The organism is Brevibacillus sp. SKDU10 (assembly GCF_001645205.1).
Lineage (GTDB): Bacteria > Bacillota > Bacilli > Brevibacillales > Brevibacillaceae > Brevibacillus_B > Brevibacillus_B halotolerans.
Genome location: NZ_LSSO01000208.1, coordinates 57,672 through 115,342, shown reverse-complemented (window position 1 = coordinate 115,342; position 57,671 = coordinate 57,672). Strand labels below are relative to the sequence as shown.

The 57,671-nt window shown below is 42.3% G+C and carries 61 protein-coding genes (1 of these 61 only partly in view); 18 read left to right on the top strand and 43 right to left on the bottom strand.

Annotation, left to right across the window (positions count from 1 at the left end; all coding sequences use genetic code 11):
* Nucleotides 1-13: 13 nt before the first annotated feature.
* From AYJ08_RS21715 to AYJ08_RS21680, 8 genes are all read right to left on the bottom strand, one after another.
* Entirely contained in the window at nt 14-571 is a 558-nt protein-coding gene (locus AYJ08_RS21715; RefSeq protein ID WP_064019444.1) for a hypothetical protein, read from the bottom strand.
* 169 nt (nt 572-740) lie between these two features.
* Nucleotides 741-1,676, bottom strand: coding sequence for a ribose ABC transporter substrate-binding protein RbsB (gene rbsB / locus AYJ08_RS21710; RefSeq protein WP_064019443.1), 936 nt, complete (start codon nt 1,674-1,676; stop codon nt 741-743).
* A 28-nt stretch (nt 1,677-1,704) separates the two neighbouring features.
* The gene (locus AYJ08_RS21705) at nt 1,705-2,601 is read right to left on the bottom strand and encodes an ABC transporter permease subunit (protein ID WP_197490792.1); all 897 of its coding nucleotides are present in this window, start codon (nt 2,599-2,601) and stop codon (nt 1,705-1,707) included.
* 19 nt (nt 2,602-2,620) lie between these two features.
* Nucleotides 2,621-4,153, bottom strand: coding sequence for a sugar ABC transporter ATP-binding protein (locus AYJ08_RS21700; RefSeq protein ID WP_064019441.1), 1,533 nt, complete (start codon nt 4,151-4,153; stop codon nt 2,621-2,623).
* 15 nt (nt 4,154-4,168) lie between these two features.
* Nucleotides 4,169-4,564, bottom strand: coding sequence for a D-ribose pyranase (gene rbsD / locus AYJ08_RS21695; protein WP_022585733.1), 396 nt, complete (start codon nt 4,562-4,564; stop codon nt 4,169-4,171).
* 78 nt (nt 4,565-4,642) lie between these two features.
* Nucleotides 4,643-5,578: a ribokinase gene (gene rbsK / locus AYJ08_RS21690; RefSeq protein WP_064019440.1), complete on the bottom strand. Its 936-nt coding sequence runs from the start codon at nt 5,576-5,578 to the stop codon at nt 4,643-4,645.
* Nucleotides 5,575-6,579, bottom strand: coding sequence for a LacI family DNA-binding transcriptional regulator (locus AYJ08_RS21685; protein ID WP_064019439.1), 1,005 nt, complete (start codon nt 6,577-6,579; stop codon nt 5,575-5,577). Before AYJ08_RS21685 ends, rbsK begins: the two co-directional genes overlap by 4 nt.
* 325 nt (nt 6,580-6,904) lie before the next feature.
* Nucleotides 6,905-7,750 (bottom strand): DegV family protein, encoded by an 846-nt coding sequence (locus AYJ08_RS21680; protein ID WP_064019438.1) that lies wholly within the window; start codon nt 7,748-7,750, stop codon nt 6,905-6,907.
* Between the two features lie 231 nt (nt 7,751-7,981).
* Between AYJ08_RS21680 and AYJ08_RS21675 the strand changes: the two genes are divergently transcribed.
* The gene (locus AYJ08_RS21675; RefSeq protein WP_064019437.1) at nt 7,982-9,508 is read left to right on the top strand and encodes a YcdB/YcdC domain-containing protein; all 1,527 of its coding nucleotides are present in this window, start codon (nt 7,982-7,984) and stop codon (nt 9,506-9,508) included.
* A gap of 187 nt (nt 9,509-9,695) precedes the next feature.
* Here the strand turns inward: AYJ08_RS21675 and hutI are convergent, their stop codons facing one another.
* From hutI to coaA, 6 genes are all read right to left on the bottom strand, one after another.
* Entirely contained in the window at nt 9,696-10,976 is a 1,281-nt protein-coding gene (gene hutI, locus AYJ08_RS21670) for an imidazolonepropionase (RefSeq protein WP_064019436.1), read from the bottom strand.
* Nucleotides 10,977-11,014: 38 nt separating this feature from the next.
* Nucleotides 11,015-12,679: a urocanate hydratase gene (gene hutU, locus AYJ08_RS21665; protein ID WP_064019435.1), complete on the bottom strand. Its 1,665-nt coding sequence runs from the start codon at nt 12,677-12,679 to the stop codon at nt 11,015-11,017.
* A gap of 293 nt (nt 12,680-12,972) precedes the next feature.
* Nucleotides 12,973-14,190, bottom strand: a complete 1,218-nt coding sequence (locus AYJ08_RS21660; protein WP_064019434.1) for an AraC family transcriptional regulator — start codon at nt 14,188-14,190, stop codon at nt 12,973-12,975.
* A gap of 128 nt (nt 14,191-14,318) precedes the next feature.
* Nucleotides 14,319-15,746, bottom strand: a complete 1,428-nt coding sequence (aspA, locus tag AYJ08_RS21655; RefSeq protein ID WP_031411450.1) for an aspartate ammonia-lyase — start codon at nt 15,744-15,746, stop codon at nt 14,319-14,321.
* Nucleotides 15,747-15,926: 180 nt separating this feature from the next.
* Nucleotides 15,927-16,679, bottom strand: coding sequence for a hydrogen peroxide-dependent heme synthase (hemQ, locus tag AYJ08_RS21650; protein WP_064019433.1), 753 nt, complete (start codon nt 16,677-16,679; stop codon nt 15,927-15,929).
* A 184-nt stretch (nt 16,680-16,863) separates the two neighbouring features.
* Entirely contained in the window at nt 16,864-17,823 is a 960-nt protein-coding gene (gene coaA / locus AYJ08_RS21645; protein WP_082891052.1) for a type I pantothenate kinase, read from the bottom strand.
* A gap of 178 nt (nt 17,824-18,001) precedes the next feature.
* On the opposite strand from coaA, the gene AYJ08_RS21640 reads away from it, so the two are divergent.
* Entirely contained in the window at nt 18,002-18,349 is a 348-nt protein-coding gene (locus AYJ08_RS21640) for a hypothetical protein (protein ID WP_064019432.1), read from the top strand.
* On the opposite strand, the gene AYJ08_RS21635 is transcribed toward AYJ08_RS21640, so the two are convergent.
* Nucleotides 18,346-20,190, bottom strand: coding sequence for an ABC transporter substrate-binding protein (locus AYJ08_RS21635; RefSeq protein ID WP_064019431.1), 1,845 nt, complete (start codon nt 20,188-20,190; stop codon nt 18,346-18,348). The two genes, AYJ08_RS21640 and AYJ08_RS21635, sit on opposite strands and share 4 nt — an antisense overlap.
* Nucleotides 20,191-20,373: 183 nt before the next feature.
* Here AYJ08_RS21635 and AYJ08_RS21630 point away from each other — a divergent pair, with 183 nt between their 5' ends.
* From AYJ08_RS21630 to AYJ08_RS21620, 3 genes are all read left to right on the top strand, one after another.
* The gene (locus AYJ08_RS21630; protein ID WP_064019430.1) at nt 20,374-21,708 is read left to right on the top strand and encodes an MDR family MFS transporter; all 1,335 of its coding nucleotides are present in this window, start codon (nt 20,374-20,376) and stop codon (nt 21,706-21,708) included.
* Between the two features lie 79 nt (nt 21,709-21,787).
* On the top strand, nt 21,788-22,078 hold the full coding sequence (locus tag AYJ08_RS21625; RefSeq protein WP_064019429.1) for a DUF3817 domain-containing protein: 291 nt from the start codon (nt 21,788-21,790) through the stop codon (nt 22,076-22,078).
* Between the two features lie 234 nt (nt 22,079-22,312).
* Complete coding sequence (locus AYJ08_RS21620; RefSeq protein ID WP_064019428.1) at nt 22,313-23,500, top strand: CapA family protein; 1,188 nt, start codon at nt 22,313-22,315, stop codon at nt 23,498-23,500.
* Between the two features lie 216 nt (nt 23,501-23,716).
* On the opposite strand, the gene AYJ08_RS21615 is transcribed toward AYJ08_RS21620, so the two are convergent.
* From AYJ08_RS21615 to AYJ08_RS24170, 6 genes are all read right to left on the bottom strand, one after another.
* The gene (locus AYJ08_RS21615) at nt 23,717-24,127 is read right to left on the bottom strand and encodes an NUDIX hydrolase (RefSeq protein ID WP_064019427.1); all 411 of its coding nucleotides are present in this window, start codon (nt 24,125-24,127) and stop codon (nt 23,717-23,719) included.
* 77 nt (nt 24,128-24,204) lie between these two features.
* On the bottom strand, nt 24,205-24,798 hold the full coding sequence (locus tag AYJ08_RS21610) for a sulfite oxidase-like oxidoreductase (protein ID WP_064019426.1): 594 nt from the start codon (nt 24,796-24,798) through the stop codon (nt 24,205-24,207).
* A gap of 14 nt (nt 24,799-24,812) precedes the next feature.
* Nucleotides 24,813-25,244, bottom strand: a complete 432-nt coding sequence (locus tag AYJ08_RS21605) for a CoA-binding protein (RefSeq protein WP_064019425.1) — start codon at nt 25,242-25,244, stop codon at nt 24,813-24,815.
* Nucleotides 25,245-25,275: 31 nt separating this feature from the next.
* Nucleotides 25,276-26,772 carry a leucyl aminopeptidase gene (locus AYJ08_RS21600; protein WP_064019424.1) on the bottom strand — a complete coding sequence of 499 codons (1,497 nt, stop codon included), beginning with the start codon at nt 26,770-26,772 and terminating at the stop codon, nt 25,276-25,278.
* A gap of 77 nt (nt 26,773-26,849) precedes the next feature.
* Nucleotides 26,850-27,254, bottom strand: a complete 405-nt coding sequence (locus tag AYJ08_RS21595; RefSeq protein WP_064019423.1) for a DUF309 domain-containing protein — start codon at nt 27,252-27,254, stop codon at nt 26,850-26,852.
* 162 nt (nt 27,255-27,416) lie between these two features.
* Entirely contained in the window at nt 27,417-27,557 is a 141-nt protein-coding gene (locus AYJ08_RS24170) for a hypothetical protein (protein ID WP_018673480.1), read from the bottom strand.
* Between AYJ08_RS24170 and AYJ08_RS21590 the strand changes: the two genes are divergently transcribed.
* Nucleotides 27,493-27,966, top strand: a complete 474-nt coding sequence (locus AYJ08_RS21590; RefSeq protein ID WP_026315315.1) for a divergent PAP2 family protein — start codon at nt 27,493-27,495, stop codon at nt 27,964-27,966. The genes AYJ08_RS24170 and AYJ08_RS21590 overlap by 65 nt on opposite strands.
* Nucleotides 27,967-27,993: 27 nt before the next feature.
* Nucleotides 27,994-28,818 (top strand): ABC transporter substrate-binding protein, encoded by an 825-nt coding sequence (locus tag AYJ08_RS21585; RefSeq protein WP_064019422.1) that lies wholly within the window; start codon nt 27,994-27,996, stop codon nt 28,816-28,818.
* 90 nt (nt 28,819-28,908) lie between these two features.
* On the opposite strand, the gene AYJ08_RS21580 is transcribed toward AYJ08_RS21585, so the two are convergent.
* From AYJ08_RS21580 to AYJ08_RS21560, 6 genes are all read right to left on the bottom strand, one after another.
* Nucleotides 28,909-29,586 carry a 3D domain-containing protein gene (locus AYJ08_RS21580; RefSeq protein ID WP_064019421.1) on the bottom strand — a complete coding sequence of 226 codons (678 nt, stop codon included), beginning with the start codon at nt 29,584-29,586 and terminating at the stop codon, nt 28,909-28,911.
* A 110-nt stretch (nt 29,587-29,696) separates the two neighbouring features.
* Nucleotides 29,697-29,978: a YuiB family protein gene (locus AYJ08_RS21575; protein ID WP_031411474.1), complete on the bottom strand. Its 282-nt coding sequence runs from the start codon at nt 29,976-29,978 to the stop codon at nt 29,697-29,699.
* 263 nt (nt 29,979-30,241) lie between these two features.
* Nucleotides 30,242-30,391 (bottom strand): YuiA family protein, encoded by a 150-nt coding sequence (locus tag AYJ08_RS24165; protein ID WP_003340833.1) that lies wholly within the window; start codon nt 30,389-30,391, stop codon nt 30,242-30,244.
* 193 nt (nt 30,392-30,584) lie between these two features.
* Complete coding sequence (locus AYJ08_RS21570) at nt 30,585-31,061, bottom strand: NUDIX domain-containing protein (protein WP_064019420.1); 477 nt, start codon at nt 31,059-31,061, stop codon at nt 30,585-30,587.
* A 125-nt stretch (nt 31,062-31,186) separates the two neighbouring features.
* Nucleotides 31,187-31,441 (bottom strand): hypothetical protein, encoded by a 255-nt coding sequence (locus AYJ08_RS21565; RefSeq protein WP_064019419.1) that lies wholly within the window; start codon nt 31,439-31,441, stop codon nt 31,187-31,189.
* Nucleotides 31,442-31,452: 11 nt separating this feature from the next.
* Nucleotides 31,453-32,652: an NAD(P)/FAD-dependent oxidoreductase gene (locus AYJ08_RS21560; RefSeq protein ID WP_064019418.1), complete on the bottom strand. Its 1,200-nt coding sequence runs from the start codon at nt 32,650-32,652 to the stop codon at nt 31,453-31,455.
* Between the two features lie 387 nt (nt 32,653-33,039).
* Here AYJ08_RS21560 and AYJ08_RS21555 point away from each other — a divergent pair, with 387 nt between their 5' ends.
* The 6 genes from AYJ08_RS21555 (at nt 33,040) to AYJ08_RS21535 (ending at nt 37,224) form a co-directional block, all read left to right on the top strand.
* On the top strand, nt 33,040-34,044 hold the full coding sequence (locus AYJ08_RS21555) for an NAD(P)/FAD-dependent oxidoreductase (protein ID WP_082891054.1): 1,005 nt from the start codon (nt 33,040-33,042) through the stop codon (nt 34,042-34,044).
* Nucleotides 34,045-34,189: 145 nt separating this feature from the next.
* Nucleotides 34,190-34,462: a hypothetical protein gene (locus tag AYJ08_RS23695; protein ID WP_138976941.1), complete on the top strand. Its 273-nt coding sequence runs from the start codon at nt 34,190-34,192 to the stop codon at nt 34,460-34,462.
* Between the two features lie 257 nt (nt 34,463-34,719).
* Nucleotides 34,720-35,385 (top strand): PspA/IM30 family protein, encoded by a 666-nt coding sequence (locus tag AYJ08_RS21550; protein ID WP_064019416.1) that lies wholly within the window; start codon nt 34,720-34,722, stop codon nt 35,383-35,385.
* A gap of 102 nt (nt 35,386-35,487) precedes the next feature.
* Nucleotides 35,488-35,898, top strand: a complete 411-nt coding sequence (locus tag AYJ08_RS21545; RefSeq protein ID WP_022585707.1) for a DUF350 domain-containing protein — start codon at nt 35,488-35,490, stop codon at nt 35,896-35,898.
* A gap of 12 nt (nt 35,899-35,910) precedes the next feature.
* Entirely contained in the window at nt 35,911-36,417 is a 507-nt protein-coding gene (locus AYJ08_RS21540; RefSeq protein ID WP_064019415.1) for a DUF4178 domain-containing protein, read from the top strand.
* A 12-nt stretch (nt 36,418-36,429) separates the two neighbouring features.
* On the top strand, nt 36,430-37,224 hold the full coding sequence (locus AYJ08_RS21535) for a DUF4247 domain-containing protein (protein ID WP_064019414.1): 795 nt from the start codon (nt 36,430-36,432) through the stop codon (nt 37,222-37,224).
* 71 nt (nt 37,225-37,295) lie between these two features.
* Here AYJ08_RS21535 and AYJ08_RS21530 read toward each other — a convergent pair whose 3' ends face one another.
* The 3 genes from AYJ08_RS21530 to AYJ08_RS21520 all read right to left on the bottom strand — a co-directional run bounded on the left by AYJ08_RS21530 (nt 37,296) and on the right by AYJ08_RS21520 (nt 38,965).
* Entirely contained in the window at nt 37,296-38,039 is a 744-nt protein-coding gene (locus tag AYJ08_RS21530) for a metallophosphoesterase family protein (protein WP_064019413.1), read from the bottom strand.
* 161 nt (nt 38,040-38,200) lie between these two features.
* Nucleotides 38,201-38,557 (bottom strand): HesB/IscA family protein, encoded by a 357-nt coding sequence (locus AYJ08_RS21525; RefSeq protein ID WP_031411486.1) that lies wholly within the window; start codon nt 38,555-38,557, stop codon nt 38,201-38,203.
* 192 nt (nt 38,558-38,749) lie between these two features.
* Nucleotides 38,750-38,965, bottom strand: a complete 216-nt coding sequence (locus AYJ08_RS21520; protein WP_003340846.1) for an aspartyl-phosphate phosphatase Spo0E family protein — start codon at nt 38,963-38,965, stop codon at nt 38,750-38,752.
* A gap of 246 nt (nt 38,966-39,211) precedes the next feature.
* Between AYJ08_RS21520 and mqnE the strand changes: the two genes are divergently transcribed.
* Nucleotides 39,212-40,315, top strand: coding sequence for an aminofutalosine synthase MqnE (gene mqnE, locus AYJ08_RS21515; protein WP_064019412.1), 1,104 nt, complete (start codon nt 39,212-39,214; stop codon nt 40,313-40,315).
* Between the two features lie 85 nt (nt 40,316-40,400).
* Here the strand turns inward: mqnE and AYJ08_RS21510 are convergent, their stop codons facing one another.
* Nucleotides 40,401-40,649 carry a YuzB family protein gene (locus AYJ08_RS21510; protein WP_003334642.1) on the bottom strand — a complete coding sequence of 83 codons (249 nt, stop codon included), beginning with the start codon at nt 40,647-40,649 and terminating at the stop codon, nt 40,401-40,403.
* A 193-nt stretch (nt 40,650-40,842) separates the two neighbouring features.
* On the opposite strand from AYJ08_RS21510, the gene AYJ08_RS21505 reads away from it, so the two are divergent.
* Nucleotides 40,843-41,910 carry an NAD(P)/FAD-dependent oxidoreductase gene (locus tag AYJ08_RS21505; RefSeq protein ID WP_064019411.1) on the top strand — a complete coding sequence of 356 codons (1,068 nt, stop codon included), beginning with the start codon at nt 40,843-40,845 and terminating at the stop codon, nt 41,908-41,910.
* Between the two features lie 204 nt (nt 41,911-42,114).
* Here AYJ08_RS21505 and AYJ08_RS21500 read toward each other — a convergent pair whose 3' ends face one another.
* The 6 genes from AYJ08_RS21500 to cysK form a co-directional block, all read right to left on the bottom strand.
* Nucleotides 42,115-45,135 carry a sensor domain-containing protein gene (locus AYJ08_RS21500; protein ID WP_064019410.1) on the bottom strand — a complete coding sequence of 1,007 codons (3,021 nt, stop codon included), beginning with the start codon at nt 45,133-45,135 and terminating at the stop codon, nt 42,115-42,117.
* Between the two features lie 502 nt (nt 45,136-45,637).
* The gene (locus tag AYJ08_RS21495; RefSeq protein WP_064019409.1) at nt 45,638-46,723 is read right to left on the bottom strand and encodes a YheC/YheD family endospore coat-associated protein; all 1,086 of its coding nucleotides are present in this window, start codon (nt 46,721-46,723) and stop codon (nt 45,638-45,640) included.
* A 176-nt stretch (nt 46,724-46,899) separates the two neighbouring features.
* Entirely contained in the window at nt 46,900-47,541 is a 642-nt protein-coding gene (locus AYJ08_RS21490; protein ID WP_064019408.1) for a hypothetical protein, read from the bottom strand.
* A gap of 98 nt (nt 47,542-47,639) precedes the next feature.
* Nucleotides 47,640-47,963, bottom strand: coding sequence for a YuzD family protein (locus tag AYJ08_RS21485; protein ID WP_064019407.1), 324 nt, complete (start codon nt 47,961-47,963; stop codon nt 47,640-47,642).
* 301 nt (nt 47,964-48,264) lie between these two features.
* Nucleotides 48,265-49,398: a bifunctional cystathionine gamma-lyase/homocysteine desulfhydrase gene (locus AYJ08_RS21480; RefSeq protein ID WP_064019406.1), complete on the bottom strand. Its 1,134-nt coding sequence runs from the start codon at nt 49,396-49,398 to the stop codon at nt 48,265-48,267.
* Between the two features lies 1 nt (nt 49,399).
* Complete coding sequence (gene cysK, locus AYJ08_RS21475) at nt 49,400-50,323, bottom strand: cysteine synthase A (RefSeq protein WP_064019405.1); 924 nt, start codon at nt 50,321-50,323, stop codon at nt 49,400-49,402.
* Between the two features lie 260 nt (nt 50,324-50,583).
* On the opposite strand from cysK, the gene AYJ08_RS21470 reads away from it, so the two are divergent.
* A complete protein-coding gene (locus AYJ08_RS21470) occupies nt 50,584-50,805 on the top strand; it encodes a NifU family protein (protein WP_003334633.1) in 222 nt (73 codons plus the stop codon).
* A gap of 91 nt (nt 50,806-50,896) precedes the next feature.
* Here AYJ08_RS21470 and AYJ08_RS21465 read toward each other — a convergent pair whose 3' ends face one another.
* From AYJ08_RS21465 to AYJ08_RS21455, 3 genes are read right to left on the bottom strand one after another with little or no spacing between them, the layout of a single operon-like run.
* A complete protein-coding gene (locus tag AYJ08_RS21465; RefSeq protein ID WP_064019404.1) occupies nt 50,897-51,889 on the bottom strand; it encodes an alpha/beta hydrolase in 993 nt (330 codons plus the stop codon).
* Complete coding sequence (locus tag AYJ08_RS21460; RefSeq protein WP_064019403.1) at nt 51,886-52,848, bottom strand: 2-hydroxyacid dehydrogenase; 963 nt, start codon at nt 52,846-52,848, stop codon at nt 51,886-51,888. The genes AYJ08_RS21465 and AYJ08_RS21460 overlap by 4 nt, the downstream gene beginning before the upstream one ends.
* The gene (locus AYJ08_RS21455) at nt 52,766-53,890 is read right to left on the bottom strand and encodes a protein kinase family protein (RefSeq protein WP_064019402.1); all 1,125 of its coding nucleotides are present in this window, start codon (nt 53,888-53,890) and stop codon (nt 52,766-52,768) included. The genes AYJ08_RS21460 and AYJ08_RS21455 overlap by 83 nt, the downstream gene beginning before the upstream one ends.
* Before the next feature lie 123 nt (nt 53,891-54,013).
* Between AYJ08_RS21455 and AYJ08_RS21450 the strand changes: the two genes are divergently transcribed.
* On the top strand, nt 54,014-54,562 hold the full coding sequence (locus AYJ08_RS21450; RefSeq protein ID WP_064019401.1) for a phosphatidylglycerophosphatase A family protein: 549 nt from the start codon (nt 54,014-54,016) through the stop codon (nt 54,560-54,562).
* Here the strand turns inward: AYJ08_RS21450 and AYJ08_RS21445 are convergent.
* The 3 genes from AYJ08_RS21445 to AYJ08_RS21435 form a co-directional block, all read right to left on the bottom strand.
* Nucleotides 54,534-55,313, bottom strand: coding sequence for a TIGR01457 family HAD-type hydrolase (locus AYJ08_RS21445; RefSeq protein WP_064019400.1), 780 nt, complete (start codon nt 55,311-55,313; stop codon nt 54,534-54,536). The genes AYJ08_RS21450 and AYJ08_RS21445 overlap by 29 nt on opposite strands.
* Before the next feature lie 117 nt (nt 55,314-55,430).
* Entirely contained in the window at nt 55,431-56,063 is a 633-nt protein-coding gene (locus AYJ08_RS21440; protein WP_003340871.1) for a helix-turn-helix transcriptional regulator, read from the bottom strand.
* Between the two features lie 116 nt (nt 56,064-56,179).
* Nucleotides 56,180-56,611 (bottom strand): DUF86 domain-containing protein, encoded by a 432-nt coding sequence (locus AYJ08_RS21435; RefSeq protein WP_064019399.1) that lies wholly within the window; start codon nt 56,609-56,611, stop codon nt 56,180-56,182.
* 353 nt (nt 56,612-56,964) lie between these two features.
* On the opposite strand from AYJ08_RS21435, the gene glpX reads away from it, so the two are divergent.
* On the top strand, nt 56,965-57,671 hold the 5' portion of the coding sequence (gene glpX, locus AYJ08_RS21430; RefSeq protein ID WP_064019398.1) for a class II fructose-bisphosphatase. Its footprint extends 271 nt past the window's final position; 707 of the gene's 978 nt are visible here — the first part of the coding sequence; it begins with the start codon at nt 56,965-56,967; its stop codon lies off the right edge, out of view.

The following is a 57,671-nucleotide window of genomic DNA, read 5'->3' as shown; positions in this document are numbered from 1 at the left end:
TTACCGATAACCGCTATTTTATGTAGTCATTTAGACTTAAACCCTCCGCGCCTATCAGTTCTCTTTTCCTACTAGTATGCTTTGCTGCCAATTGACTTATTTCTATTATGTGTAGCAAGAAATTGGTTTTGATGGTTATATTCTGCACAGCTAGAAATATTTCCTTCATTTCCCGATGTGCCTGTTGCAGCATTTCATACATTAGTGTAGTCGTTACTCCATGTTGTAAAACTGGGTTTCCTGTTTCGTTTTTCTTCGGTTCCATTGGTTCTACTAGAGTGCTGTATGTTTGTATGTCTTGGTGAATCTTATTAACGGCTTCCTTGCATTCGTGCCAGATGACAGCAGATTTGTCCAGCAATTGCTTCACAGACTCTTTCATAGCCAAAGAAGCCTCGTTGTCGTGATCATTTATTCGTTCACTATTCAACATAGTCTGTTTAGCCAAACGCTGTGTTTCTTTTGTTACTGTAGAAATGTCCAGCAAGATTTTTTCTAGTGCCTGAATATCACAATCACATTTTTGACTATTTGCAGCATGCAATGGATTATTCTTTGTTTGACACTCCATTCGTGTAATAGTGTCTCCCTTCCTAACTTCTTGTATATACGTTATTTATCGAAATTTCTGCTGAACAAAAATAGGGTCATTTTACACAAAAATAAAAACACCAGGCAAAATTTACGTTTCACCTGGTGTCCTATTCTATTACTCATCGAAAGCTATGAGAGTGGGCTAGCTATTTTTTGATTAATTCCAAATCAACTGGAATAAATTCCTCTACCTTTTCACCCTTGGATACTTTAATTGCAGTCTCTACCGCTTTTTTACCGATCTCAGATGGTTTTTGCGCTACAGTTGCCGCTAGTTTTCCATCCTTTACAGCAGCAACCGCATCCTCAGTAGCGTCAAAGCCTACTACCTTCACTTCTTTTAAACCCGCTGCCTCCAATGCTTGCAACGCGCCCAAAGCCATTTCATCATTGTGGGCAAACACAGCTTGGATGTTTTTATTTCCTTGCAAAATGTTTTCCATAACACTCATGCCTTTTGCACGATTGAAATCTGCTGGTTGAGTAGCTGTGACTTTTAGACCATCTTTATTGTCTACCGCCTTGTGGAAGCCTGTACCCCGATCACGCGCTGCCGAGGAACCAGGAATACCCTCCAGCTCAACCACGTTCCCTTTACCACCTAGGGAATCTAGTATGAATTGACCAGCCATTTCTCCACCCTTCACGTTGTCGGAAGCGATATGTGCGGTTACTTTCCCGCCTTCTGCAGCACGGTCTACCGTAACTACCGGGATATTCGCTGTGTTGGCTGATTCAACTGCTGTGGAAATGGCCGCGGTATCGGTTGGATTAACCAAGATGACATCTACTTTTTTCTGGATTAAATCCTCTACTCCACTAATTTGCTTAGCAGTATCATCCTGAGAATCTACGACAATCAGATTTACCCCTCCCTCCTTGGCTGCCTTTTCTGCGCCTTCTTTTAATGTTACAAAGAATGGGTTATTTAAAGTAGAGATAGAGAGCCCAATGGTGACACCTTCTTTTTTCGCATCAGGGGCTGGTGCCTTGTTGTCCTCTAAGCTCGATTGGGTGGAACAGCCTGCTAGTACAGATAAAAGCATAGCGGATGCCAATGCTACTTTCACGTACTTCTTCATGTCGAAATCTCTCCTTTTTCTCATCCATTTATTTTTTAGAACGATCCAGCAAAACGGCAATCAAAATGACTGCCCCTTTGGCCACCAGTTGATAGAATGATGATACATTCAACAGGTTCAGACCGTTGTTTAGCACACCGATAATCATGGCCCCGATTAAGGTACCAACAATCCAGCCTTTACCACCAGACAGGCTAGTTCCCCCTAGAACAACTGCCGCAATGGCGTCTAGCTCATAAGATGTTCCCGCCGTTGGTTGAGCAGAGTTAAGACGAGAGGTCAAAATAATACCCGCTAAGGATGCGAACAAGCCGCTGATAGAATATACCCAAATTTTAACCTTCGTGGTGGAAACCCCTGATAATCTAGTTGCCTCCTCATTGCTTCCCAAAGCATAGACATGTCGGCCAAATGTTGTATGTTTTAAGATGAAATACAAGGCGACAAAGGAAAGTAACATCCAGATAACTGGCATCGGAATTTGTAAAAAGAAGCTTTTTCCTACCAATCCAAAGCTATCTGGCAGTCCTGTGATTGGTTTTCCCTCTGTATAGACTAGCGTCAATCCTCGAAAAACTGTCATGGTAGCCAATGTTGCGATAAAAGGAGCTACATTTCCCTTTGCAACCAAAATCCCATTGAATGCCCCCATTACCAAGCCTGCCAATAGTCCAACCGCGATTGCTAGGAATGGATCGCCACCACTAGCCATCAGCCCTGCTGACAATGCGCTTGATAAAGCTAAGGTAGAGCCTACGGACAGATCAATACCTCCTGTTAAAATAACAAAGGTCATTCCAAATGCAATCAGCGCATTAATTGAAACCTGGCGTAGGACATTAAAAATATTGCTTACCGTTAAAAAATCGGAGCTGACGATGGACAGTATAATCACTAACAAAAACAGTCCCAGTAACGGTCCCATTTGTTGCAAAAAGTTGCCTTTAAACGTAAGCGTTGGTTTCGTTTGTGCTTGCAATGAAATGACCTCCTCCTGTTGCTGCGTGCATAATGCTTTCCTGAGTAGCTTCTTCTCTTGAGAATTCACCCGTTATTTTTCCTTCATGCATAACGATAATTCGATCGCTCATTCCTAAGACCTCAGGCAATTCTGAAGAGATCATGATGATCGCGACACCTTCCTGTGCCAAACGGTTCATCAAATCATAAATCTCTTTCTTGGCTCCAATGTCCACTCCGCGCGTTGGCTCATCTAAAATTAAAATCTTTGGAGCGGTAGCCAGCCATTTTCCAATCACAACCTTTTGCTGATTGCCCCCGCTTAACGAACCAACTCGTTGCTCACTGCTATGCGTTTTCACAACTAATTTATCGATTGTCTCTCTTGCTAGTTGCTGTTCCTTTTGCTTATGAAGGACCCCAAAGGATGAGAGACTGGACAGATTAGGCAACGCTATGTTTTCACGAACCGATAAGGACAAAACCAAGCCCTCTTCTTTTCGATCTTCTGTTACAAAGGCAATTCCTGCCGCAATGGCATCCTTGGGCTTGTTGATAGCTACAGACCTGCCCTCTACTTGAATGCTCCCTGCATCCAGCCGTTCGAGTCCAAAAATAGCTTTAGCAACCTCCGAACGGCCTGCTCCCATTAATCCGGCAAATCCCAATATTTCGCCAGCTTTTACTGCAAAGGAGATATCCGTCAGTTTTCCTTTAACAGATAGATGATCTACGCGTAGCTTCTCTTCACCAAGGGACACCGTTACCTTTGGAAAGCGATCTGTAATTTCTCTACCTACCATCATTTTGACCAGCTCGTCCATGTTTGTCTCAGCCGTTACTTTCGTGCCCACATACTGACCGTCACGAAGAACTGTAATGCGATCGCTAACCTGAAAGATTTCCTCCATCCGATGCGAGATGTAAATCATGCCTACCCCTTTATTTTTAAGGGAGAAAATTACCTCAAACAAAGCGTCGATTTCCCGATTGGTAAGAGCTGCGGTTGGTTCATCTAGTACAAGGATGTCCGCCTGTAATGAAAGCGCTTTAGCGATTTCGATCATTTGTTGCTGACCAACCGATAAATCGCCCACCCTCGTATCGGGATCAACCTGAATGCCTAATTTGTCTAGATATACCTTTGCTTCCTGTCGTAGCTTTTTCCAATTCATAAATTTGGTTTTTCCATAGGTAAATTCGCGTCCCAAAAAAATATTTTCGGCTACCGATAAATGGGAAATCAAGTTCAATTCTTGATGAATGATTCCAATCCCCAGTTCAGCGGCTAATTTCGTGGTCATCTCCGGTACAGGCTGACCTTTAACCGTGATAGAACCGCTATCTTTGGTATAAATGCCACCTAGGATTTTCATAAGAGTAGATTTACCTGCACCATTCTCACCCATTAGCGCTACCAGCTCACCTGGACGCACTGTTAATTCAACCTGATCGAGCACCTTGACACCCGGAAAAGACTTACAGATTCCCTTCATTTCTAACAATAAATCTGTCATACGTTCACACCGCCTTTAAAAAGTAACTCCAGCTTCTAAAATCACATTGGCATATGGCGTGCACTCTCCGGTACGTATGATCGCTTTCGCTTCATTCGTCCGTTTTTTAAATTCTTCATGACTGATGATGCTTTCTTCTACGTGAGGAAGCTCCTGTTTCATTTTTTCATAAAGAGCAGGACTAACCTCGATCATCTCGTTCGCATAGTGGATACGCTCCACCTGCATTTCTTCTAATATTACTTGCAGCACATCCAGAAAGCTTGGCAAGCCTGCTTTGAGGGCCACATCAATTCGCTTCACCCCATCTGGGATCGGCAGGCCCGCATCGCAAATGACAATGCGGTCCGTATGTCCCAGCTTACTGATGATAGTTGATATTTCACTATTCATGATCCCGATTTTCTTCATGTTTCTCACCCTTTAGCTGTGCAAGAATTTCCCGAGCTGTAGCTGTTGCGACCCTAACCAGTCACGACTAGCATGAAGCTATTCCTTAGATTGAAACGCTAGGACTTCCTTCATTGTAGGCATTCCCTGCTGTGCCCCCAGCTTCGTTACAGCAAGTGCCGAGACAATGCTAGCAAACTCAACAGCTTTTGGAATGCTCTGTCCAGAGGCTAGTGCATAGGCGAGCCCTGCGTTATAAGAATCTCCGGCCCCTGTGGTATCGACGACCTGCACTTTATGACTAGCAATCGTTCCAAAGGTCTCGCCATTCATTAAGTAGGCAGAACCCGAGACTCCAAGTGTGGTAACCACATGCTTCACTCCTTTTGCATGGAGTGCCTTCATTGCAGCAGACAGTGTTGTTGCTTTGTCTGTCGCTTGTTTTTGTTCCAGCCCTGTCAAAAGATACAATTCTGATTCATTAGGTGTCATGACATCGATATAGCCAAATAATTCATCTGGAAGCTTCTGCGCTGGAGCCGGATTTAAGATGACCATTTTCCCGGCTTCTTTAGCTAGCTTTGCCGTGTGAACAACCGTCTCGACGGGGATTTCCAACTGCAGTAGCACGATGTCCGCCGCCTTCACCGTATCAGCATGCAGATCAACATCCGCCATAGAAGTATGGGCATTGGCCCCTGCCACTACAATAATTTGGTTATCTCCTTCAGCGAGTAAAATGGAGGCGATGCCGGTAGGAGCATTTTCAACACGTTTTATCGTGCTTACCTGAATTCCTTCCTGCTTCATCGCTTGCTCCAAGGAATCTCCAAATGCATCTCTGCCTAAGGAACCAATCATGGATGTCTGGGCCCCTAGACGTGCGCAAGCAACCGCTTGATTCGCTCCTTTCCCCCCGGGGATAAAATGAACATGATCTCCGCTGATTGTCTCTCCCATTTTTGGCTGACGAGGTGCTTCTACTACAACATCCATGTTAAGACTGCCAATGACAGCTATGCGTGGTGGTTTCATGCTAATGGCTCCCTTCTGGTTGAACTGCGCTCAATAAAAATCGGCTCTAGTTCAAATACACTCGGTAATGGCTTTGTGCTCTCTATTTGCTGAGTTAACGTAAGTGCTGCTAGCTCCCCCATCTCGTAGATCGGTTGAGCTACCGTTGTTAATTCTGGTATCGTCATCGAGGCTAGAGCAATGCCATCAAATCCGCATACAGCTACATCTTCTGGCACTCTTCTGCCAAGCTGATTCAAGCCTTTTAGCACCCCAATGGCCATTAAATCATTTCCGACAAAAATACCATCAATATCGGGATGCCTTCTTAGTAATTCCTTAACTGCTTCCTGACCACCATTTAATTGAAAATATCCCGGTTCCATTAAGCTTGGCGAATACCAGGAAAATCCTTGAACGCTTTCTTCATAGGCAAGCATTCTCTCTCTGGCAGTAATTAATTCCTGTGGGCCATAGATATGTCCAATCTTGGAACAGCCCTGCTCCACTAAATGAGCTATAGCTTCCTTTGCCCCCATGTAATTGTTACATCTAATGACAGAACAATGTTGATTCTCTGGGGCACGGTCCATGACCACCAGGGGAATCTGATCCTGTTGCATCTTTTGAATGTCCTCGCTGCTTAAAGTTTGGGAAGCGATAATGATGCCATCAATATATTTTTTCTTGAGGACTTCAATATATGTTTTTTCCTTTTGCCCCTGATCATCAGAGTTACATAAGATCACCGTATAGCCTAATTCTCGGGCTTTATCCTCCACACCGCGCGCCATCTCTGAAAAAAATGGGTTCGTGATATCTGGCAAGATAAAAGCAATCGTACTCGTGCGCTTACCCGCCAGACCTCGCGCGACCGAGTTGGGTTCATACTGGAGCTGTTGAATTGCTTTTTCAACCTTGCGACCCGTCTCTACATTTACATAGCCTGTTTTGTTAAGCACACGAGAAACGGTTGCCACAGATACACCTGCCAGCTTTGCTACATCGCGAATCGTTGCCATCATGCGTCACTCCACATTCGTAACCATCTAATGTGTAACCGGTTTCATATAAATTACATAAGATCAAATAAATCCAAAAAATACATGCATAAAATCTCATAGTGTTCCGTTTTTTCATAAATGTAACCGGTTTCACAATCTTACAACACAAATATACCCGGTCACAGATAGGGTGTCAAGCGAAAGTGATTACTGGTAGAAACTGCTTTTATAACGACAATTCTGTCCCGTAAAATCAGAAGTAATAAAATAGAATTGCATAAAATAAATGAAAAAGGGAGCATATTCGCTCCCGTTTAATTTTCATGAATATACTGTATTCATACTATTCATTAATCCATGATAGCGCTATTGTTCCCTGCCCGGCATGCACACCAATCGTGGAACTAATAGGTCCAATCATCACTTCTACATCCTGATACTTCTCTTTAATTCGCTTTTTGAGAGCCTGAGCTTTTTCCACTACATTCCCATGTAGAATTTGTACATTCTTAATCTGTTGCTTCTGCATTGCTCGATCAAGCTGTGCTAGCATGCAGACAATCGCTTTGTTTTCCGTTCTAATTTTTTCATAGACTTCAAAAATACCATCTCTGATACGCAGAATTGGTTTGATCTGGAGTAGATTCCCCATGAAAAACTGTACTCCATTCATCCGTCCCCCGCGATAAAATTGATCAAGACTTCCAAGTAGGATGTAGCTCTCTGTTTTCTCAGCGATTAGACGCAACGAGCTTGCGATCTTCTCTGGTGAAGCTCCCGTTTTTGCCATTTTCATTCCTTGCACAATCATATGTGTAATGGGATAGGACATCGTTTTAGAATCTACGGCCTCTACTGGAAACTCCGCCAGCTTAGCAGCGCTCTGGCTGGCATTAAGTGTTCCACTTAGCTTACTCGATACATGTACAGCAATCGCACAATCATATTTTTGTTTGAGAGTCTCATATAACTCCACAAAATTGCCCAGCGAAGGTTGAGAGGTCTTCGGAACTTCTTGAGTTTTCTCGATTTTTTCGTACAGTTGCTCAGGCGTCATATCGAGGCCATCTCGGTAGGTACCGTCGGAGAAAATAATTTCGAGTGGCACGACATAAATATCGTGCTTTTCCCGAAGGTCAGCAGGTATATAGGCCGTACTATCTGTTACCCAAGCAATTTGTTTTTTCACTGAAACGCTCCTTTATGTTGAAAAGATATAAGTAAAATTATATATCCTTCTCTATCTGTTTCCTATTGCCTATTTCATAAGAGGAGTGAACACTTTCTCTCAACATGTTCACAATTTGAGCTGAGCTTTATGAAATAAAAAATATATTTCGGCAATTTTGTAACCTTTGCTGATATATGCCGACTATTACATAGAAAATAAGCAGACAGACAATATAATGGAGGTAAAAATATGAAATATCCAAATAAATTAGTAGGTTCGGTCTTGGCAGCAAGCTTGCTTGCAACTACTCCCATGTGGGCTGATCAGCTGGTGAGTGCTGTTCATGCAGAAGGACAAATCGCAGTAGCTACTTTGCCAACAGCAGGAGAGAAGACGCTCAGTATCTTGTATACCCTGCAGCCAGAATTGAAAGGGATGACTAGAAAAGTTGAAAAATCAAGACATGGTGTCTACAATGTGTCTTTCTATCAAAAAATCGAAACAGATAAAAAACGATTATATGCCTCTGTAGAATTGGACGAGCACACAGGAGCCTTGCATTCCTATGATAACGATCAAGAAATGAGTGATGGAAATAAGGGGACTTTGACTGAAGAGTTGGCAAAACAAAAATCAGCAGCGTTTCTACAAGTCCTATTAGGAAAGGATTTCAAAAAATATAAAGCTAGCAAGACCTCAAAAGATAACAGTTGGGACGCCGTTACCTACACACGCTATGAAAATGAAATGCCTGTTTTTCTAGACCGTTATGTGGTCGGTGTTAATGAGAAGGGTGTTACCTATGTCAATGCTGGAGATGTAGCCCCACTCCGTGCATCCTCCGCCGTCTTTCATAAGCCTGAGAAAATATTATCAAAGGAAGAAATAACAAAAGAAGTCGCATCACATATGGAACTCAGCTATCGCATTGATCCAGCTTCAGGAAAGCCTATGCTGGTCTATTCTCTTGAATCAACGGGCTATATAGACGCTGGGACTGGAAAGGAAGTACAGGGAGTAGATTCAATCAAAACAACATACTCCGATCCTATTGCTGTTACACCAGGGGGAAAACGAGTTACAGCCAAAAATCCAGAGGAAGTAGCAAAGGCTTTAGCAGATCATTTTCATGTGGATGGGCAAGGAGCCGCTTTTACTGTCAATACCAGAACCCCTGCTGACATGAAAAGCGCAAACGAGACGATCTACGAATCAAAATCGGGTGGCAAAAGAATTACCGTTTATGTCCACGACGATATCATAACGGGATTCCAGATACAAAACAAAGTCGAGCTTGCCAGTGAAGCCCAGCATAACAACCAGCCGAAAAATGCCAAGCTTTCTTATCGCGAAGCTCAGGAGAAGGCTGTTCAATATCTACAGCCCTACTTAGATCAAAGTGTGAAGGTATTGAAAGTCGATCGTAATCAAGTACGAATGGCTCGTTCAACAGCTTATAGCTTTGTCTTCCTTCCCGTACGTGATGGAGTACCCGTGAAAAATCAGACCTATCTGGTAAATGTAGATGGGCAAACCGGAGAAATTGTTAACTATATGGGTAGTTTTGATAAGCTACATGCACCTTTTCCTGATAAGAAACTTGCCATCTCAAAAGAAGCAGCCGCAGAAGCTTTTTTGAAGCAGTATCCCGTACAATTAGGTTATCTGTTCCCAATGGAAAATAATAAGCAGCAGGCAAAACCGGTCTTGGTCTATTCATTGGAGATGATCTTCTCTTCGTCACTAGATGGACAGACAGGAAAGCCACTCAAATAACATGATAAAAATCCCGCTTCCCAATGAGGCGGGATTTTTATGGGAACTTTTTTCTATGCTCGTAATTACATCCCCCTCATTAAAGCAAGCATTTCAGGTAACAACTTTCAATTCCTTCTCCACAAAAAGACGTCAATCCCTTTCCAAGAATTGACGTCTTTTTCTCAAACTTTATGTGTTTTCCGTTTTACTCATAAGCCACTTTTCCATCATGCACCACAATCTGCCCATTTTTCACAACGGTTTTGACATGATTTATGCCAAAATGATACGGCAAATAAGCAAGATTATCCGCATCATAGATAACCAAATCCGCCTGTTTACCCACTTCAAGGCTTCCAACCTGCTCTGTACGTCCAATCGCATGAGCTGCATTGATCGTCATGGCCGTCAATACCTCCTCTGGTGTCAGCCCCAGATTTAGGCAGCCTAGCGTCATTACAAGCTGCAATGATTCTGTCGGTGAACTGCCTGGATTGTAATCAGTGGAGAGGGCAACTGGAACACCTAACTCGATCATTTTTCTAGCGCGAGCATGCTTACTCAGTCGAAGATTAAAGGAGGTTGCTGGCAAGCAAACTGCTACCACACCTGCTTCCTTCATTGCAAGTAATCCCTCATCGCTTGCCGCTAACAAATGTTCAGCAGAAATGCAGCCTAGCTCGGCGGCTAACTCTGCTCCCCCCAACGGTTCAATTTCATCTGCATGAAGCTTCAATTTAAAGCCAAGCTTACGGGCTGCCTGCATAATATCCCTCGATTGCTCTACACTAAACACCCCATGCTCACAAAATACGTCACAGAATTCAGCCAATCCAGAACGTTTTACCTCAGGTAGCATCTCGTTAATAACCAAAGCAACATATTCATCTGTTCGTCCCTTAAATTCGGCGGGGACTGCATGCGCCCCCATAAAAGTAGAGACTAAATCGACCGGATGCGCTTTTTGTAACGCACTGGTTACCCGAAGTTGTTTTAGTTCTTCTTCCACGCTAAGGCCATAGCCGCTTTTTGCTTCTACAGTAGTTGCACCGAATTGAAGCATTTGATCCAAGCTCTTCTTTGCCTTTACAAACAGCTCCTCCTCAGTAGCCGCACGCGTAGCTCGCACCGTGCTTAAGATTCCCCCGCCCTTTCCTAAAATCTCCAGATAGCTGGCACCATTTAATTTAAGGGATAATTCATGCTCACGAGAGCCTCCATGCACCAAATGCGTATGCGGCTCGACTAATCCAGGTGTAACTAACTTTCCCTTTGCATCCCATTCTGTAGAAATGTCAGTCCCTTGGATTTGTTTCCGCACATCCTCTTCTCGTCCAACTGCCACAATTCGTCCATCTACCACGGCTACTGCCCCGTCTTGAACCAATCCAATTTCTTTCATCTCAGCCCCAGAACGTGCCCCGGCTGGCCCAGCCATTGTGACGAGTACTTTGATATTATGAACAAGCAAATCAATTTGCGACATCACGCTTTCCTCCTATTAACCCTTTACTCCGTTGCTTTTTACATATCTAGCATTGGTACTCGAACCCCACGCTCTTTTGCTGTTTTAACGGCTAATTCATAGCCTGCGTCAGCGTGGCGAATAACTCCCATGCCCGGATCGGTTGTAAGTACACGCTTCAGTCGTTCTTCTGCTTCCAGCGAACCATCTGCCACAACTACCATTCCAGCGTGCAAGGAATACCCCATTCCTACACCGCCGCCATGATGTACGGAGACCCAGCTTGCACCCGCAGAGGTATTTACCAGCGCATTTAAAATAGCCCAATCAGCTACTGCATCACTGCCGTCCTTCATTGCTTCTGTCTCCCGATTTGGAGAAGCAACAGAACCACAATCTAAGTGATCTCGTCCAATGACGATTGGTGCAGAAATCTCACCGCTTCGTACCATTTCATTGATAGCAAGGCCCATTTTGACACGCTCTCCGTACCCTAACCAGCAGATACGGGCGGGCAGGCCTTGGAATGCTACTCTTTCCTGGGCCATCGTAATCCAACGGCGGAGATGCTCGTTCTCTGGGAACAGCTTTAACACAAGCCCATCTGTCTTATAAATATCCTGTGGATCGCCTGACAAAGCAGCCCAACGAAACGGCCCTTTGCCCTCACAAAATAATGGGCGAATATAGGCTGGGACAAACCCGGGAAATTGAAAGGCATCCTCAACCCCTTCATCAAAAGCAACCTGACGAATGTTATTCCCATAATCAAAGACGATCGACCCTGCCTTTTGCAAATCAAGCATGGCCCGTACATGGGCAGCCATTGAACGTTTTGCTAGTTGGATATATTGATTTGAATCGCTCTCTCTTAATGATTTTGCCTCTTCTAATCCATAGCCGATGGGTACATATCCATTCAAAGGATCATGTGCAGAAGTCTGGTCGGTAACGAATTCAGGCGTTAGCCCACGTGCAACCATCTCTGAAAAAATCTCTGCGGCATTACCGACCAAGCCAATCGACAATGCTCTGCCTTCGTTCTTCGCTTCTGTTGCCACCTGCCATGCTGTATCTAAATCATGCACCATCACATCGCAGTAGCGGGTGTCAATCCTGCGTTGGATGCGAGCAGCGTCAATATCAACTGCGATGACCACACCTTCATTCATCGTAACAGCCAATGGTTGAGCTCCCCCCATGCCGCCCATCCCTGCTGTTAAAGTGATGGTGCCTTTTAACGTGCCATGATTATGCTGGCGTGCGGCTTCTGCAAAGGTTTCATACGTTCCCTGCAAAATTCCTTGTGTTCCAATATAAATCCAGCTACCCGCTGTCATTTGTCCGTACATCATCAAACCTTTTTGATCTAATTCACGGAATGTCTCCCAATTTGCAAAAGCAGGAACCAACATCGAGTTCGACAACAACACACGCGGAGCTTGCGAATGTGTGCGGAATATTCCTACTGGTTTACCCGATTGAATTAACAATGTCTCGTCTGCTTCTAATTCTTTTAAGCATTCAACGATTTTGTCAAAACTAGCCCAGTTACGTGCAGCTTTACCAATCCCTCCATACACAACCAAATCCTCAGGGCATTCTGCAACCTCTGGGTCCAAGTTATTCATCAGCATGCGCAAAGCCGCTTCCTGTTCCCAGCCTTTCGCATTCAACTCATTGCCGCGCGGAGCTCGCACTACTCTTTTATTGGTTGTTGTCATACTGCATTCCCCTTTCGTATAGGCAAACATTGGCTTACAAACACAACGGGCTTGCTAGCTGTCGATTGGATCGGCACATCCCGCTCAGCAGGACATATTTGGATTTCAGAAAGCTCGTACCAGTCGCTCCTCACGAGCCTTTGAGCAGATCGAAGCAGATGATATCAAAGCCCTTTCCCTTAGGATGGTTGCCTAGCATCGCCTGTAATTATGTGACTTTTCCTAAAAAACTGTTTATTTCTTTCAGTTTACCGGAAAGCGCTTACGTTGCATCTAGCGTAATTTGCGAAAAACTAGCACAATTTTGCTGTACGATATTCGCGTGGACTCATGTTCATTTGCTTTTTAAATAGGCGACTAAAGTAATTAGCATCCTCAAATCCTAGTTCAAAGGCAATCTCCTTAATAGATAAATCTGTTGTTTCCAAATAGATAACAGCCTTTTGCAGCTTCATGCGATGAACGTATTCAAGGAAGCTGTATCCCGTTTCTCGTTGAAAAAGATGGCTAAAATGATAGACACTCAAACAGCAATTTTGTGCTACTTCTTTCAATCCTACCTTTTCACCAAGATGCTCCTTCAAATACGTAATGGCGCTTCTAATAACAGGGGAATATTTTTTCATGCCTAGCTGTTCTACTTGCCGAACCAAATGTATGCTGTACCGCTCGACTTTTTTCAGGAAAGTGTCATAGCGTATTGTTTGATAGAGATCCTGAATAAATCGCGCATTCTCCGCCAAAATAGTGGAAGCATCTGCCCCTTGCTCCAGAACCGTTCTCGACATGGCTGTTATCACCTCAACGACCTCCGATTGAAAGCTCTCCACATCCTGCTGATCGACCATCGTCATATCATGAAGCAACTTGTGCAAGGCTTCTAGCGTAGCGTGTTCATCGCCAATTCTCACACTTGCGATCACATCTGCTCGATTTTTGCTAGGTATGGAGGAATTTCTTCTGCCTTTGCTATCCCGGTCTTGCTTCGTTCTTACGGGCAAAATCAACTGATTTCCTTGAAAAAAACGATCCTTTAAAGCCATTTGTGCCTCTTGATAGGAATGCTGCATATACAGCGGATTTTCATAGACGCCCCCAATGCCAATGGAGACCGATATCCTTTTCTCATCAGCATGCTGAACAATCTGAGAGGCAATCTGACGAGCCTTTTGATCAGCAAAAGTCTGATGCCTATTCTTTGTCTCATCAAGCAGCTCCAGTAATACGACAATAACCCCTTCTGAGACCCAGCACCATACAAAAGGAACAGATAAAGCCTGATGCAATACCCCGAGTAATTCTTGTCCAATTTCTTGGCGCCAGCCAGCAGGCTGATTCACTGCTAAATCAGGATAACGATCAAGTGATATCACCAGTGCAAGCTCAGGACGAATTGTCATTTGAAGCTGTTGCTGTCGCATTGAAAACTCTGCCTCATGCACCATTGTTCCTGTAATCAGTTCGTGAGCAAATGTTGCCTGTATTGCTGCTGCTTGCTGCAAAGTAAGCATCCGGCCTCGCTCCTTGTCCTTTTATTCTCACACCGGTACAAAAATAGACGATCATTTCCGTGAATGTTATCGGAATTGACCGCCTATTCATTGTTATGTTGTTGCTTTTATTATATTGCTTTATCGCATTATTCGCGATCCAAAAGAGATGCCCCAGCTATTCCCGGATGTGTCATCTCATACGGGTCTAAAATAATGTCGAGCTCCTCTTCCGTCAATACATTATAATCTAGGCACAGCTCACGTACCGATCTGCCAGTCAGGGTTGCCTCTCTGGCAATACGCGCTGCTGGTTCATAGCCTAAATGCGGATTAAGTGCAGTAATAATGCCCACACTATTTTCTACGTACTGGCGGCAACGCTCTATATTTGCTTCAATACCTTCCAGACAGTTTTTCTGGAATACGGTAAATACATTATTCATAATGGTCAAGGATTGGATCAGATTAAATACAAGTACAGGCCCCATCACGTTTAGCTCTAATTGACCCGCTTCAGAAGCTAAGCAAATCGTATGATCATTCCCAATCACTTGGAATGCTACCTGATTCACTACCTCTGCCATTACTGGATTGACTTTCCCCGGCATAATGGAAGAGCCTGGTTGACGAGCAGGCAAGCTAATCTCACCTAATCCAGCACGAGGACCAGAAGCCAGTAAGCGTAGGTCGTTAGCGATTTTAGACATATTGATCATACAAACCTTCAGAGCCGCAGATACCTCTGTATAAGCATCCGTATTTTGTGTTGCATCGACTAAATTTTCTGCGCTAACCAATGGCAATTCGGTCAGCTCTGCAAGAATTTTAACGACCCGCTCAATATAGATTGGATCGGCATTTAGCCCTGTACCTACTGCTGTTGCCCCCATGTTTACTTCATACAGGTGCTGACGAGTCTGCCCAATTCGTTTAATATCTCGATCTAATACTCTGCTGTATGCTTCGAATTCCTGACCCATCCGAATTGGAACAGCATCCTGTAAATGAGTGCGCCCCATTTTAATTATATGATCAAATTGCTTTGCCTTGTCTATGAATGCATCTCGCAACGCTTCCATAGTGCCTAATAGCTGATTAATCAAACGCAGAACCGCAATATGTACGGCTGTAGGAATCGCGTCATTTGTAGATTGCGCTTTGTTTACATGCGTATTTGGGCTTAGGGAAAAATAGTCGCCTTTCACCGCACCCATGATTTCCAATGCGCGGTTCGCAATTACTTCGTTAGCGTTCATATTGATAGAGGTGCCGGCACCACCCTGAATGGGATCAACGATAAATTGCTCGTGCCATTTGCCATCAATCAATTCCTGGGAAGCTTGTACGATTGGATCACCTAATTTGGAAGAAAGCTGTTTTACTTCCATATTGGCTAGAGCCGCGGCTTTTTTTACATAGCCGAGTGCTTTAATCAGCTCCCCATCAATACGATAGCCTGTGATCGGAAAATTCTCTACAGCACGTAACGTTTGAATGCCATAATAAGCATGCAATGGTACCTCTTTTGTTCCAAGAAAATCTTTTTCCTGACGTGTTTCTTGACTGATACTCATGGTTAGTCCCCCGCCTATGATCGCTCTAGCTAGAGCCGTATTGATTGTCAGTTCACTTACGCATCTATCATATACCAGTTTGCCCCATTCCAACAGGTCTGACCACCTGAAATTGTGCAAAAAGGCAAAAAACCGATAAGCCTTTGCTCACCGGTTTCTTTTAAAGTAATATTCATTCAGTTAAAGCGCAAACATTTTTCGTAGAGCTTCTTCATTTACATAGTTACCGACCAAGAAGTTCCCGAACTCACCATAACGAGCACTTACTTCATCGAATCTCATTTCATATACAATGTGTTTCAATTCTATTGGGTCATGAGCAAATAAGGTAACGCCCCATTCCCAATCGTCATAGCCCACAGAACCGCCAATGATTTGCTTGATTTTACCGGCATATTTACGGCCAGTCAAACCGTGAGTCTGCATCAATTCACGACGCTCGTCCATTGTCATGGAATACCAATTGTCTTTTTCTCCACGTTTTTTGTTCATCGGATAGAAGCAGAAGTGATCCCATTTTGGCAGAATTGGATACAAACGCTCACGTACATGCGGATTCGCTTTAGGGTCTTGACCAGGATTGTTTACATAGTTGCTTAACTCTACCACGGAAATGTAGGAGTAATCCGTCTCTGTATAATCTGCAAAGCGAGTTTTATTGATCGCTGTTTTTAACTCATCAAGCTCACCCATTGTAGGGCGTAAGAAGATAAAGCATAGATCGGCTTTATGTCCAAGTACAGAATAAACAGCCGTGCTACCACCAGTCTCGGATTCTGCATCATTCCATACACGCATGAGGGAAGTTAGTTCGTCAATAGCCGCTTGGCGTTCTTCGCTAGATGCTTGTTTCCATTTTTCCCAGTTGATCTTACGGAAGTCATGATAGGTAAACCATCCTTCCAACGTGAGCAATGCTTCATTGGCTGACATGTGACACAACTCCTTCTTATGGTTTAGCGTGAGCCTTTGCTCCGCCTATGTACATACACAAAAAGTCCCTGTTTCTTGTAAGAGACCTGTCCCTCTTTTATCTTACTGATAACTTTTGGAAAAGACAATGATTTGTAAGGCCTTGTCGTACAGTTGTATTTTCTGTGACAAAACCTGCGTCAGCTTAGAGCTTTCGTAACATCACCTGTTTAATGGCATGTTGTTTTCCCTTCGTCAAAATCAAATCAGCGCGATAACGAGTAGGTAAAATGTTTTTATGTAAATTAACTGCATTGATTTCCCGCCAGATGTTATTCGCTACATCCAGCGCCTCTTCATCCGATAACTGCGCATATCGATGGAAATAAGAAGCCGGCTTCTGAAAGGCCGTCTGTCTTAGCAATAAAAAGCGATTCAAGTACCACTCGCGTATGTCTTTTTCATCGGCATCCACATAGATGGAGAAGTCAAAGAAATCAGAGACAAACACCTGAGGCATACTTTCATTATCCATAGTACGTCCTACCTGCAAGACATTTAATCCTTCCACAATCAAAATATCGGGCTGCGAAACGATTTGCTCCTGATCATGCAAAATATTGTAGGTCAAGTGGGAGTAAAGTGGACAACTCACTTCTTTCACGCCAGATTTTACGTCTGCTAAAAAATTGATCAGCCTTGTTGTATCATAGCTTTCCGGAAAGCCCTTACGTTTCATCAGACCGCGTTCTTCCAGAATCTCATTTGGATAAAGGAAGCCATCCGTAGTAACCAGCTCCACCTTTGGATGATTAGGCCAGCGTTTCAACAAGGATAACAACACCCGTGCTGCCGTGCTTTTTCCAACGGCGACACTGCCAGCAATTCCAATGATAAACGGTACCTTTTCTGAACGATTCCCCAGAAAAGTATCGGCAGCCTTGTACAACTCTTGTGATGCTTCTACATATAAATTTAACAGCCTGGAGAGAGGCAGATAGATTTCACTGATTTCCTCTAGTGATAGTTTCTCATTAAGCCCTTCTAGATCAGCTAAATCCTCTTCACAGATGGATAAGGGCGTCTCATTTCGCAGGCCCCTCCACTCTTCCCTTGAAAAAATCATATAAGGGGAATAAATTCGTCTGTCGGCATAATTCGCCACGGTAAGTCCTCCTTCTCAGGCACTGCCTCAAAAACAATGTCCACTCCATAATACCTTTCTAGCCTCCATGCTTCCACTTCGAATTCTACAAAAAACGATCTTTTTCGCATTTTCCTATGAATCCCAAGGAAAAAACTGTAAAATAGTCGTGGATGCAATGAGACTAGGAGGTTCCCTTATGGAAGATAAATTAGTCAAAAGTGCAAAATATGGCTTTCTTGTTGGCTTAGCTATCATGATTCTCTTTGTGCCAGAAAAGCGCGAAATCACGCTATATTCTGGTCGGATGACTATTCAAGATCTGACTTGGATGGAATACATCCTTCGTGTGATGAGATATACCATTATCTTTACCAGCGCTGTCGTTCTCATGACATTTTTCCGAGAAAAAAGAGGTTGCCAAAACTCTGGACTGCCTTGGGTGGTAGAAAAAATATTATATATTGCCTTAGGCTTCTTAGTTGTCACAGCAGTTGGTATTATGCTGTCACTTTTCATTCCTTTTCTGTATCACCTATTCACTTAACTCCTATGCTTGTACCACAATGTACGATAATCCACATGTCCCTGACGATTAATTCTGATTCCGTGCAGATGCGGGTCAACCATTAACCCTATCCGATTGCGGTAAAGGGGCAGATAAGCTATCTGTTGCTGTAGCATTTGCTCTATTTCGGCGATCGCATTCTGTTGATCTATCCCTGATTGAAGGCTTTGCAGGTGAGTAATCGCCCTGTCAATGCTTTGCCGCTCCTCATCCTTCATATGAGAATAAATAAAACTGTTATATGATAAAAAAACTTCTAATAAAGACAGCTCGGTATCATCGCTCACTGTGGCGCTATCATGAATCAAATCAGCCTGCTCAATAGTGGTAGGCCGCAGTAACTCACTTACCGCATAATAATGAACTTCGATGCTTATGCCATACATCGCACACTGCTCTTTAATCCATTGGCAATCTTCCACATGATCTCGATCGGTAAAAGTATGTAAACGAAGGGATTCTCCTCGATAATTGCTTTGTTGAAGTAACAAACGCACATGCTCAAAAAGACATCGCTCAGATTCTCGTTGGCTCTCTTCTCCCGGAAAGCTATCCCTTTTCCAAGAAGCAAAGCACGTAGCTACTTCATGGCGTGCCCCTCCCAGTTCGTGCAGCATCTGTTTGGGGGATAAAATCAGTTGCAACGCCTGTCGAAAGGAAAGATTTGCCGTCGGTCCTGTTTTTCGCTGATTGCAGCTTAGATACTGAACACACCAATCATCGCTCGTTGCCCTTTGCCACTCCCCGTTGCCCCCCTCTTTTGTTTGCTCTACATTATCTACTTCATCCATTTCATACCACATACCATACGCTGTTATCTGTTCGTTTTCATCAGTCTTTTTTTGCAACGCAATAAACTGCACACGATCCAGATGGGGTCTAAAACCGAAATAACTTTCAAAGGCTTCAAGTATGACCAGGCCATCATCGTTGCGAATTAGTTTAAACGGCCCCGTTCCTATAGGCATCCTAGCAAAATCCGCACCTACCTGCTCTACATAATCCCTTGGAACAATGGCAAGATGCTCATTTCCTAGATAACGATCAAACAAATGATTAGGACCTGTAAGCCTTATTTCAATCACTCGATTGTCACGCTCGATCATCTCACTTATTTCTCGCGTAAGCCATTGATAAGGAGAATTCTCCCTTGCTAATCGCTGAAAGCTATAAATGACATCGCTTGCTAGCATTTCCCGCCCGTGGTGAAACAAGATTCCTTTGCGCAAAAAAATCGTCCAGCGATCCCCAGATTCATTCTTTTCGATATGGTAGGCCAAGTAAGATTCCATTCTTCCAGATGTCTTATTATAACGAAGCAACGTCTCACAAATATGCTGACTGATATGGCACTCGGAACGTAAATAAGCATGGATAGGGTCAACTACAGATAATGGTTCACTTAGAGGAAGACGCAGTGTCTCGATCCTTTTGCCCTGATCCCGTTCCCACTGTAATCCAAATTGGACTCGAAACCATCGCTGGAATCGCTCATTAGCTCTTGGCAGAGTAACCGTATATTTTTGCATAAGGGTCAGTGCCTCTGCTACCTGTCCTGAATAAATCATCTGTTGCGCATGGCTGACTACTATTTCATCTGGCTCAACTAGAAAGGAAAGCTGTGAACGATTTCCCCTTCCTTTGCCAGGTATCCATGCTATCCATTGAAGAGCAATCCATTTCTGCAAAATAAACCTACTATTCCGGGTAGTGCAGCACAACAGAGTAGAAATTTGCTCAAGAGAAATCGAAATAGGCTCTTTTAATGGAATATGAATCAATTCTGTTCGAAATCGAATAAAATCATCTATGATATACATATCGACTCTTCCTTTTCCCTTGTTCAACTACCACTACAACCTCTATTTCTCATCCATTGACTCCTGATATAAATGGTTCGGGGTCTCCCCCTACTAAAAGAGGAAAAAGTAGAGCTTGCTCTTCTTCTCTTTTTCTTGTCTCCCTTATGCCATACAATCAGCAAAACAAAGGGGGATCAAGTTATGAAATTACGTCATCCATTGAAAAAAAATTGGACTCACCGCTATCATATCACCATCTGGATCAGAATGTTTGGAGCATTCATCACCAGCCTATCCAGCTCAATGCTTGCCCCATTTTTATTATTATATCTGCATGATAAATTAAATGGTGCTGTGCTTGTACCTATGCTTATTGTTGGATTACAGCCGTTAACCGACATCGTTGTTACACTGCTCGGAGGCGGCATTACCGATCGATTAGGCCGTAAACCCGTGATGCTCCTTGCCTTGACCATGCAAAGTCTAGCAATGGCAGGTTTTATGTTGGCTGACTCGGTACTTAGCTTTGCCCTTTTATACATGCTGCATGGAGCGGGACAATCATTGTTTGTTCCTGCCCAACGTGCCCAAATTGCTGATGTAACAACAGAGAGTCAACGCGTGGAAGTGTTTGGATTACTCAATACCATTAGCTACACTGGTCTTGCATTGGGTCCTGTTGGGGGAATGCTGCTATACCAGTATGATCCTACTTGGCTATTTGGTATAGAAGCGTTATCCATATTTGTTTACATGCTTGTATGCTGGTGGAAATTGCCCGAAACAGCTCCTGTCTCAGCTACTGCTCCCTCTTCCTCGTCTGATCAGGTAGAGGCGTCGGAAACAGCGAAAAAAGAAACCAGATCTTCCGAGCGAATTGGAGTAAGCCTTGCTTCTAAAGGAACGGGTAATAATCGCTACTTCTCATTCCATCGAATGACTGCACTGATCACGAGATACAAACATGTACTCAAGCTGATGATCTACACTCTACCAATCAGTTTTTTCTATGCTCAAACGGAGACTAGCTTCCGTATCTATTTGCAGGAAAGCTTTGTTAATTATGTATCTATTATTGCAACTCTCTCAACCATTAAAGCCATTTTAGCTGTGATATTACAGCTCCCATTGGTCAAGCTTACAGAACGATTATCCTTTCAGCGTGTGATGCTGTTATCCTGCTCATGCTTTATGGTAACCGCTGCCGCCTATGGATTTTCTAAAAGCATGCTCGTCCTTATCCTCGTTCAATTATCTTGGACTGTGGGAGAAACCATCGGGCTAACACGCTTGCATACGTACATTTCCGATATTGCTCCTCCTGAGGAACGCGGCCGTTATTTCTCTTTACACGGCATTCACTGGGATATTTCACGCACATTTGGTCCTTTTTTAGGCGGAGTTGTGTTGCTGAGCTTTGGTGGTGAAACCTTATTTAGCATGTGCCTTATCCTGTTGCTCTTATCGGGAATCTTATTCTTCCGATCACCAAATTTTCACAAATTGACCGAACAAGACGTGGACTTTCGAAAGTAAACTGTAATAAAATAGTGTTAATTATCGTAAGTCATAGCTATATTCTTTATATTAATGAAAGAGAGGGTTGAATCCATCTATGCTAAAAACCGTTTTGGGACGTGTTCGTGTGGTTGGCTTTTTAGAAGGTCTTTCCTTCTTAATCCTGCTGTTTATCGCGATGCCGCTAAAGCATTATGCTGATCTGCCAATTGGTGTACAAGTGATCGGGCCCTTGCATGGTGTTCTGTTTGTTCTCTATCTATTCGTTATCGCTCATGCTACTTTTGCGTTAAGATGGTCATTCATCCGTGCGATTGGTGCTGTGCTAGCATCCGTTATCCCATTTGGAACCTTTGTTTTAGATGCCCGATTAAAAAAGGATGCCTAGCTAAAAAATACTAGTAAGAATGCATGATTTATCATGCTTGAGAAGAGGCTACCGATAAGCCTCTTTTTTTCATTTTGAGATAAGGTTTTTGTAAGATATTTGTAACCCTTCCGGATAAATGTTTTCTTAGAATAAAGTTTTAAGTGCCCCATATCTATTCTCCATCCTAAATTTGTCACTTTTTCTTAGCTGTACCGTCTTATAAATTGATAAATCTAGTTTTAGAGGTGAATAATGGTTCAACAAAAACCGAGTCGTCTTCAAATCAGACGTAACAAAAAGAAGCAAGAACAGCGTAAGCGACTCCGCCTGCTTCTCTTGGCAAACACTGTTCTGTTAACAGTAGGCCTCCTTATCGTCGCTTGTATCTATCTTCCCGAAAAAATTGACAACTTCTTTTCCTCTCAAAATGGCGCATCTACAGACTCAACAAAACCTACACCTGACAATGTTCGTCTTACCTTTGCAGGCGATATCATGATGTCTGGACATGTGGAGACTTTATTAAAGGATAAAGGATATGATCATGCCTTTACGCATGTAAAAGATATATTCCTAGCCGACGATTACACAATCGGCAACTTAGAGACTCCTATCACCGAAAAAGGGGCTCCGGCTGCAAACAAGCAATTTGTCTATAAATCATCGCCTGAAGCAGTCACGGCTATGAAGAAATCAGGGATTGATCTCGTGAATCTAGCCAACAATCACTCGATGGATCAGGGAGAAGACGGATTATTAGATACGATGTACACGCTGGACAAGGAGAAAATCGCGTATGTAGGAGCTGGGGTTAATGCTGATCGTGCCTATTCCCCTGTTTTTGTAGAACGTAATGGGATTAAAATGGCATTCTTCGGCTTTAGTCGTGTCGTTCCGGAAATTAGCTGGTATGCTGGCAAAAATAAGACAGGCCTAGCGGTCATGTATGATCCTAAACGGGCAGTGGAAGCCGTACAAGCTGCTAAAAAGGAAGCTGATCTAGTCATTGTCATCGCTCATTGGGGAAAGGAAAAGGTAGATTTTCCTGTAGAGCACCAAAAAGAATTGGCCAAAGCTCTTGTGAGCGCAGGGGCTGATCTTATTGTTGGTGGTCATCCTCATGTTCTACAAGGCTTTGAGCAGCTTGATGGAAAATGGATTGCATACAGCATGGGAAATTTCATCTTTACCCGCGCCACACAGCCGAAAACCTGGGAAACCATGGTACTACAAGCTACCCTGACGAGGGAGGGCGTTAAGGAGCTGAAAATGATCCCATACCACGCGGAGCTTGGTCAGGCTGTTCCGATGAATGAAGAAAATTCTCGTCAATTGATTAAGCGGATCGAGTCAATCTCTTCAGGTGTTACCATTGCAGAGGATGGTACTATTACAGCTTCTGAGGAACGGACAAAAACCATGAGTAATCAGAGTGAATAGTTCTGTTCTGGGATTTTATACGTTGCAAGCAGAAGCCTTCCAGCTTGACACAGGAATGAAGGCAACAATACAGATTTCACAGCTATTATCATTACCTCTTTTCTAGTAGAAAAAGGGCCGCTCCTCAAATAAACAATCTGAGCGAGCAAGGCCCCTTTTTTATTGAAAGCTATAAAATTATGTTTGTTCCTCGGAGTGAAAACATGTGAAAAACCTTTAGCGATTTTTTAACTGACCAATAGCATACGTGGTAGTTATCGTAATGTTATTCGGCAATTCGTCAATAGGGAACCACCCTACATTCTCTAAAGCGTGCGGCTCCAGATTTTGAACCTCGCCGCTGCTGATACGGGCAATAAAAGTAGGGGCAACCCAATGGACATTTTCTGCTTGAACAATATGATTGGTCACACACAATAGGCTGTCAATGGCGATATCTATATTAAGCTCCTCTTTTATTTCACGTATCACGGCATCTTCAATGGTTTCCATGTAGTCCACCTTGCCTCCAGGTAGACTCCAGCACCCGGCTTCTGGTGCTTTTTTGCGCAAGACAAGCAGAATGCGGCTCTTGTCATCTATGATGGCGGCTCCTACACCCACTCTAGGAATATTGTTATTTATCATACAAGAACTCCCTTTAGTTGAAATATTCTTTATTTTTCACAATAAAGTGGGGACTATTTAGCCTCCCACTTTATATATTAGTCCCACGCGTATCTTTGCTCTTTGAAGGGGTCCCCGTACATATGATAGCCATTCTTCTCCCAAAACCCTGGCTTATCCTTGTCCAAAAACTCGATCCCTCGAACCCACTTTGCGCTTTTCCAAAAGTAAAGATGCGGGATAACAAACCGAAGCGGATATCCGTGGTCAGGTGTCAAATCCTCACCATTATGCTTAAACGCAAATAAGTTCCCTTTTGCCATAAAATCCTCCAATGGCATATTGGTTGTCCAGCCTTCTTCTGCATGGAGCATCACGTATTTGGCTTCTGGCTTAATGGTTACCAACTTCACTACTTCCTCTACCGGAACACCCTCCCAGACATTATCTAGCTTAGACCAGCCTGTCACGCAGTGGATGTCATTGCGTACTTCTCCTGCTGGCAGACCTTTAAATTCAGAGAAGCTTAGCGTCTTCTCTTCCTCTACTGCTCCAAAAATTCGAAAATCCCACTGACTCAAGTCTTTGTACTCTGGCACATTACCATAATGAAGCACAGGAAAGCCTGTCGTTACCTTTTGATTAGGTGGAACGCGATCATCTTTTGATCCGCGGCTTAATCCATAAAACACATCTCATCGCTCCTTTATTTGCGTACCAAAATGGCATGGTCTACCTTGATGCAATGGTCCATAACCGCTGTTATCCCTTGCTCTTCTACTAGCTGAGCTGCTTCTTCGTTATAAATTCCTTGCTGTAGCCAAAAGACCTTAGGCTTATGAGCCATCTTGATGGTATCTTCTGCAACAGGCAGAGTATCTTCACTGCGACGGAACACATTTACAATGTCAACCGGAGTTGTAATATCAGTAAGGGACGCAATCACTTTCTCACCCAACACGGTTTCCCCGGCAATAATCGGGTTAACGGGGATTACGTGATATCCTGCATGTTGCAAAGCCTCGGCAATCATATAGCTCGTGCGATCTGGCCGATTAGAGCAGCCTACTACTGCAATCGTTTTTGCCTCTTCTAAAATTGTTCTGCGCTCGTCATTGGTTGGATTTGTAAATGCCATCTTTTTTCACCTCGTTTATATTATGAACACCTTAGTTGGCGCGTTGTAACAAAAATTGAGCAATAGAGCGAACCATTGCACCCGTAGCACCTACTGGGCCTAACGGAGTCGTTTTGCTCTGAGAAGCAGTCCCGGCAATATCTAAATGCACCCATGGAGTCTCTTCAGCGAACTCTTGTAAAAATACGCCAGCGATAATGGCATGACCATATCTTCCACCCGAATTTTTTAGATCAGCAACATGGCTTTTATTTAATTCGCGATACTCTGGGAATGTTGGTAATTGCCACAAACGCTCTCCGCAGTATTCAGCAGCTTGGAACATTTCATTGGCTAATTGCTGATTATTCGTCATCAAACCTGTCGCAACGTGCCCTAGCGCAACTACAATTCCACCTGTTAACGTAGCGCAATCCACTAGGCAGGATACCCCTTGCTGCTTGGCATAGGTGATACAATCTGCTAATACCAAACGTCCTTCAGCATCCGTGGTGATAATCTCTACAGTTTTACCGCTCATCGTGGTTATGACATCGCCAGGCTTATATGCCGTTCCAGAAGGCATATTTTCCACGCAGCCAATGACCATCATGATATTAACGGCTGGCTGCAGGCGACCGATTGCTTCCATAGCCCCAATCATCGCTGCGCTTCCACCCATATCTGTTTTCATTTCTTCCATTCCAGCTACCGGTTTTATCGAAATACCACCTGTGTCAAAGGTTACCCCTTTTCCAATTAAACCAATGACATCTTCCCACTGCTCTTTCCCTTGGTATTTGATGACAACCACATACGGCAATTCGGCACTGCCCTGCGCGACAGATAAGACACCGCCCATGTTTAGCTCTTCCAGCTTATCTTTTGCCAGAAGCTCATAGCTCATTCCATAACGTTTTGCTACCTCAATGGCTCTACTTGCTAACTCATGTGGAGGCAAATAATTTCCAGGCTCATTCACTAACGTACGCGCTAGATTCGTTCCTGTACTAAATGCTTGAGCCAGTTGCAATCCTGTTTCTGCTTTCGCTTCTTGCTCCTGATGGACTACAATTTCCACGGTTTGAAAAGAAGGCTTGTTTTTCGGAATCGCTCGATAGCCCTCATATGCATAGGTTCCAAGTAAAAAAGCTTCACCTACAGCTTGGGTCAAGCGCTCTAGGCCTAGATTGGTTTGTTCTGTCAAGAGAATGGCAAGGCTTTTCTCAGATGCTTCCGTTTTGAGCTGCTGCACGGCTTTGGCAAACGCATCTCTTGCGGAGATAAAATCTAATTCAGCCATTTCTCCCATCCCGAGAAATACTAGTCGAGTGGCTGTCAATTGTCCTAGTGTATGCAGGATGGTTACTTTGCCCTTCTGATCACTAATCTCGCCTGTTTGTAGCATATGTGACAGTTGCTGATGGAATGTTGCATCTAGCTCGCTCCATTCCTGGGTATGTAGAGTCTGATTTTGATATACGGGCAGGATGAAATAATCTATTCGTTTTTCCAAATAAGAAGGATTTTTTGCTTCAATATGTATCAATGCTGTTCCCTCGTTTCTTGAATGTACACCCTATATCTTCCTATCACTTAGACTTGATATACGTGCCATTTTATTTGCTATTTATACTGTCCCTCGTCTTTATTCCCCTCCGTAATCAATTGAAATGTCTGATAGGGGAAATCCAGTTTTTCTACTTCATCATACGGAATCTTTTCAGAAGATGGCAAGGCTTGCAGACACTTCTCTAAATAGAGAAGCACCTCATCCACCGGCAAATCCCAATATTGTGGCGAATAAGCTCTTAGATATTTGTGGGCATTTGTAAACATCCACCGTGCCCCTTTTATATTTCCACATTCCAAATGATACAAGCCTACAGCCATTTGGAGCAAACCCTGTAAAAACTTATTGGTTTTTTGCTCCATCCAAATGTCCTCCAGCAGATCATGACAATCGTAAAATTCTCGTTGATTAAATTTCTTAAAGAATTGAAGATATTGCTCGGGATATCGCTCTTGCATCGTGCTCCCTCCCGTACCTTTTCCTTAAATCATATCATATATTGAGATATCCACATTGGCCCCTCCCTTATTGTGCAAGAATCTTCCTCTAGTTAGAGGTTATGAAGTTGTAAATAATATTTACAGGATAAATGCGCAATCTTTATTATCTATAAGAAAAAGTTAAGGAAGTATATATTCAGTTTCTGTTACAATAACATGTAGGATTAAGTCTATACGAAAGGAACGGAATATCTGCATGACCATCTTAGACAATTTCCCTTTGTGGTCGGCGCTTTTGGCGATTGGGTTGGCCCAATTCATCAAAATCCCCCTGAATTATCTGGCGACCCGCGAATGGAGTTGGCCACTGATGTTCAGCACGGGGGGCATGCCCAGTTCCCATTCCGCCGCCGTCACCGCACTTTCAACTGCTGTAGCCCTTGAAGAGGGTTTATCCAGCAATGCCTTTGCTATCTCAGCAATCATCGGCGTCATCGTGATGTTCGATGCAACTGGTGTTCGTCGCCATGCTGGCATGCAAGCTGTTGTGTTAAATAAGCTAGTAGAGGAATTTAACCATTTGCTTGAGGGGATGAAAACCTTCAAAGTACATCCACGCACAGAAAAAACAAAAAAGCTAAAAGAGCTTCTGGGTCATCAGCCAATCGAAGTGTTTATGGGTGGCTGGTTAGGTATTATTGTCTCGCTGTGCCTACGTCCATTCTGGTAAACATACTCACATGGGGAGGAAGTAGATGTGAGAATTATCTCGATTTGCCCAAGTAATACTGAAATTTTGTATGCTTTGGATGCAGGTGAACACGTTATCGCACTTGATGATCATTCCGATTGGCCTTTGGAATGGCAACACCTTCCGAAAGTCGGTCCAGACCTGAGCATTGATATGGATAAAGTCGAAGCTCTGCAACCTGATCTTGTAATAGCATCACTCAGTGTCCCCGGTATGGAGAAGAATATCGAAGAGTTAAAGAAACGCAATCTTCCTTATATTATCCTTAATCCTGCTCACGTCTTTGATATCGCAGATAATATTCGTGAGGTGGGTAGATCAATTCATCGGGTAGAAAAAGCTGAACAGGTAGCTGCACATTTTATGAAACGCATCGAGCAAATCCGCTTGCTAACCCAAAATGTAAGCAAGCGTCCCAGACTTTATTGGGAATGGTGGCCCAATCCAATTTATACACCTGGCCGTACAAACTGGCTAACCGATGTAAGTGAATTAGCAGGAGCCGCAAATGTGTTTGCTGATTACAATACTGATAATGTAAAATCCACCCGTGAGCAAGTAGCAGAGAGAAACCCTGATCATGTCATGGTCGTATGGTGTGGAATTGAAATCAAAAGAATAAAGACTTCTATGATTACAGATCGTCCAGAGTGGAAGCAGATGACAGCCATTCGCAATCATAACGTACATATTTTAGAAGAAGGACTATATTGTCGCCCCTCTCCGCGATTATTGGAAGGATTGGAACAGCTAGTAAACATCCTCCATCCTTCTCTAGGCGCTTCATTAGACTCACAGATAGCTACATCTTCTGCTCCACCAAAGCCATAGCTATCTCAATACAAACTTTTTAACATGAAACAGCCTATATTACATGAGAAAAAGACCTGGCACAATGAAATGCCTCAGGTCTTTTTCTTGTTAATTCGTAATTCTTGCAAATGCTTCTACACCATCTTTATTCAAGGCCTTCATCATTTCTTCGTTTACAAATCCTTTTCCACGATGGATAACAAAGACCTCTACTTCACGCTTACCCCACTGACTGTACACGTCATTTTTTGTATTGAAATACAAATCGAGCTTCTTACCACGGATCGCTCCACCCTTATCTGCAACTACGCCATACCCATAGCCAGGAACGTACAATACCGTCCCAAGCGGGAAAACTTGCAGATCAGCAGCAATCGTGGAGTATGTCCCGCGATGTACCTTTATACCAGAATACGTGATGCCATACGAGGGATGTCCTGGGCTTTTTCCAGTTGATTCCACACCTGCATAATAACCGGTAGCCACCACCCGTACCTTAGGATATTGGTTTAAAATAGCTGTTTCATCTGATTTATTTATTCTGTTTCCTAATTTTCTGTTCTGCGGTTGATCGTTCTTTTCGGTGTCCATATTTGTTTCTGTCATGGAGCTAGAAAGCACATATCTTTTTTTAATCATTTTGTAGCCTTCTTTTTTCTCGTGCAAACCAAGTGAACTGGTGGTGCCTCCTGCATCAATGATGGTAGAAGAATAGCCGTATGACGTAAGTCCAAGCAGGAATGCCATACTAATCGTGAGTAAACTCACAAAACGTACCCATTTCATCTTCTATTTGCCTCCTCTCATCATCTAGTCATTTCCAATAGCGAGAGAGGATATACATTATTTACTAGGACACAAAAACACCCCCTGATTACTCAAGGGGTGCTAACCAATTAAAACATCCGATATCCTTTTCTACGTAAGGTCTGAATCGTCCAGCCACTGGCAAAAGTCCCTACGATTCCAGCATACAACACAAGATAATCCCAAATAGATGGCGGTGTATCTTTTACAATAAGGGAAATGACTACATAACCAATTAGTCCAATAGTAAGAGCAAAAGGAAGCCAGGTCGTTCTTAAAAGCATATTTAAAATAAAACCGATGCCAAAGCCTAAAATACTAAATAACACAATAGAGATGATAAGTGTTATTGGATTTAATGCCATAAACATAGCAGGAGATACCTCCGAATTTGGTTTATATTCTGACTTTAGTGTATCCAAAAGTGCTTTAGCGGTCAATTGAACAACTTCCAAAGAAAATGCTTATCAAAACTCACAGCTTCTTATGTCCCGAAGAGGAGTAAATATAAATGATAGAAACGAAAAAAGTAGCCCTGCATCCTCTAATGCAGCGGGCTACTTCAAAATATATTCCATTCAATTTCCATTCATACTCTCTTCCATTCTACCTCTTATTTTTTGCTCTAATGCTCTTATGATTGGAGCGGTTGAAGTTCCTTATACAATTCGCTATTCATCCCATTGCCCTTGCAGCTTGGACAATTTTCTGTTCCGCCAACCGCTACGTGAAAATAGCCCTGACCGTTGCAATATGGACATGCTTCTTCAGTATGTTTCCTCATTGTTCCTCTCTCCATTTCGCATTCTATTATTTTCAGATAATTTAGTTTTTAAAATAATAACAGCATTTCTGCGTGATTTCCACCTTTATTTCCTTGGAAAAAGAATCAAAAAACCTGATGTAAGCGGAATCATCAGGTTTTTTCTGATTATTTCAGAGCGTATTTCAATAAAGCTCGGCATCTTGTACAGCATTTAGGTAAAAATTTTATAACTTGAATAACCAAATATAGGATCAGGTACATATGATTCTCCTACGAGATAGGATGACATCGTAGGAATATGAGGCAAGATAATCTGAATATACTCTGTCGCAAGCGGATCTGTAAGCAAGTCATTGATGGGCATAAAGGTAGCGATCTCAATCTCACCTTCCTGAGGCTGTGGATCACCTTCAACATAATCCATCAGAAATACAAGCATGTTATCGCTAATCTCCTTACGAATTACGCCTGTGCGCAAGGCTGCAACCTGACGTACACGTGCAACTATGCCTGTCTCCTCCAACACTTCTCGCACCGCTGCTTCGTCAACGGTTTCATTCGGTTCTACAAAACCAGCAGGAAAAGACCACTTTCCCTTTAATCCACCATATGTTTTCTTTACAACCAAAACTTCATTGCCTTTCACTACGATGCCACCAGCAGCAAGCCATACCTTAGATTCTCGCATTGTATCCTCCTATCTACTTCTTTCATGTAGTATACGCTATCCGTACAGCACAAAAAAACCCTCCTATCTCTATCAAAATCCCTAGAGACAGGAGGGCTTACCGTCTTTCCTATTACGAGCTAAGGTTATTCTTCCTCATGAATATCCAATAAACCATGGTCAATCATGTACCGCAAATTTTCCTGATCACGCTCTCGACCTTTTTCTTTTAAGCGTTCAATGCCCGGCATTATCAGACGATCCACTTCACTTTGAATGTGGTAGGACAAATCATAACGTTCTTGTTGCTCCAGATATGCCCCAATTTCCATAAGCGCATTATATCGGTCTAACTCTTCGCGTGTAAGAAGTCCTCTTACCTGTACACTAGCATGGCGCATTCGCTACTCTCCTAGAGACGAATTTTTTTCATGACCATTCCAATACCGCCGATTTTGTAAAGGTAACGAACATCACTACCTTTTTTCATCAATGCGGCAGATAAACCAAATAATTTTTTCTTATTAAAGATGATACCCATTCCCTCACCTTTACCAAGTGAAGCAAGAGTACCTTGTAAATTCGGTACAAAAGGTACCATTGTTAGTTTTTCGCCACGAACCAAAGCTTTTAGGTTGCGAGCTACGTTCTCGCCCTCTTGAATTGAAATTTGAGCTGTTGGAGGATATGGACGACCTTCAGCATTAAATATCAATGCGCAGTCACCCACGACAAATACATTCTCATAACCAGGAGCACGCATGAATTCATCTACTTTAACACGTCCGCGCATTACTTCAAAACCAGATTGTTCAACTACAGCATTTCCGCGAACTCCACCTGTCCAAATGACAGTTTTCGATTTAATTTCTTCACCTGTAGCCAAGATTACACCGTCTGGCGTGCATTGTTTGATAGGTGTATTGATCTTGAATTCTACACCTTTGCTGCTCAATAGATTCATTGCATAGTCAACTAGATCCTTATCAAATCCAGGCAATGCGGTTGGAGCTGCTTCAATGCTATATACTTTCACCAATGATGGGTCAATGTTATATTCACGGCAAAGCTCAGGGATGCGGTTTACCAATTCACCTGAGAACTCAATTCCAGTGAACCCTGCTCCGCCAACTACAAATGTCAAATAATCTGTACGTTCCGGTTCACTATTATAAGAAGCAAACATATATTCAATGTGTTCTTTAATCTTTTGAACCGCATTGATGCTGCGGATTGTAAGTGCATTTTCTTTAAGACCTTCGATACCAAATGTTTCTGGATCGCTGCCAAGACCAATAACCAAATAGTCGTATTCTAGCTCGGTTCCGTCTTCAAGCGTTACTTTTTGTTGCTCGCCAGAAATGTTAGAAACGGTACCTTTAATTACATTTACTTTATTTTTATCAATGATTTCATTTAGGAAAATTTGAGCTCGACTAGCTGGCATTGTACCTGCTGCTGGCTCATGAAGCCATGTAGTTAAATAGTGATAATCATGCTTGCTGACTAGAGTCACTTCTGCTTCGTTATGATTTAATTTTTTTTGCAATTCACAAGCGGTAGTAACGCCGCCATAACCTGCCCCCAGGATTAGAATCTTTGGTGTGCTCATGGATAAACTCCTTCCATCTCTCATTACAAATTTTAAATAATCATCTTGCATCATGTGTTTTTTTTCACGATAAAAGATAGTATTTATACTGTTCCCTGCATCATAAAAAATAATTGCAATAGTGGGTATCTAAAATAATTACAGTGAAAATTAAGCATGTCACAGTGAAAAAGATCAAATATCTGTGAAAAATTGCACATATTTCACCAACACAAACTAATAATAGAGACATTTTTCATGGTTTGCAAGTAGTTTTTGACACAAAATTGCCGAATTTGACTCTAAATTGTTGTTGATTCATACTTTCTCTTTTTTTTCAGGTGTTCGGCTGTATATAATAGGAAGTGGCTTAGCATTTTTATAGTGAATATGGAGGTGTATGGGACTTTGAGTTCATTAAAAAGAGATGAGCAGGTATACGATCTAACAATTATTGGTGGGGGTCCCGCTGGTTTGTTTACGGCTTTTTACGGCGGTATGCGTCAAGCGAGCGTGAAAATCATCGAAAGCATGCCACAATTAGGCGGACAATTAAGTGCGTTATACCCTGAAAAGTATATTTATGATGTAGCAGGATTTCCAAAAGTGCGGGCCCAAGAATTAGTAGATGGCCTTAAGCAACAAATCTCTCATTTTAACCCTACCATTTGCTTAGAGGAAAAGGTTGAAGATGTAGCAAAGCAAGCAGATGGAAGCTTACAAATTACTACAGACAAAGGGGTGCATTACTCAAAAGCTGTTATTATTACGGCTGGAGTCGGTGCGTTTGAACCTCGTCGTCTGGAGCATCCCGACTCCATGAGCTTTGAAAAAACAAATCTGCATTATTTTGTTACTGATTTAAACACCTTTAAAGATAAACGTGTTGTTCTATTTGGTGGTGGAGATTCCGCTGTTGATTGGGCAATGATGCTGGAGCCGATTGCGAAAGAAGTACATATCGTTCATCGTCGCGATAAATTCCGCGCACATGAGCATAGTGTAGAGAAAATGATGGCTTCTCGGGTGAATGTACTCACTCCTTATGAACTATCCTCCATTAAATCAGACCAAGGCAGAATCACGAGCCTTACGATTGAGCATAACATCAGCAAAGAGTTAACTGAAATCGAAGTGGATGATGTCATTGTGAACTTCGGCTTCATTTCATCCTTAGGACCTATTAAAAATTGGGGAATTCAGCTAGAGAAGAATTCCATTGTTGTAAACTCAAAAATGGAGACTAGTGTTCCAGGCATTTATGCGGCTGGCGATATTGCCACCTATCCAGGCAAAGTGAAGCTGATTGCAGTTGGGTTTGGTGAAGCTCCTACGGCTGTTAACAATGCGATTGCCTATATCAATCCAAATGCCAAGCTACAACCGGGTCACTCCTCCAGCATGAATTTATAAAACAGCTCCAAAAACCGCTTACCGATATAGACAGAACATTGTCAATTCACAAACTTCTTTTCACCCCCCTTCCCTTTTCATTAAGAAGGGGGTTTTTTGCATAACGTTTCTTCAGCTCGCACACTCTATTTCTAGGAGGTGCGATATGAACAGCTCCATATGTCCCATTTGCAATGGATTTCGGGAATTATTAGAACGCTGTCCCAATTGCCGTAGCTATTTTCAAGACAAAGGAAAACTCTCCGATTATCAAGGCGATTACAGTCCGTACGTCTCCATTGACGATAGTAAGAGATCAAACGGCTATGCCGATTTAATTCCTCAGCTCTGTTTACATATATGTAGCTGTACAGAGTGTGGATGCTCGAAAATAGTACCCGTTCAGGAGCAAAGCTTAGCTTCAATTCACTTAGAGTAGGCACACTCATATGAGTTTGTGCCTTTTTTTATGTTCTGCACTTCTTTTTTACCTTCCATTTCGAGTAAAATAAGAAAGGAACAGCGTGTAGGGGCTTCTTGTAAACGTCCCATCAGGCTTTGAGCAAATGAGAAACAAATTCTTTTTTCCTAAATGAAACTTCTCTCGACTACAGACGTAATACAGAGTATAAGCGCTAAATGCTAGGGCCTATGGGCCTAACTAATATGTTTGCTACTAACAAGGAGGAATGCTTTGTGTCATTCTTTAAACGTCTACGTGATTTAACCATGTCTAACTTGTATGCTCTAATTGAAAAAGCGGAAGATCCAATTAAAATGACTGACCAATATCTACGTGATATGCAGCAGGATTTAGAGGATGCTGAGAAAGCTGTAGCTGCTCAAATCGCTCTTGAAAAAAAATTCAAGCTGCTGTATGAGGAACAAGAAGCATTGGTTCAAAAGCGTGAGGAGCAAGCACACATTGCCGCTCAAGCTCAAAACATTGATCTTGCTCGTCGTGCATTAGAAGAGAAAAAATCAGCTACTGCAAAAATGGAAGAATACAAAGCGAGCTATGCAAAAAATAAAGAAGCCGCTGACAACCTGCGCTTGAAGCTAGAAGAAATGCGTAAGCAAGTGGTGGAATTGAAAAATAAACGTGAAACATTAGTGGCTCGCGTGAATGCAGCAAATGCTCAAAAAAATATCAACAAAAGCATGGCTGGATTTAACAGTGATACAGCGATGGCTGGCCTTAAGCGCATGGAAGATCGTGCCCTTCAACTAGAAGCTGAAGCAGAGGCAAGCGGGGAAATTTACAAAAAACAAACCTCGCTAGATGATGAAATTGCCCAATTGCATAAAGATAAAGCAGTAGAGGATGAACTAGCTGCGCTATTAAAAAAATACCAGGGGTAAACCGCTTTATGCGGCCCCCCTTTCTTCTTTCTGTTACTTATTCCACGTTTTTTCACTGGATATTACACGCATCATGCGTCAAAATGATAAAGGAGGTTTCGTATGCTCGGAGATTTGAATATTTTACGAATGATCGTCTGGACTGCCTCAGGCGCTCTCTTGCTATGCCTCTTGATGTGGATCGATACTCTATTCACCAAGTATAAGGACATGGAAGAGATTAAGCGGGGAAATGTAGCCGTCTCCACTCGCTTTATTATGAAACTGCTTGCTCAGGGCTATATATTATCGCAATCATTATCTTTATCTAACGATTTAATTCAGGGACTACTCGTATCAGTCGTATCTTTCGTGTTATTATTTGTTCTCGAAAAAATCGTTCAATTTAGCGTATACCAGATAGCAGGTCTTGACTTGAATAAAGGGACACAGGAAGGAAAAGTAGCCCATGCGCTTTTTTCTGGCTCTCTTCATGTTACCGGCGCCTTTATTATTACCGCTTGCCTGCTGTAGGAGGAAATGCATATGAGTTTTTTTCAACGTGTTAAAAATATCCTAAAAAAGCCTGAGCCTCCCCTTGTTGAAAAAAGTATTCTGACCGTGGGACCAGGCGATATTGTGGAAGTCTCATTCGTTACCTACCAAGTTGTAGGGCGCACTCGTAATCCGAAACGAAACGCAATTATGCTAACCTTACAGGATGGTAACGCCCTGCGTTATTTAAAAATTGAAGAACGCGAGAAAACCAGCTATGAATTGTATACCCCAATTGATGGTCGACTTGACTCTCCTGATGAGGTTCCTACTATAATCGAGTTAGATGACATTGAGTATCATTTGGAAGAGCAATACGATGGAAGAATGACGGCACAAGGAAAAACACCATTTTCTTCGGATGGTGAAGAATATGTCTGGGAATTCCAATCCGATAACCGCAAGCTATTGCGCATTGAATGGCAAGACGGACGCTTTATGTTGTATGAAGGAGAATTTATCATCCCCGCTGATGTAAAAGTACTCCGGGGAGTGTAGGAGGGAGGCCTCATGTGGCAAGCATTGTCAAAATTCTTAAAGACAACCCTCGTCCTCTCTCTGGTCGCCGGACTCTTAACTGGTTGCGCCGATCAGTCGGTTGGATCATCTTATCCACTAGAGAAGATTACGAAAAACGGGGCCGAATCATCGCGCATTTATCGCGCGACAGACAAAACGGTTCCTGAGGTTGCCAAGGAGCTGGCTGAAAAGCGACAGCCCAAGGAAATTTCCAAGGAAGATCTAGACCACATGTTTCTTATCTATTCCGATGAATGGTATCATCTGCAAAAGGATGAAGCTAATCCGAGCGATACCATCATTGAAGTAGATAGTAAGGAATTCGTTCAAAAAAATTATAATATGTCTTTCCTAGAAGGTTACTTCTTTGCCTCTGTTTTAGGTGATCTGTTTGATTCAATGAAATCCAAGGGTCAAGGTAACTATCGTGGCTATTCTAGTCGAGATATCTATAAATCAGGGACCGATTACCATACTCCCACAAAAGAAGACAAAAAGACATTTGCTCCTATTACTACAGAAGGCAAGGGCTCTATCCTACGCCGTTCCTCTGATAATAGTGGAAAATCGACTTCCTCTGACGGCAGTATTTTTAAGAAATCTGATGCTGACACAACGAAATCTAAGGGTAAAATCATCCGAGATTCTCAAAGCGACAGCGGAGGTAGTTCATGGTTTGGCAGCTCTTCGTCCTCCAAAAAGGACTCCTCCATGTTTGACCGCCCACGCACCAATTCTCCACCAAAGGTGAAAAAGGGATTTGGCAGCATTAAGCGGCGTCGATGATTGTCATCGCGGACAATAGATAGCTATAGCTTAAAAGGACCCAAAGAGGCATCCTCTCCTGGGTCCTTTTGTTATTCATCTGGTAATCCTCTGTAACGTCCCGTGCGCAATTCTTTTTTGTAAGCAGCTAGTTCTTCTTCTGGAAGCCCCTCATCAATCGCTACTTGAATAGCGATTTCTACATCATACGGAACACGTACAATTGACATTGAGAAACTGCTTGGTTGTCGCTTATGTAGTTCGCCCTCCAATATCATATAAGAAGGCTGTGTCATATCCAAAGGATTTCCAACACTTCCCGTATTACATAACGATTTTGCTTTTAATCCTTGAATAAATGCATGATGCACATCTCCGTAGATGACTACATCAGGTGTATGTTCTCCTTTTCCCGTTGCTTCCGTGTTATCGAACATAGCCAGACGCTCCTCCAACGGGGCAGTGAAACGAACACGATGGAAGACACTATCTGCAGAAGCGTGAAACAATCGAATCAATCTGCCACTCATCCAAAAATCATATGAAAAAGGCAGGGTATTCAGATAACGAATCCGCTCTTCTCCTAAGCGTCGTTGTTGCCAGACAAACGCCTCATCCTCTGTAGGATTTCCGATGAAGTCATCCCAGTTACCACGCACTGTAACGGAACACTTTTCTCTTATCATGTCGACCGCTTTTTCTGGTTCAGGTCCTTTTCCAGCCAAATCTCCTAAGCAATAAATCTCTTTAATTCCGCGCTTCTCTATGTCGTTTAGCACAGCTTCCAATGCTGGTATGTTTCCATGAATATCAGAGATTACGGCTATCCTTTCCACGTATTCTCCTCCCTCTTTTCACTCAAGTAACAGCTTCTTGATTCCATTCTCTCGTGTAGTAAAAAAATAAAGAGAAGCCTCTTGCTCATGTATGAATTCCCCTACACAAGACAAGAAGGCCTTCTCTCTGATTGCGGAGCTCGCTTGTTAGTACAAAGCACTTACTCGCATTTTTCAGCTTTTCCCGCGTAATCACGCGTACGGAATGAAGCACCACATCCACAAGAAGCAACGGCATTCGGATTCTCCATCGTAAATCCGCCGCCCATCATGGATTCCTTATAATCAATTACGAGTCCTTCAATATATTTATAGCTCTCGGCATCAACCGCTACTTTAAAACCCTCATACGTAAAAATCTGATCGCTCTCGCTCGTTGATTCATCCGTTCCCATGCCATACGAGAAGCCGCTGCATCCGCCTTCTCTCACGCCAACGCGCAAAAGGATATTGGGATTATTCTCTGCTTCCAGCAATTCACGAATTTTAGCACTTGCTTGAGGTGTGAAGTTGATCATGCTATTCCCTCCTCGATCAACAATTATAAAATCCTGTTTTTTTATTATAAAACAGCTTCCCTTAAGTATACAAAGAATTATATAGTGCAACAAGGTAACGATGCACTTCTCTAAGTAAGAATTTTCGAAAACAAAGTGAAATAAAAAGACAACGCCTGTAAGACGCCGTCCATGAAGTGTATAGTGCAAACCTCAAGCGAAATGGGTTCGATTCTCAAATATATGAAGGTGAAAAGGCTTATCATTGCAGAAGGTTACTTCTTTTTCCATTTGTAAAAGCTGATTGTGTAACAAATCAATTTCCCGGCTACAACGTAATACCTCTGGGTGATGTAACCCATATTGAGTTCCAATTTCTACCATCTGTTGGCGAAGGAGTTCCATTTTCTCGAGTAATTGTTCCCGCATTTTCTCTCCCCCCTCATGTAGCTATATCTCACATTTTACTTTAGAATAAAACCCTCTGCAAACAAAAGTCACTATTTGTTCTGTATATTTTGTACAATTTTGTGTGTTCTTGTCAAGTTTTTAACTTGTCACAGTAAAAACTTAGAAGGTTGTTGCATTTATCAAAGAAGCTTATAATAGAGATACTTTTAATTGATGGAACGATCATTGGATTGTGTATTATATAACTATTCAGGAGTTGAAAATATGTCCTTGCTAACAATGGCTTCGCAAGATAAAACGCTGGCATCGATTGCTGAAAAAGTCTTGCATCGAGAGCGTCTTACCATAGAAGACGGTCTAGCCCTTTATGAATCAGACGATGTGTTTAGTATTGCTCAACTAGCTAATTTGGTAAACGAGCGTATAAATGGAAATAGAGTTTACTTTGTTCAAAATATGTATATTAATCCGACCAATGTATGTGAAGCGAAATGCCGCTTTTGTGGTTTCCGCCGCGATCAGGATCAAGAGGGCGCTTACACGATGAGTTCAGAAGAATTGCTTCACTATGTAGGAACTCGTTTTAACGATGGCATTCGTGAGTTCCACATCGTTGGCGGTCATAACAATCATGTTCCTTTTGACTACTATGTCGACACACTTCGCACCTTAAAGAAGGCTTATCCAGATGTGGCACTCAAAGCTTATACCGGAGCAGAAATCGAATTTTTTAGCCGCATAGCCGGCATCAGCATGGAAGAAGTGCTAAAAGAATTGATGAATGCAGGTCTAGAGAGTTTGACAGGTGGCGGGGCCGAAATTTTAACGGAACGATACCGTCTTAAAATGAGTCCTGATAAAGCAAGCACAGACGATTGGTTGCTTGCACACCGTACAGCTCACGGACTGGGTATGCTGACACCATGTACAATGCTATACGGTTCCATCGAAACGAAAGAAGAGCGTTTAATTCATATGTCGCGTATCCGTGAATTACAGGACGAGACAAATGGATTCCAGGTCTTCATTCCTTTAGCTGTCCAACCAATGAAAGCTACAGCAGGTATTAGACGCCGTACTTCTGCGATGGACGACATCAAGACGATTGCGATTAGCCGCCTCATGGTAGATAATGTGGATCATATTAAAGCCTACTTTATTAATATCGGTACACAATTAACTCAGCTAGCTTTGCGTGCTGGCGCCTCAGACGCCCACGGTACCCTAGTAGAAGAACGTATCAGCCATGCTGCTGGTGCTTTATCTGACCAAGGGATCACCAAGGAAGACCTGATCTGGTTAATTAAAGGTGCAGGTAAAATTGCTATAGAACGCGACACGCACTATAACGTGATTAAAGAGTACTAATAAAAAAGAACGCTTGATTGAAGTTGGCCACTGAAGTGGACTTCTCAACAAGCGTTCTTCTTTTTAATGGACATCCCTCTCCCGATTATTGCCATTCCTGAACAAATTCCTGTATTTTTTCTTTAATTAATGTCAAAAGCGAATCCGTCGTTTCCGCTGTGATGAAATCTCCATTAACTAGTGCAAATGGCTGCATGTAGCATTCGCCACAGTGTCCTAAACAGCCATATTCCACCACATCCACATCCAAGTCAGGATCATTTTCTAGTGCATCCATGACTGTTTTGGTATAAGAAATGACATTGCTTGAACAAAATTCCACTAAAGCTTTCATGGGCCCCTCCTATTCAAAAATTATTGCAGTTATGTGAATATTGGAACTCGACCTAAACAGACGGTAGAGTTATAATGATTGGGGACGACTTCAAATTATATCATTTTCCTTATGCGTTTAAAAGTTTCTGTTGCACTTCCATTGTTTGAAATGGAACCGTTTTAAATATGGCATAGAAAGGATAAGACTTCCTATGAGACGACTAGTTATCTTAGGTGGTGGCTATGGGGGCCTACGCATCATCGAACACATACTTACCCCTGACTTGCCGGCAGATGTTTCGGTAACGCTAGTAGATCGCATGCCTTTTCACGGTTTAAAAACCGAATACTACGCGTTAGCAGCCGGAACAGAACCAGAAAGTAAAGTGCGAGTGCCCTTTCCAAGCGACCCACGCTTGCAGATTAAACACGGAGAAGTTATTGACATCAACCTAACTGAGCGCTTGATCCATTTTGAAAATGAAGAAGAATTAGAATACGATTGGCTCATTCTTGGATTGGGCTGTGAGGATCGTTATCATAATATTCCGGGAGCCGATCTATACACACACTCTATTCAAACATTGGGCTCTACTCGTCGCGCTTATGCAGCGATCAATAATATTAACCCCTATGGTTCAGTTACTGTAGTCGGCGGTGGTTTAAGCGGTGTAGAAATAGCTGCTGAATTACGTGAGAGCCGTCCAGATCTGACCATTCGTTTATTGGATCGTGGGCCAAGCATTTTAAGCCCTTTTCCGAAAAAATTGCAGGATTATGCTTCTGAATGGTTTATTAAAAATGACGTTGAACTCATTAATATGGCTAATGTAACCTGTGTTGAGGATGGTGTGGTTTATAACAACAATCAACCTATAGAAAGCAATGTCATCGTCTGGACAGCAGGTATTCAAGCCAATCGCATTGTACGTAATCTGCCTATTGAGCATGATAATAGCGGACGCGCAATCCTCAATCCTTATCATCAGATACCTGATTATACCAATGTGTACGTCGTGGGTGACAGCGCCAGCTTACCTTATGCCCCAAGCGCCCAGCTTGCCGAGATGCAAGGAGAACAAATCGCCATGGTATTAAAATGTGAGATGAAGGGCGAGGGTTATCCTAACGTAATGCCTGCTATTAAGCTAAAAGGAACACTAGGCTCTCTTGGCAAAAAAGAAGGTTTTGGCGTAATGGGCAAAATGTCGCTTGTAGGTCAAATGCCGCGTGTAATGAAAAGCGGTGTCCTTTGGATGTATAAAAACCATTTAGGTTAACTTAATTGAATGAATTTTGATACAACGACCGTTCTGATTTTTTAAAGGAGCGGTTGTTTGTTTCTCTGCTCAGCTTTAAACTCCATACTATAATATCAAAATATTTATACTATTACATTATATTAAATCGGCAAATTGCATCTTGAGGAAGTGAAAAAGAAAACCCGGATTATATACCGGGTTTGTCTATGATGACGTGCCTTGTTATTTGCTTACATTCTCCAATAAATTAGCAAATTCATTTGTATGAAGCGGAGGACTAAAATAAAATCCCTGCATCTCATAGCATTGCTTTTCCGTTAAGAAGCTCTTCTGTTCTTCTGTCTCTACTCCTTCCGCAATTACATTCAGCTTTAAACTCCTAGCTAATGCAATGATATAGGAAACAATCTCTGCATCATCAGGATCAACTGTAATGTCACGAATAAAGGAACGATCTATTTTAAGAGTATCCACGGGAAATTTCTTCAGATAGCTAAGGGAGGAATACCCTGTCCCAAAATCATCAATAGATAAATGAATGCCTAATTCCTTGAGCTCATGCAAGGTAGTAATGGCTGTCTCTACCTTATGCATAGTGACACCCTCTGTAATCTCCACCTCTAAATATTCCGGAGCAAGATTGGTTTCTTGCAAAACTTTGGCAATGGTTGCAACGAGGTTACGCTGTTGAAACTCAACAGGAGAAATATTAACAGCTACGCGTACTGGCTTTAATCCAGCTTGTTGCCATTTTTTATTCTGAATACATGCCGCTTTGAGAACATATTCATCCAACGTGACGATGAACCCCATCTCTTCGGCTAATGGAATAAAATCACCTGGTGAGATCAATCCTAGCTTAGGATGCTGCCATCGCACCAATGCCTCCATCCCAATTAACTCTCCTGAGCTTAAATCAAAACGGGGCTGGTATTGTAAAAAAAGCTCATTACGATCGATTGCATAACGTAAATCCTGCATGAGAGTCAGCTTCTGAAAAGCACTTTGCGTCATAGCAGGCGTATATAATTGATAAATATTTCCGCCCTTTTCTTTTGATCGGTATAAAGCTGCCTTGGCATTTTTCACTAATTCTAGCTGTGTGGTTCCGTCATTTGGGTACAAGCTAATGCCAATGCTGCAAGTCATTGTTAAGCTTTGACCTTCCATCTCAAAAGGGAGCGCAATCTTATCTAGTAGCTCTTGTGAGAGTTGAGCTACATCCTGAAGACTAGATATTTCCGGGAAAATGAATTGGAACTCGTCTCCTACCAAGCGGCAAAGGGTATCACCCTCACGCATATGATCAGCCAAACGAGCTGCGACTAATTGCAGTAGCCGATCTCCTGCCGCATGCCCCAATGTATCATTAAATACCTTAAAGCAATCCAAATCTAAAATGACCACAGCTAGCATACTCTCCGTGCGCTTTGCCTGAGAAATAGCTAGGAGTAGACGATCATCAAACAATACCCGATTTGGCAACCCTGTCAGCGAGTCGTAAAAAAGCTTTTGGCTCATCATCTCTTCGTGTTTTTTCCGATCTGTTAAATCCTTGAATATCCAAATTCTCCCGTAATAATGCTGTTGAGATGAATCAATCGGTCCCGAGTAGACCTCGTAGACTCGTCCATCATAAAAGCTTATCTCCACTGTGTCAGGTTGTAGCTTGTTCACTTGGGCAAGATTAAAAAGGGCTGTTGCCTGATGATTATTCTTAATTTGCGACAACATGTACGTGAGCCAATGATTGGCATTATTTTGTTGCTCCACGTGTTGAGGTATCTTCCACATTTCCCTGCATTTTCGATTGTAATGTACAATTTGATCCCATTCATTAACAATCAGCATACCGTCCATCATCGATTCGTGTGTCGCTCGCAAAATAGCATTATTTTTAATGAGTTGCTCTTCTGCCAATTTGCGTTCTAGCTCAGCAGTGGCTCTGGACGCAAATAAATGTAACATGGAATCAATTAATCCTGGATTGGTGATTGGCTTGCGGCTCATAACAGCAAGAATCCCCATTGGACTGCCATTAGAATCATATAAAAGCTGTCCCATTAGGGCTTCCACTTTAAAGAAACGAAGAGATTGATCGAGCGGATATATCTGCTGTACACCTTCTACCACACAGATTTTCCCAGATTTGATCACCTCTTCAGTAGGAGAATGAGCAATATCGTACTCGATGTTCTCTAAATAAGCTTGCTTATCACTTATGGATATCGTAACGGCACGACCTGGTTTACCCTTATGTAATGCTGCAATTAATGCGTAATCCACTTTCAAAACATCTATCAATGAGCGACTTAGATAGTGAAAAAACTCTTCCCCCATCTTATTTGTAATCCCCTGAGTCACTACGTGTAGCATTTCTTCAACTTGCTTTTGCTCAGTCACATCAGTTAAAAAACCAACAATTTCTGTTATTTTTGGATTATTTGTATCACAATTCTGAATGATTACTGGTTTCATATGTCCATAATACAGCCTGTTATCAAGTGAAACCTGAAAATCAACTGTTTCTTGCAAAAAGGCACGCTCTACATGACTTTTTATTATTTTTACCATGTTCGGTAGCATTACATCTTCAAGGGACCCCTCTTTTATGCCCGCTCCAAAACGCTTCGTAAGTGCTCCCTCAAATAATGTAACGGTAATTTGGTTATCTTCTCGTTTTTCAAAGGAAAACAGGACGTGAGGCAGAATCGATAAACTAGTTTTACATTTTTGTGCATACAGTTTCTTTTTCTGATCCACACGCTTTGACTGCGTAATATCTAACACTGTACCGACAATCTCGGCTACTTTATCGCCTTCCAAAAGGGGGGAGATTTGCGTAATATAAAAGCGTTCATTCTGCTCAAATTCAAACCACACGCAGCATCCAGAGAATGCTTCTTCAAATTTTTGCTGAACAAAGGGAGCTATATCAGGACGGAAAATTTCGGTAACAGTTTTCCCCTCTACATCCTTTGTTGTCACTCCTAAATCCTCTGCAACTTTACCTTCCGAAAAGGTGAGAACAAAAGAGCCATCCTCTTGTCGTTTACCTGCAAAAATTTGAGTTTGTAGTGTTTCAAAGATTCTTTTATGCTGCTGTGTTAGTTCCTGTAGCTTATTTTCCATTTGAGCTATACTTCTTTGTAAATTAGCAATTTGACTCTCCTGCTCTCCAATGGTGTGAAGACGCTCGTTGTTCCTCAATTGTTGCGGGGAATCATAATCTCTGTCAGACATGAGCTACCTCCTACCCTTACACCTTTTCCTATGAATGTGGATGTTATTCTATCCACTCAAATACTCCTCATTACCATTCAAACTATCTGTTTGATCTAGAGTAGACTTGCTCTATACATGCTGAAGGCTAGTAAAGATCGCATCAATAGCACTTTGATATTCGACTTTTTTCATATTAATTCCTGCCTTGTGTCCCAAAAAAACGGGTTTTTCTTCCTATATATTTATAAGTAAATGATATATTATTTATTATGTATATATTTCATTATAATGTTCTTTTCAGAAATATTTCACCCTTATGCCCGCTTATCTAGCAGGTAAGATTTTTGCTATCTCTGTCACCTTTACAACTTAAACAAAGCTACAGATGCTACCTACTGTTCTCACAATAAGTAGACTCCTGTAGCTGACTTGGCTCTTGAGCAGTTATCCCGTTCATTTTGCATTCTGACTTCTAAGTTCGTTTTGCTTCCGGTAACGTAATTTTTTACTTATTATCTTCTCAGAATTTTTTCTCCGTGTCAGCAAGCCACATGGCATAGGCTAAGGGATTACGCACTGCCTTTTTATACAGCTTAGCTTTTCCCATTCCTAAAAAGATATCGCGGCCCGGTTTTGGATTAACCTCTATTAGCCAAATTTTCCCTGACGTATCTATCCCGATATCCAAACCAAATTCTAACATTCGACCATACTTTTCCTCTAATTTCTGGACTGTATAATAAGCTAACTCATGACACTCCTGTAAAATTTTTTTACCTTTATCTTCACCAAATCTGTTGTTCATGAAGCTGGTAAAGTCAGTGGCCTTACCACCGTTATGCAGATTAGAGGTAGCACTGTTCAACAATCCAACCCTTACTCCTAAACCCGTAACACTCCATTGTCCCTGTTGATTTTTTTGAATTAATAAGCGCGTATCACTTGGCCTGTTGGGCAGTAATTCTAAATCTAAACCTTGTTGAACCATAAAATGACCGTTACGTATTCGTTCCTGACCCACCCACAGATTGACCCGCTCGACCAAAGCATCTCTAGATGTTACCTGCCATGTTTTACGTTGCAAATTCCTATTCCTGCCAACTAGTAAAAAACCACCGTTTTCTTTAGAAATTTTAAGAACACTGCGGCCACCTGTACCGTTACCGGGTTTTACATAGACTATCGCATAATTCTCTACGTAGTCCTGTAAGGCCTCTTTTGAATAAATTTCGGTTCGCGGCATCCATTTTCTCATGGTTTTGTCTGTCCATAGATATTTTGTTATATTCCATTTGTTAGAGAAAATGCTATTTGCATATAAAAAATGATGCTGGCGGCGAAAGGGTAAGTATCCTGGTTGCCTAGTTCGGCAACGATCTATGACTACGTCTGGCCAACTAAACCACTTGCTTCTCCAGCCGCCATGTTTATCCGGTACATATCCCCTGACTCGTCGTTGTTTTACCAATACATCACGATGGGAAAATAGAAATACTGATGCTCCTAGCTTTTTCCCCTGATGGATTAAATTCCGAAAGTATTTGGGTTCCTTAAACGTCGTTTTTTCTCTGCTTGTTAAAATTCCAATCAGTTTTTTATTAGCCATTCTCATCCACCTTTTTTATCCTTGCTATCTCCAGATTATGAATAGGCCAACACAGAAGTGAATTGAAACGTAACACAGTTTTGTCCGCTAGCAAAAGCACCGTGAATACAAAAAAACCTACCTTTGTTCCCAAAAGTAGACGGGCAAGGTAGGTTTTCTGTTCATTGATCAATTCTTTACCGGGTAGGAAAGATGTAAATCTCTGTATAGGTGTCAAAATACTGTAGGTCAAATGTTGCCGTTTCTGTTTTCCAGTGAGCAGAGTATGAGGAAGGAGCGCCTATTTCTTTACGTTGTTCTCCCTCGCCTAGGAGACTGGATATCTGTTTAATGAGATCATGCACCTTTGTGCTTTTCTCATAGGTTAAGGTAATTTGCATTACTTTGTTATTATTGATAATATATTGAGCTCTCGCTGGCTCCTTCCATTGAAACCACGTTTCCTTGTATTCAATAGCCGATAGGAATTTTCCATCCGCATTATAACCATAATCCTTTTTCCCTTCACCTTTTTCTGCAAATAATTGCTGTATTGTCATTCCAATTGCTTTACTAGGATCAATTGGCATTATATCTTTTTCCCATTGTTTTTCGATACCTTCTTGTTTCACAATAGGTGAGGGATTGCTTATGGATTGTGGTTTATCAGGCTGCTCTGGCTTTGCAGGATCATTTGGTATTTGGTTCGACATCTCTAAAGTTGTATCCTCTGCACCAACATTCGATAGCAACGCGGGATTGGTTAATGACCGATCACTACATCCGGTGACAAGCAAAAAGCCGAGGGTTAAAAGCCCTATCCATTTATGGTTTTTCATTCATCATCTTCTCTTTCTGTTATGATTGCATCTTTATCATAACGTTTTCCCTGTAAGGAAGTCTTTACAAAAAGGTTACACCTTATTTTTTCCATTTCCTAAACGCTTTCGATCGGTTGAACGCCTGCTTTTTCTAAAGCATCATACACCTGCTTTAGCTTTGGATTTCCTTCTCCGACAATTTCCCCGGAAATTACGACAAGTGGGTACCACAAATCTTCTTCTACAATTCTTTTTGCCCATAATTTATCCACTTCTGTCGTTGGGTGTAAGAAATCACAGTAGCGTACGACAAATTGATCCTGTACAAACTTTCTTCCAGCAGCCGCTTCTAGCCATACTGCTGTTTCTTTAGCTGAAGGTAGATTCACACAGCTTGCGCATAATTGCTCCGTTCCATATACCAAGATTTCTACGTTCATTTGAACCCCTCCGCTTCCCTATTTGTCTTCATTATATTGTTTTTAGTTTATAGCCGTCTATGTCGATTGAACATTCAAACCTTTCTCAAAAAATAACATTTCTAGCTTAATAAAAGCATGTACGACAGGGCGTACTATTTACATTCTTGTATTTTTATAGCATCTCTTAGAGTTTACTCGAACAAATACAATACCATGCATCTAGCCAAATTAAGAGTACTGTATAAGCGAAAAAAGCCAACCCAACATTTTTCGCTGTTTGGGTTGGCTTCTGATTTTATAAACTAACAACTATAATTTTTTACGATAAAGCTTGTTCCAGATCTTCCATTAAATCCTCTACATCCTCAATACCTACAGAGATACGAAGCAATCCATCTGTTATCCCTAGCTCTGCACGTCGTTCGGCAGGAATCGAGGCATGGGTCATACGAGCAGGTAATCCGATTAAGCTTTCAACTGCTCCTAAGGATTCAGCAAGAGTGAAGTACTTTAATTTAGATAAAACTTCTTCTGCACGTTTATCGCTGCCTACATCAAAAGAAATCATGCCGCCAAAGCCTCGTGCTTGTTTTTTCATTTGCTCATGGCCTGGATGAGATGCAAGGCCTGGATAAAGCACACGGCTGATCGAGGCTTGTTCTTGGAGCCACTTAGCTAATTGATTTGCGTTCTTCTCATGCTCCTCCATGCGGAGTCCCAGAGTCTTAGCTCCACGCAGCAATAACCATGAATCCTGAGGACCTAAAATTGCCCCAATGGCATTTTGCTGGAAGTGCAACTGTTCACCAAGCTCGGCTTCCTTCGTCACAACGATACCAGCTACTACGTCACTATGCCCGCCTAAATATTTCGTCGCGCTATGGAAGACAATATCGGCACCCAAATCCAATGGGTTCTGCCAATAAGGAGTCATAAAGGTATTATCTACTACGAGTAAAATCCCTTTAGACTTTGCAATAGCGGCTACCGCTCTTATGTTTGTTACGTTTAACAAAGGATTGGTAGGCGTTTCCATAATAATCATTCGAGTATTAGGACGTAATGCTTTTTCGACAGCAGCAAGGTCAGTCGTATCGACGTAGGTAGCCTCCAAGCCCAATTTTGAGAAAACGCGAGTAATTACGCGATAAGTACCACCGTAGACATCATCTCCAACAACAAGATGATCCCCTTGACTGCATAGGGACAGAATAGTGGATAGAGCTGCCATTCCCGAACCAAACGCTAATCCGCGTGCCCCACCTTCCAAGTCAGCCATGTAGGTTTCTAGTGCATGGCGTGTCGGATTACCTGTACGAGAATATTCATAGCCTTTATGAACGCCAATTCCTTCTTGTTTATAGGTACTCACCTGATAAATCGGTGTGGATACTGCTCCTGTATGAATATCTCCCTCAATACCACCGTGAATTAATCGAGTTTTCATTCTCATGTCATAGACCCCCCTGATAGATTTGTTTCGATAGATATCGCTCACTACTATCTGCAAATAGTACAACAATATTCGTTCCTGGAACAGATTTTTCTGCTTCCTGCAGAGCCGCATGTAAAGCTGCACCCGCTGAGCTACCAGCCAAAATACCTTCTTTACGCGCTAATTCTTTTACAAGAGAGAAGGCTTCCTCGTCCAAAACGGTATATATGGCATCAAAATAAGAAGTATCCATAAAGTCTGGGATAAACTCCATCCCAATTCCCTCTGTTTTATGTGGACCAGATTCTCCTCCGTTTAAGATAGAGCCCTCTGGTTCAACTATAACAGTTCTGATCGATGCACGCTGTTCTTTTAAATAACGTGCCACTCCCATAAAGGTACCGCCAGATCCTGCACCAGCCACAAAGGTATGCACTTGGCCATCCATTTGATCCCAAATCTCAGGACCTGTTGTTTTATAGTGAGCCTCTGGGTTTGCTGGGTTGGCAAATTGCTGCGGCACAAATGCTCCTGGAATGGTCTCAGCTAATTCCTTTGCCTTAGCGATTGCACCCTTTATTCCTAATTCCGTTGGTGTATTTATCACTTCCGCCCCCAAGGCGCGCATAAGCTCTTGCTTTTCCATTGAAAATTTTTCAGGTACACAAAAGATTACACGATAAGAGGTATTGACTGCGGCCAGCGCTACACCAACCCCTGTGTTCCCTGCTGTTGGTTCAATAATAGTCCCGCCAGGCTGCAAGAGACCGCGTTCTTCTGCATCTCGTATTAATTCTACTCCGAGACGATCTTTTACACTACCCCCTGGATTATAGGACTCCAATTTGGCAAACAGACGAACTCCTTCTGGTAAAGAAAATTGCGTCAGTTCAACAATAGGTGTATTTCCGATTAATTCCTTTATGTTGCGATAAACCTTCACGTAGATCTGCCTCCGATCCAATGTTTATATGCAGGAATATATAAGTACAAATAGGAACGCCATTAGTATACCATGCTTTCAACAAACTTTTTGCATTTATCTTCATACTGTCCGCTCAGGAAGGACTTTCTCATGAACCAGCAACAATTGTGCATTTCTCCCCTATTTTTGATAAAAGAATGATAATAAGTATAGAAACTCATGGATTTTCGTAAGTAGGGAGATTATAATAGAATGGAGTTGAAAAGGAGTGATTATCCATGAAAGAACAAGTACAAGAAGTACTAGAAAAGCTTCGTCCGTACCTTCAACGCGATGGCGGTGACGTTGAGCTTGTTGACGTTGAAGATGGCATCGTTAAACTACGTTTGATGGGTGCTTGCGGTAGCTGCCCTTCTTCTACCATCACCCTAAAAGCCGGTATTGAACGCGCATTAGTTGAAGAAGTACCTGGTGTTGTAGAAGTTCAACAAGTATTTTAAGATTATTATACGATTGAAAGCATTCATGCGCCTATGCCTTGAATGCTTTTTTTGTGTAAAAACCGATGCAATATATAGGAAAAGTCCGATTTTAGTTATTCGGACTTTTCCCCACAAAGCGATCAAAAAACTGAATTACTCGACGAGAATACAATGCTCTGTCTCTTGTATAACACCGCACATGATCGGATTCTGGAACTAACCATAATTCTGCTTCGGGGTGCATGGCTGCTTCATATAATTTTTCGCTTTCCTTATAAGGAATTGTCTTATCCTCTCTGCCATGAATAAGGAACAACGGTCTAGAGCCGTATCGTTTTACTGCCTCTATAGGCTTCACCTGCTTTGGGCTTGCCCCCACCAAGATCGGTATGACAGTTAGGATAATCGATGTAAACGGAAAGGAAGGAAGTCTTGTCCACACTGGCAAATTGTTAGAAAGATAATCAGATAGCAAAGCAAAGGGACAATCCGCAACCACCGCATTCACGCGTTCATCTTCCCCTGCAACCAGCAGAGCGGTAGCCGCCCCCATAGAAAAACCAATCAAACCAATAGAATGATCTGGAGCGTAGTTTTTAGCAAAATCAATTGCTCCTAACAAATCCTTCTGCTCTTCTAATCCAATTGTAGTCAAATTCCCTTCTGATTCCCCAGCATTTCGAAAATCAAAAAGGAGTGTATCATACCCAGCTTCCACAAAGGATTTAGCAAGCGTTAACGCCGGTAAATGCTGTTCTAAGCGATTTTGGCTGTAGCCATGGGCAACAATAATCGTAGCATGCTTAAGTGGTTGTACAGAATTGTTTTCCTGTTTAGCCTCTGCTGCTCCGTTATCTATTTGATTCAAAAGTGCTTCTCGGTGCTTCTCAGCAGAAAAATACCAGCCCTTCATCTTCAACTGATCACGACTTGGAAATGTAATACAGTCATATGCAGGTAAACCGTAATCCTCAGGATGAACATTAATCGGCTTACGTCTTGGATGCAGTAATTTATGGCCAACATACATGCTAATCACCACTAGCAACACTATCACTAGGAAGACGAAACAGACCAAAGACATCAAAAAGGTTGGGTTCATACAGGAGTAATCGCCTCGTCTCCTGAAAGTATTGCCACTAGATTTTCTGAGACAAGCATTGCCATACGATCTCGCGTTTCATAAGTAGCACTACCGATATGTGGAAGAGCCACTACATTTGGAAGTGATAGGAGGGGATGATTTGTTGGAATCGGCTCTTGTTGGAAAACATCTAGGCCAGCCGCCCAAATCGTTCCCTGTTTCAAAGCTTGGTATAGAGCCTCTTCATCTACCGTAGCTCCACGCGAGGCATTAATGAAGACTGCCGTAGACTTCATCATTGCAAATTCCTCTGCACCCATTAGACCTTTCGTTGCCTCCGTTAATGGGGTTAATAGCACCACATAATCAGATTCACGCAATAAATCAGGTAAGGAGCAATATGTAGCCTCATAGGTCTGTTCTGCCTCTATTCTGCGGCTCCGATTATGGTATAAGATACGCATATCAAAGCCAGCCGCTCTTTTGGCAACAGCTTCGCCAATCCGCCCCATCCCTATGATTCCAATCGTTGCACCATGAATGCGCTGGCCCGCCATGAAATAAGGACTCCATGTTTTCCATTCTCCATTCATCAGCACTCTGTTTGCTTCTATAAAACGTCTCCCAGCCGCCATTAACAGCCCAAAAGTCAGATCAGCAGTAGCATCCGTTAGCACATCTGGTGTATTCGTTACAACAATACCTCTCTCTTTGCAAGCTTCTAAATCAATATTGTCATAACCAACAGCGAGGGTAGAGATTACTTTTAAATGAGGAGCAGCATCAATGATTTCACGATCGATCCGGTCGGACAGCATAACATATAAGCCGTCCGAGCGTTTCGCTTTTTCTAATAAAACATCACGGGGGACAGGATATTCCTGATCCCATACCTCAACAGTCGCTATAGTCGCTAAATGGTTCATAGCTTCCTCCGCTACTTTCCGTGTCACATATACAAATGGTTTTGTTGTCATCTTCAGGTAACCTCCATAGCCAATGTATCTCGGGAATCTCAACGCCGAAGTACTGACGAATTGCTTCTGGATATTGCCCAAGCACTTGTTCCATGGTAGCAAGCTCTTCATCAAGCGGGGTTTGCCAATCCTCTCCCGCTAATGCACGCTCCTCATCGCCCATGAGGCTATAAATCTCCACTGTTTTTAAAAAGCGAGAGGGGTACAGCAGCATTGCAAAAATAAAGCAATATTCCTCAGGGTAGAGCTGTGCTATACATTGATAACCCACTAAAAATTCTATTACTTTATCTTCTTGCCATCCATTTTTGCGAACAATCCATTTAATACCTTGCCCAATATCACGCGTACGCATATCCAGTACCCAGCTATATTGTCCCGCGATGTATCTTTTTCCACTTTCATGAAACAAAATATGACCATCTTGAAAATTCTGAAAAGCTATCTTTCCTTGCTTACTGATAGCATTGGTCAATCGTTTATAACCATTACCATTTAAATAATCAATAGCGGTAGATGCAGATACTTGTATATACGTAAACATTGTAAATAAATAAACCTCAAAGGGGTTGAATGCTTTCGATCTTTCCAAACTATCGAGTAAACTTTCATAGGTTTTACATTTCTTTTCCCACATCTCTGGCCATGTACCTAAGGAGCGGTATGGTAAATAGAGCTTATCCCATGAAAGCGTGCGAGTCGATTGGTGAAACTCCGCCAGTGACCTACCCAGATTAAAATAGTGACGCTCCCACGTTGTCTCCCTCATGCCCTCTTGCAGATAGTACAGAACTTCTCCATCTTTCATATGATAATTATCATCATTAGCTTTACAAATTGGTAAGACTTTTAGATCACAGTTTTTATGGATCGCTTCTATTGCCTTCTCAACTAAAAAGCCCTTTGCTCGATACGATGGGGGACAAGTGTGGATGTAGTGTAATCCTCGATCCGTATACAACAGCTTGCGTCCATTCTCCTCTTTCCACTCTACATCAACAAAAGAGTACTCCTCACAAAACTTGCCCAATAGTTCTTCCATTGTCCAAACCTCCTGCCCTGACTCTGTTGAAATAGCTTATGATATTTCATGGGCATAGGTGAGTGCATAGCCTTCCGAAAAAAGACAAATGCTATCTCTATCTAGGCTAGAAAGAGGCGATTATTGTTGAATCAACAGCAGCATATTTGGAGTGAACAAGTTTACTCTAAAGCAATTGAACTTTTGCATGAGCGAGGAGTACGCCTTGAAGATATTGGGGAGATCGTAAAGTTTCTCCAAGAAAAATATATACCCGATCTGCAAATGGAGCAATGTCTAGAAAGCGTAAATGCCGTCCTGCAAAAGCGTGAGGTACAAAATGCTCTATTAACAGGCATTCAGTTAGACATGCTAGCTGAACAGAACAAGCTACTATCCCCTTTGCAAGAGATGCTTGCGACTGATGAATCTCTCTTTGGAGTAGACGAGGTTCTGGCGCTCGCGATCGTCAATATTTACGGAAGTATTGGATTTACCAATTATGGGTATGCCGACAAGCTAAAATACGGTGTGCTAGAGAAATTAAACGATAAAAAGTATGGTGTACATACCTTTTTAGACGATCTAGTAGGCGCAATTGCAGCCGCAGCATCCAGCCGATTGGCCCACCGGCGGCGGCGTCAGGAAGAAGAAGAGCTTAAAGCTAAGAACGTATCTTATCCATCCAAGTAAGCAGACTTTGTTCTACATACGTAGGTGGTTCATCATGTTTATCTGCATCCTCCAGTGTGGAATATCCTGAGAGCACAAGCAGGGTGTCAATGCCGCTATTGATGCCCGCTTGAATATCTGTGTGTAGGTTATCCCCCACAATGATGGTCTCCTCTGGTTTGGTTCCCAGCTTTTCTAATGCGTACGTAATAATAATGGATTCTGGTTTGCCAATAATGGTAGGACGCTCGGCTGATGCAGTCGCTACAGCAGCTACTAATGCTCCATTTCCAGGCATGAGACCGTGTTCTGTTGGTAGAGCAGGATCTGCATTGGTAGCAATAAAGGTGGCTCCATTTCGAATGGCACGCATAGCTGTTGTTAATTTTTCATAGGTAAAGTCTCGATCAATACCGATGATTACATAGGAGGGATTTTCTTCTGTAAATGAAAATCCTGCCTCCTCCATGGCTGTCTGTAGACCCTCTTCCCCTAAAGCAAAATACGTTTTGGGCCGTCCCTTTTGTTCTGTTAAATATTTTGCTGTAGCCATGCTAGTTGTATATACCTGATCGGGCGTGGTAGGCAAGCCCATGTTGCTTAGACGTTCTGCCACCTTTTCAGGAGTGGTCGATGAATTATTTGTAACATATAGATAGGGAGTATTTGTTTCCTGAAGATATGTTATAAAAGTGACAGCTTCAGGTATAACACGGTTCCCATGATAGACGGTGCCATCTAAATCAAGCAGATATCCTTTATATGTTTTCATATTGTCTCTCCCTTCACCTAGCCTTTCTCTATTGTACTTGCTTGATTTAAGCTTGACAAATGACATCCTCTTGTATAAAACAAAAAACCACCCGCAGATGAGTGGTTTGTTAGCTCTTTATTCAGCCTTTTGTTTAATTTTGTACAGGCATTTGTCTCCACCTTTGGCCATACAGGAGGCCTGTTCTACCTCTGTACCTAATACGCGTTTAAATAATGACAATTCACAACTACATGCCTGATTAAACTGGCGAGCTACCTGAGAGATTGGACAGTTAAACTCTTTAATAAAATAGTCCCCTGTCTCCTCGTCTCTACCCCATTCCACCATGTAGCCCTTCTGATTTTGTATATCCGCTAATGCAGCTACCTTTTCTTCCAATTCGCCTTGAATATAGGGACGATACGTTTCTTCGAGTCGATCTTCTCGTCTACGAAACAAGGTTGCTACCTTGTCCGCTCCGTCTATATCAACTAAATCTTGAAGGAAGTCTAGCGTAAGATCATGATAGTTACGCGGAAATAATTCATCCGCTTGCTGTGATAAGGAGTATACATTAGTCGGACGACCCATCGCTTGACGTACCAGCGAGGACTTGATCAGATTGTCACGCTCCAACGTGTTCAAATGGCGACGCACTGCCATCTCCGTGATGCCCAAATCCAACGCAATATCGCTAACTGAAAGGGAACCTTTAACTTTTAACATATGCAGAATTTGATCACGTGTGGAAGTCTGTTCCTTTGACATAACAATCACCGTCCTTTCTCTCCTATTCTACAGGAAGGAATAACATTAGTAAACTAATGAAAGGTTTTTGTTTAAAAAATCCACTTTTGTTAATAGCCTATTTGCCTTGTTTATTCCTAAAATAATTCCTTTTGAATGTATGTCCGAACAGAGGGTGCAAATGTTGTTAATATAGGTAGAGCTTCTCTAACTAATGCACTCATTTCCAAGATAGAAATCTCTGAATAGGTAACAAGTGGTTTGCGAAATTCCATAACACGATGTAGAACTGTAGCCTGCTCGTTTGTCAGAACAGTTTCGTCGCGAAGGATTTCTACGATATCGGTATAGCTGCCAGGATCACGCATGATAAATCCATCTATAAGAGCGTTTCCTACATCAGCAATTCCTTCTATACATATATGCAAAGCGCGTTCGATTGCTAATTGTTTGATTGGGTCACAAGCCAGTTCTTCATCAGAATAAGTAATATTTTGAGATAAAAGCGTTAGCATGCGTTCCATATAAGTAAGAACCTGCTCAACCTTTGCTGTATTTACATCGTACATGTTGTCTTCCCCCGCTTAATCATCTATTTTTTGCGTTTTTTAGAAGCAAGCCTTGCCCAAAGCACAGTTCCAAAAAACGTGAATACAACCATCAGCAATACAAGTAAGCTCATCCCAAGGTCTTCCGTCAACAAACTCACCTCATTTCCTTGTCCCATTATAACAAAAATACTGAATGAAATAACTTATCTAACAGATCAGAGGTGATTTCCGTACATTACCTTCCCTATCCAAACATTTCTTTCGCTTTTCATCAGGACAACACCTGTTGTTTTTCAGATGATGTGATAAAATGAAGTCGATAAAGCACGTTTTAGAGAAAACGATAACAACGATTGTCACAGGAGGATCAGATGGAAAGAGAATTAGCGTTAGAGGTTGTTCGTGTTACAGAGGCAGCAGCGCTCTCTTCTGCACGCTGGATGGGGCGGGGCAAAAAAAATGAAGCTGACGATGCTGCGACATCAGCTATGCGCGCCGTATTTGACACAATTTCCATTCGCGGTACGGTTGTCATCGGTGAAGGAGAGCTTGATGAAGCACCGATGCTGTATATTGGAGAAAAACTAGGTAATCAATCAGAAGATTCTCCAGAGGTTGACGTTGCCGTAGATCCTTTGGAAGGAACAACGATTCTTGCGAAGGGCCACAATAACGCCATGGCAGTTCTTGCAATTGGAGATCGTGGCACTATGCTGCATGCACCAGATATGTACATGCAAAAATTAGTAGTAGGACCTGCCGCAGCCGGTCTAATCAATCTAGATGATCCAATCGAAAAAATGATAGAAACAGTTGCAAAAGCAAATCAAAAACGAATAGAAGACGTCACCGTGATTGTTCAGGAAAGGGAGCGCCATCAGGATATCATTAACGCAATTCTAGAAACTGGGGCTCGTGTCAAGCTGTTTGGAGATGGTGACGTAGGTGCTGCTATTGCTGCTTCTATGCCAGAGGAATCGGGAATTGATTTGTTTGTAGGCATTGGCGGTGCTCCTGAGGGCGTCATTAGTGCTGCTGCTATCAAATGCTTAGGCGGAGATATGCAGGCACGATTAAA

Bases quoted from the DNA above. Each gene is read 5' to 3' on its own strand.
- AYJ08_RS21715 (WP_064019444.1), bottom strand. From the start codon at position 571: ATGGAGTGTCAAACAAAGAATAATCCATTGCATGCTGCAAATAGTCAA.
- rbsB (WP_064019443.1), bottom strand. From the start codon at position 1,676: ATGAAGAAGTACGTGAAAGTAGCATTGGCATCCGCTATGCTTTTATCT.
- AYJ08_RS21705 (WP_197490792.1), bottom strand. From the start codon at position 2,601: ATGGGACCGTTACTGGGACTGTTTTTGTTAGTGATTATACTGTCCATC.
- AYJ08_RS21700 (WP_064019441.1), bottom strand. From the start codon at position 4,153: ATGACAGATTTATTGTTAGAAATGAAGGGAATCTGTAAGTCTTTTCCG.
- rbsD (WP_022585733.1), bottom strand. From the start codon at position 4,564: ATGAAGAAAATCGGGATCATGAATAGTGAAATATCAACTATCATCAGT.
- rbsK (WP_064019440.1), bottom strand. From the start codon at position 5,578: ATGAAACCACCACGCATAGCTGTCATTGGCAGTCTTAACATGGATGTT.
- AYJ08_RS21685 (WP_064019439.1), bottom strand. From the start codon at position 6,579: ATGGCAACGATTCGCGATGTAGCAAAGCTGGCAGGTGTATCTGTGGCA.
- AYJ08_RS21675 (WP_064019437.1), top strand. From the start codon at position 7,982: ATGAAATATCCAAATAAATTAGTAGGTTCGGTCTTGGCAGCAAGCTTG.
- hutI (WP_064019436.1), bottom strand. From the start codon at position 10,976: ATGTCGCAAATTGATTTGCTTGTTCATAATATCAAAGTACTCGTCACA.
- hutU (WP_064019435.1), bottom strand. From the start codon at position 12,679: ATGACAACAACCAATAAAAGAGTAGTGCGAGCTCCGCGCGGCAATGAG.
- AYJ08_RS21660 (WP_064019434.1), bottom strand. From the start codon at position 14,190: ATGCTTACTTTGCAGCAAGCAGCAGCAATACAGGCAACATTTGCTCAC.
- aspA (WP_031411450.1), bottom strand. From the start codon at position 15,746: ATGAGTATCAGTCAAGAAACACGTCAGGAAAAAGATTTTCTTGGAACA.
- hemQ (WP_064019433.1), bottom strand. From the start codon at position 16,679: ATGTCAGCCAATGAAGCATTGCTCACGTTGGAAGGATGGTTTACCTAT.
- AYJ08_RS21640 (WP_064019432.1), top strand. From the start codon at position 18,002: ATGGAAGATAAATTAGTCAAAAGTGCAAAATATGGCTTTCTTGTTGGC.
- AYJ08_RS21635 (WP_064019431.1), bottom strand. From the start codon at position 20,190: ATGTATATCATAGATGATTTTATTCGATTTCGAACAGAATTGATTCAT.
- AYJ08_RS21630 (WP_064019430.1), top strand. From the start codon at position 20,374: ATGAAATTACGTCATCCATTGAAAAAAAATTGGACTCACCGCTATCAT.
- AYJ08_RS21625 (WP_064019429.1), top strand. From the start codon at position 21,788: ATGCTAAAAACCGTTTTGGGACGTGTTCGTGTGGTTGGCTTTTTAGAA.
- AYJ08_RS21620 (WP_064019428.1), top strand. From the start codon at position 22,313: ATGGTTCAACAAAAACCGAGTCGTCTTCAAATCAGACGTAACAAAAAG.
- AYJ08_RS21615 (WP_064019427.1), bottom strand. From the start codon at position 24,127: ATGATAAATAACAATATTCCTAGAGTGGGTGTAGGAGCCGCCATCATA.
- AYJ08_RS21605 (WP_064019425.1), bottom strand. From the start codon at position 25,244: ATGGCATTTACAAATCCAACCAATGACGAGCGCAGAACAATTTTAGAA.
- AYJ08_RS21595 (WP_064019423.1), bottom strand. From the start codon at position 27,254: ATGCAAGAGCGATATCCCGAGCAATATCTTCAATTCTTTAAGAAATTT.
- AYJ08_RS21590 (WP_026315315.1), top strand. From the start codon at position 27,493: ATGACCATCTTAGACAATTTCCCTTTGTGGTCGGCGCTTTTGGCGATT.
- AYJ08_RS24170 (WP_018673480.1), bottom strand. From the start codon at position 27,557: ATGAATTGGGCCAACCCAATCGCCAAAAGCGCCGACCACAAAGGGAAA.
- AYJ08_RS21580 (WP_064019421.1), bottom strand. From the start codon at position 29,586: ATGAAATGGGTACGTTTTGTGAGTTTACTCACGATTAGTATGGCATTC.
- AYJ08_RS21575 (WP_031411474.1), bottom strand. From the start codon at position 29,978: ATGTTTATGGCATTAAATCCAATAACACTTATCATCTCTATTGTGTTA.
- AYJ08_RS24165 (WP_003340833.1), bottom strand. From the start codon at position 30,391: ATGAGGAAACATACTGAAGAAGCATGTCCATATTGCAACGGTCAGGGC.
- AYJ08_RS21570 (WP_064019420.1), bottom strand. From the start codon at position 31,061: ATGCGAGAATCTAAGGTATGGCTTGCTGCTGGTGGCATCGTAGTGAAA.
- AYJ08_RS21565 (WP_064019419.1), bottom strand. From the start codon at position 31,441: ATGCGCCATGCTAGTGTACAGGTAAGAGGACTTCTTACACGCGAAGAG.
- AYJ08_RS21560 (WP_064019418.1), bottom strand. From the start codon at position 32,652: ATGAGCACACCAAAGATTCTAATCCTGGGGGCAGGTTATGGCGGCGTT.
- AYJ08_RS23695 (WP_138976941.1), top strand. From the start codon at position 34,190: ATGAACAGCTCCATATGTCCCATTTGCAATGGATTTCGGGAATTATTA.
- AYJ08_RS21545 (WP_022585707.1), top strand. From the start codon at position 35,488: ATGCTCGGAGATTTGAATATTTTACGAATGATCGTCTGGACTGCCTCA.
- AYJ08_RS21540 (WP_064019415.1), top strand. From the start codon at position 35,911: ATGAGTTTTTTTCAACGTGTTAAAAATATCCTAAAAAAGCCTGAGCCT.
- AYJ08_RS21535 (WP_064019414.1), top strand. From the start codon at position 36,430: ATGTGGCAAGCATTGTCAAAATTCTTAAAGACAACCCTCGTCCTCTCT.
- AYJ08_RS21525 (WP_031411486.1), bottom strand. From the start codon at position 38,557: ATGATCAACTTCACACCTCAAGCAAGTGCTAAAATTCGTGAATTGCTG.
- AYJ08_RS21520 (WP_003340846.1), bottom strand. From the start codon at position 38,965: ATGCGGGAACAATTACTCGAGAAAATGGAACTCCTTCGCCAACAGATG.
- mqnE (WP_064019412.1), top strand. From the start codon at position 39,212: ATGTCCTTGCTAACAATGGCTTCGCAAGATAAAACGCTGGCATCGATT.
- AYJ08_RS21510 (WP_003334642.1), bottom strand. From the start codon at position 40,649: ATGAAAGCTTTAGTGGAATTTTGTTCAAGCAATGTCATTTCTTATACC.
- AYJ08_RS21505 (WP_064019411.1), top strand. From the start codon at position 40,843: ATGAGACGACTAGTTATCTTAGGTGGTGGCTATGGGGGCCTACGCATC.
- AYJ08_RS21500 (WP_064019410.1), bottom strand. From the start codon at position 45,135: ATGTCTGACAGAGATTATGATTCCCCGCAACAATTGAGGAACAACGAG.
- AYJ08_RS21495 (WP_064019409.1), bottom strand. From the start codon at position 46,723: ATGGCTAATAAAAAACTGATTGGAATTTTAACAAGCAGAGAAAAAACG.
- AYJ08_RS21490 (WP_064019408.1), bottom strand. From the start codon at position 47,541: ATGAAAAACCATAAATGGATAGGGCTTTTAACCCTCGGCTTTTTGCTT.
- AYJ08_RS21485 (WP_064019407.1), bottom strand. From the start codon at position 47,963: ATGAACGTAGAAATCTTGGTATATGGAACGGAGCAATTATGCGCAAGC.
- AYJ08_RS21480 (WP_064019406.1), bottom strand. From the start codon at position 49,398: ATGAGAATGAAAACTCGATTAATTCACGGTGGTATTGAGGGAGATATT.
- AYJ08_RS21470 (WP_003334633.1), top strand. From the start codon at position 50,584: ATGAAAGAACAAGTACAAGAAGTACTAGAAAAGCTTCGTCCGTACCTT.
- AYJ08_RS21465 (WP_064019404.1), bottom strand. From the start codon at position 51,889: ATGAACCCAACCTTTTTGATGTCTTTGGTCTGTTTCGTCTTCCTAGTG.
- AYJ08_RS21460 (WP_064019403.1), bottom strand. From the start codon at position 52,848: ATGACAACAAAACCATTTGTATATGTGACACGGAAAGTAGCGGAGGAA.
- AYJ08_RS21455 (WP_064019402.1), bottom strand. From the start codon at position 53,890: ATGGAAGAACTATTGGGCAAGTTTTGTGAGGAGTACTCTTTTGTTGAT.
- AYJ08_RS21445 (WP_064019400.1), bottom strand. From the start codon at position 55,313: ATGAAAACATATAAAGGATATCTGCTTGATTTAGATGGCACCGTCTAT.
- AYJ08_RS21440 (WP_003340871.1), bottom strand. From the start codon at position 56,063: ATGTCAAAGGAACAGACTTCCACACGTGATCAAATTCTGCATATGTTA.
- AYJ08_RS21435 (WP_064019399.1), bottom strand. From the start codon at position 56,611: ATGTACGATGTAAATACAGCAAAGGTTGAGCAGGTTCTTACTTATATG.